Origin of the sequence: Bradyrhizobium sacchari (genome assembly GCF_002068095.1) — a bacterium.
Taxonomy (GTDB): domain Bacteria; phylum Pseudomonadota; class Alphaproteobacteria; order Rhizobiales; family Xanthobacteraceae; genus Bradyrhizobium; species Bradyrhizobium sacchari.
Genome location: NZ_LWIG01000026.1, coordinates 406,439 through 453,120, shown reverse-complemented (window position 1 = coordinate 453,120; position 46,682 = coordinate 406,439). Strand labels below are relative to the sequence as shown.

The 46,682-nt window shown below is 64.2% G+C and carries 42 protein-coding genes and 1 pseudogene; 32 read left to right on the top strand and 11 right to left on the bottom strand.

Going from position 1 to position 46,682, the window contains the following annotated elements:
* Positions 1-101 precede the first annotated feature (101 nt).
* Complete coding sequence (locus tag A5906_RS26190; RefSeq protein WP_080138126.1) at positions 102-1,079, bottom strand: tripartite tricarboxylate transporter substrate binding protein; 978 nt, start codon at positions 1,077-1,079, stop codon at positions 102-104.
* 103 nt (positions 1,080-1,182) lie between these two features.
* Here A5906_RS26190 and A5906_RS26185 point away from each other — a divergent pair, with 103 nt between their 5' ends.
* The 7 genes from A5906_RS26185 to A5906_RS26155 all read left to right on the top strand — a co-directional run bounded on the left by A5906_RS26185 (position 1,183) and on the right by A5906_RS26155 (position 7,387).
* Complete coding sequence (locus A5906_RS26185) at positions 1,183-1,893, top strand: TetR/AcrR family transcriptional regulator (RefSeq protein WP_080138125.1); 711 nt, start codon at positions 1,183-1,185, stop codon at positions 1,891-1,893.
* Between the two features lie 30 nt (positions 1,894-1,923).
* On the top strand, positions 1,924-2,808 hold the full coding sequence (locus tag A5906_RS26180) for an amidohydrolase family protein (RefSeq protein ID WP_080138124.1): 885 nt from the start codon (positions 1,924-1,926) through the stop codon (positions 2,806-2,808).
* The gene (gene dctA, locus A5906_RS26175; RefSeq protein ID WP_080138123.1) at positions 2,805-4,106 is read left to right on the top strand and encodes a C4-dicarboxylate transporter DctA; all 1,302 of its coding nucleotides are present in this window, start codon (positions 2,805-2,807) and stop codon (positions 4,104-4,106) included. The genes A5906_RS26180 and dctA overlap by 4 nt, the downstream gene beginning before the upstream one ends.
* A gap of 67 nt (positions 4,107-4,173) precedes the next feature.
* A complete protein-coding gene (locus A5906_RS26170; protein ID WP_080138122.1) occupies positions 4,174-4,887 on the top strand; it encodes a PIG-L deacetylase family protein in 714 nt (237 codons plus the stop codon).
* Positions 4,884-5,567: a 4-carboxy-4-hydroxy-2-oxoadipate aldolase/oxaloacetate decarboxylase gene (locus tag A5906_RS26165; RefSeq protein WP_080138121.1), complete on the top strand. Its 684-nt coding sequence runs from the start codon at positions 4,884-4,886 to the stop codon at positions 5,565-5,567. Before A5906_RS26170 ends, A5906_RS26165 begins: the two co-directional genes overlap by 4 nt.
* 27 nt (positions 5,568-5,594) lie before the next feature.
* Positions 5,595-6,464 carry a substrate-binding domain-containing protein gene (locus A5906_RS26160; RefSeq protein ID WP_080138120.1) on the top strand — a complete coding sequence of 290 codons (870 nt, stop codon included), beginning with the start codon at positions 5,595-5,597 and terminating at the stop codon, positions 6,462-6,464.
* Complete coding sequence (locus tag A5906_RS26155; RefSeq protein ID WP_080138119.1) at positions 6,464-7,387, top strand: DUF1932 domain-containing protein; 924 nt, start codon at positions 6,464-6,466, stop codon at positions 7,385-7,387. The genes A5906_RS26160 and A5906_RS26155 overlap by 1 nt, the downstream gene beginning before the upstream one ends.
* 12 nt (positions 7,388-7,399) lie before the next feature.
* Here the strand turns inward: A5906_RS26155 and A5906_RS26150 are convergent, their stop codons facing one another.
* Positions 7,400-7,714, bottom strand: coding sequence for a hypothetical protein (locus A5906_RS26150; RefSeq protein ID WP_136615486.1), 315 nt, complete (start codon positions 7,712-7,714; stop codon positions 7,400-7,402).
* 186 nt (positions 7,715-7,900) lie between these two features.
* A complete protein-coding gene (locus A5906_RS26145) occupies positions 7,901-9,151 on the bottom strand; it encodes an amidohydrolase family protein (RefSeq protein WP_080138118.1) in 1,251 nt (416 codons plus the stop codon).
* A gap of 148 nt (positions 9,152-9,299) precedes the next feature.
* Between A5906_RS26145 and A5906_RS26140 the strand changes: the two genes are divergently transcribed.
* Positions 9,300-9,716, top strand: coding sequence for a nuclear transport factor 2-like protein (locus A5906_RS26140; RefSeq protein WP_080138117.1), 417 nt, complete (start codon positions 9,300-9,302; stop codon positions 9,714-9,716).
* A gap of 85 nt (positions 9,717-9,801) precedes the next feature.
* On the opposite strand, the gene A5906_RS26135 is transcribed toward A5906_RS26140, so the two are convergent.
* The gene (locus tag A5906_RS26135) at positions 9,802-10,557 is read right to left on the bottom strand and encodes a GntR family transcriptional regulator (RefSeq protein ID WP_080138116.1); all 756 of its coding nucleotides are present in this window, start codon (positions 10,555-10,557) and stop codon (positions 9,802-9,804) included.
* 200 nt (positions 10,558-10,757) lie between these two features.
* Here A5906_RS26135 and A5906_RS26130 point away from each other — a divergent pair, with 200 nt between their 5' ends.
* From A5906_RS26130 to A5906_RS26110, 5 genes are all read left to right on the top strand, one after another.
* Positions 10,758-11,615 carry an ABC transporter ATP-binding protein gene (locus A5906_RS26130; RefSeq protein WP_245326900.1) on the top strand — a complete coding sequence of 286 codons (858 nt, stop codon included), beginning with the start codon at positions 10,758-10,760 and terminating at the stop codon, positions 11,613-11,615.
* Positions 11,615-12,391: an ABC transporter permease gene (locus tag A5906_RS26125; protein ID WP_080138114.1), complete on the top strand. Its 777-nt coding sequence runs from the start codon at positions 11,615-11,617 to the stop codon at positions 12,389-12,391. Before A5906_RS26130 ends, A5906_RS26125 begins: the two co-directional genes overlap by 1 nt.
* Before the next feature lie 39 nt (positions 12,392-12,430).
* A complete protein-coding gene (locus A5906_RS26120) occupies positions 12,431-13,456 on the top strand; it encodes an ABC transporter substrate-binding protein (protein ID WP_080138113.1) in 1,026 nt (341 codons plus the stop codon).
* A gap of 16 nt (positions 13,457-13,472) precedes the next feature.
* Positions 13,473-14,912 (top strand): amidohydrolase family protein, encoded by a 1,440-nt coding sequence (locus tag A5906_RS26115; protein WP_080138112.1) that lies wholly within the window; start codon positions 13,473-13,475, stop codon positions 14,910-14,912.
* 142 nt (positions 14,913-15,054) lie between these two features.
* On the top strand, positions 15,055-15,963 hold the full coding sequence (locus A5906_RS26110; RefSeq protein ID WP_080138111.1) for an amino acid ABC transporter substrate-binding protein: 909 nt from the start codon (positions 15,055-15,057) through the stop codon (positions 15,961-15,963).
* A gap of 10 nt (positions 15,964-15,973) precedes the next feature.
* Here A5906_RS26110 and A5906_RS26105 read toward each other — a convergent pair whose 3' ends face one another.
* Positions 15,974-17,200 (bottom strand): MFS transporter, encoded by a 1,227-nt coding sequence (locus A5906_RS26105; protein WP_080138110.1) that lies wholly within the window; start codon positions 17,198-17,200, stop codon positions 15,974-15,976.
* Positions 17,201-17,291: 91 nt separating this feature from the next.
* Here A5906_RS26105 and A5906_RS26100 point away from each other — a divergent pair, with 91 nt between their 5' ends.
* Genes A5906_RS26100 through A5906_RS26085 form a run of 4 tightly spaced genes read left to right on the top strand, consistent with a single transcriptional unit; the run spans position 17,292 to position 20,897 of the window.
* The gene (locus A5906_RS26100) at positions 17,292-17,780 is read left to right on the top strand and encodes a MarR family winged helix-turn-helix transcriptional regulator (RefSeq protein ID WP_080138109.1); all 489 of its coding nucleotides are present in this window, start codon (positions 17,292-17,294) and stop codon (positions 17,778-17,780) included.
* A gap of 2 nt (positions 17,781-17,782) precedes the next feature.
* Positions 17,783-19,831 carry an FUSC family protein gene (locus tag A5906_RS26095; protein WP_080138108.1) on the top strand — a complete coding sequence of 683 codons (2,049 nt, stop codon included), beginning with the start codon at positions 17,783-17,785 and terminating at the stop codon, positions 19,829-19,831.
* Positions 19,828-20,034, top strand: coding sequence for a DUF1656 domain-containing protein (locus A5906_RS26090; protein ID WP_080138107.1), 207 nt, complete (start codon positions 19,828-19,830; stop codon positions 20,032-20,034). The genes A5906_RS26095 and A5906_RS26090 overlap by 4 nt, the downstream gene beginning before the upstream one ends.
* Positions 20,031-20,897, top strand: a complete 867-nt coding sequence (locus A5906_RS26085; protein ID WP_080138106.1) for an efflux RND transporter periplasmic adaptor subunit — start codon at positions 20,031-20,033, stop codon at positions 20,895-20,897. Before A5906_RS26090 ends, A5906_RS26085 begins: the two co-directional genes overlap by 4 nt.
* Positions 20,898-21,553: 656 nt before the next feature.
* Here A5906_RS26085 and A5906_RS41695 read toward each other — a convergent pair.
* The 4 genes and pseudogenes from A5906_RS41695 to A5906_RS26065 all read right to left on the bottom strand — a co-directional run.
* Positions 21,554-21,655: pseudogene (locus A5906_RS41695) on the bottom strand (IS5/IS1182 family transposase); the annotation flags it as partial.
* Between the two features lie 62 nt (positions 21,656-21,717).
* On the bottom strand, positions 21,718-23,055 hold the full coding sequence (locus A5906_RS26075) for an epoxide hydrolase family protein (RefSeq protein ID WP_080138104.1): 1,338 nt from the start codon (positions 23,053-23,055) through the stop codon (positions 21,718-21,720).
* A gap of 288 nt (positions 23,056-23,343) precedes the next feature.
* Complete coding sequence (locus A5906_RS26070; RefSeq protein WP_080138103.1) at positions 23,344-24,555, bottom strand: acyl-CoA dehydrogenase family protein; 1,212 nt, start codon at positions 24,553-24,555, stop codon at positions 23,344-23,346.
* Between the two features lie 55 nt (positions 24,556-24,610).
* Complete coding sequence (locus tag A5906_RS26065) at positions 24,611-26,236, bottom strand: long-chain fatty acid--CoA ligase (RefSeq protein ID WP_080138102.1); 1,626 nt, start codon at positions 26,234-26,236, stop codon at positions 24,611-24,613.
* A 177-nt stretch (positions 26,237-26,413) separates the two neighbouring features.
* On the opposite strand from A5906_RS26065, the gene A5906_RS26060 reads away from it, so the two are divergent.
* The 14 genes from A5906_RS26060 (at position 26,414) to A5906_RS25990 (ending at position 41,413) form a co-directional block, all read left to right on the top strand.
* Entirely contained in the window at positions 26,414-28,258 is a 1,845-nt protein-coding gene (locus A5906_RS26060; protein ID WP_080138101.1) for a flavin-containing monooxygenase, read from the top strand.
* Positions 28,259-28,530: 272 nt separating this feature from the next.
* Complete coding sequence (locus A5906_RS26055; RefSeq protein ID WP_080138100.1) at positions 28,531-29,346, top strand: lytic murein transglycosylase; 816 nt, start codon at positions 28,531-28,533, stop codon at positions 29,344-29,346.
* A gap of 156 nt (positions 29,347-29,502) precedes the next feature.
* Positions 29,503-29,724 (top strand): hypothetical protein, encoded by a 222-nt coding sequence (locus tag A5906_RS26050; RefSeq protein ID WP_008137329.1) that lies wholly within the window; start codon positions 29,503-29,505, stop codon positions 29,722-29,724.
* Between the two features lie 12 nt (positions 29,725-29,736).
* Positions 29,737-30,159: a hypothetical protein gene (locus A5906_RS26045; RefSeq protein ID WP_080138099.1), complete on the top strand. Its 423-nt coding sequence runs from the start codon at positions 29,737-29,739 to the stop codon at positions 30,157-30,159.
* 453 nt (positions 30,160-30,612) lie between these two features.
* Positions 30,613-31,059, top strand: coding sequence for a MaoC family dehydratase (locus A5906_RS26040; RefSeq protein ID WP_080138275.1), 447 nt, complete (start codon positions 30,613-30,615; stop codon positions 31,057-31,059).
* Between the two features lie 97 nt (positions 31,060-31,156).
* A complete protein-coding gene (locus A5906_RS26035) occupies positions 31,157-31,669 on the top strand; it encodes a hypothetical protein (protein ID WP_080138098.1) in 513 nt (170 codons plus the stop codon).
* Positions 31,670-31,950: 281 nt separating this feature from the next.
* A complete protein-coding gene (locus tag A5906_RS26030; RefSeq protein ID WP_080138097.1) occupies positions 31,951-33,105 on the top strand; it encodes a helix-turn-helix transcriptional regulator in 1,155 nt (384 codons plus the stop codon).
* 188 nt (positions 33,106-33,293) lie between these two features.
* Positions 33,294-34,313, top strand: a complete 1,020-nt coding sequence (locus A5906_RS26025; protein ID WP_136615484.1) for a helix-turn-helix transcriptional regulator — start codon at positions 33,294-33,296, stop codon at positions 34,311-34,313.
* 78 nt (positions 34,314-34,391) lie between these two features.
* On the top strand, positions 34,392-34,838 hold the full coding sequence (locus A5906_RS26020; RefSeq protein ID WP_245326899.1) for a DUF3455 domain-containing protein: 447 nt from the start codon (positions 34,392-34,394) through the stop codon (positions 34,836-34,838).
* 130 nt (positions 34,839-34,968) lie between these two features.
* Positions 34,969-35,217 carry a DUF6894 family protein gene (locus A5906_RS26015; protein WP_080138095.1) on the top strand — a complete coding sequence of 83 codons (249 nt, stop codon included), beginning with the start codon at positions 34,969-34,971 and terminating at the stop codon, positions 35,215-35,217.
* A gap of 200 nt (positions 35,218-35,417) precedes the next feature.
* Positions 35,418-38,666 (top strand): autotransporter outer membrane beta-barrel domain-containing protein, encoded by a 3,249-nt coding sequence (locus tag A5906_RS26010; RefSeq protein ID WP_080138094.1) that lies wholly within the window; start codon positions 35,418-35,420, stop codon positions 38,664-38,666.
* 229 nt (positions 38,667-38,895) lie between these two features.
* The gene (locus A5906_RS26005; RefSeq protein ID WP_080138093.1) at positions 38,896-40,014 is read left to right on the top strand and encodes a helix-turn-helix transcriptional regulator; all 1,119 of its coding nucleotides are present in this window, start codon (positions 38,896-38,898) and stop codon (positions 40,012-40,014) included.
* Positions 40,015-40,437: 423 nt separating this feature from the next.
* Positions 40,438-40,671, top strand: a complete 234-nt coding sequence (locus A5906_RS25995; RefSeq protein WP_080138091.1) for a hypothetical protein — start codon at positions 40,438-40,440, stop codon at positions 40,669-40,671.
* Between the two features lie 13 nt (positions 40,672-40,684).
* On the top strand, positions 40,685-41,413 hold the full coding sequence (locus A5906_RS25990; RefSeq protein ID WP_080138090.1) for a sulfite exporter TauE/SafE family protein: 729 nt from the start codon (positions 40,685-40,687) through the stop codon (positions 41,411-41,413).
* Here A5906_RS25990 and A5906_RS25985 read toward each other — a convergent pair.
* Positions 41,410-44,598 carry an efflux RND transporter permease subunit gene (locus A5906_RS25985; protein ID WP_080138089.1) on the bottom strand — a complete coding sequence of 1,063 codons (3,189 nt, stop codon included), beginning with the start codon at positions 44,596-44,598 and terminating at the stop codon, positions 41,410-41,412. The genes A5906_RS25990 and A5906_RS25985 overlap by 4 nt on opposite strands.
* A gap of 184 nt (positions 44,599-44,782) precedes the next feature.
* On the bottom strand, positions 44,783-46,024 hold the full coding sequence (locus A5906_RS25980; RefSeq protein WP_080138088.1) for an efflux RND transporter periplasmic adaptor subunit: 1,242 nt from the start codon (positions 46,022-46,024) through the stop codon (positions 44,783-44,785).
* 200 nt (positions 46,025-46,224) lie between these two features.
* Here A5906_RS25980 and A5906_RS25975 point away from each other — a divergent pair.
* Positions 46,225-46,682 (top strand): TetR/AcrR family transcriptional regulator (locus tag A5906_RS25975; protein ID WP_080138274.1); only part of this gene is annotated, 458 nt, incomplete at its 3' end.

The following is a 46,682-nucleotide window of genomic DNA, read 5'->3' as shown; positions in this document are numbered from 1 at the left end:
GGCGGGGCTTCCTTTATTGAGCCGTGGTCGCGTCGCGCAGAGCCGCTTGCTGCTGCAGGGCGATGCGCGCAATGTGCCCGGAGGTCCTCATGAAAAGAGCCCTACTGCGCGCGGATGTTCGCGGCCCTCAGCACCGGCTCCCATTTGGTCGCCTCGGCATGCATGTAGGCGTCAAAATCCTTGGCGGAGGAGCCGACGGGGGCTGCGCCGATCTTGCCGAGCGTCGACAGCACGCTGGGGTCTTGCAGCGCGGTCTTGAGGTCGGTCTCGAGCTTCGCGACGATCTCCGGCGGCATCTTCGCCGGACCTAGCACGCCCCACCAGACCGAGACGTCGTAGCCGGGCACGCCGGCCTCGGCGATGGTCGGAACGTCCGGCAGCGCCTTGGAGCGTTCCGCGGAGGTCACCGCGAGCGCGCGCACTGGGCCGCCCTCGAGCTGGCCGATGGCTTCTGCGAGCGGATTGATGCTGAGCGGGATCTCGCCTGCGATCACCGCCGTCAATGCCGGCGCGCCGCCCTTGTAGGGGATCGCGACGATGCTAGTGCCGGACATGTATTTGAGCAGCTCGCCGGCGAGATGCGCCGAGGTGCCGTTGCCGGACATGCCGTAGGAGAGCTTGTCCGGCTCTTTCCTCGCGGCGGCGAGGAGATCGCCGAGCGTCTTGTAGGGGCTGTCCTTGGCGACCACGATTGCGAGCGGCGAAGAGGCCACTTCGGTGATCGCGGTGAAATCCCTGAACGTGTCGTAGGGCACGCTCGGATAGATGAACTGGTTCAGCGGATGGCCGCTCGCGACCAGGATCAGCGTGTAGCCGTCGGGTGCGGCCTGGGCGAGCGTCTGCGAGGCGACGATGCCGCCGGCGCCGGGGCGATTGTCGATCACCGGCTGCTGGCCCCAGGTTTTTGCGAGTGCCTGTCCCAGCGTGCGCGCGAGCACGTCGACTGCGCCGCCGGCCGCATAGGGCACCAGGATGTGGACCGGCTTGCTCGGATAATTTTCGGCCTGCGCGACGCTTGCCGCCAGCAGCACGCCTGCGCCGACCGCAAGCCGGCCGATTGTCGTACTCAAACCCAGCATTTCCAGCACTCCTTGCGGGCATTCCGTCCTTGGTGGCGGTCCCAGACGTTGCCCATGGTTTTTGTTGACGAGACCTGATCTTTTGTACGATAGTACAAATCACATGGTACGCAAGCCCACCAGCAGGGAAACGGCCCGTAAGCCGAACATGCGCGAGGCAATTCTCGCCGCGGCCGAGGAGCTGTTCGCCACCAACGGCTTCAATGCCGTCTCGGTGCGCGACATCGCGCAGGCGGCGGGGGCCAATCCCGGTAGCGTCACCTATCATTTCAAGACCAAGGACGGCCTGCTGCTGGAGATCTACCGGCGCCATTGCGGGCCGATGAACTTGCGCCGTTCCGAGCTGCTCGCCGCCGCCAAGCGCGTGCGCGATCTCCAGGACCGGCTGGAGGCGATCGTGCGAGCCTATGTGGTGCCGGCCTTCACCTCCGGCAGCGATCTTGCCGGCGGCGGGGCACGCTTCACGCGGCTGCGTGCGGTGATGTCGGCGGAAGGCAACGAGGTCGCGCGAAAAATCATCGCGCAGACCTTTGACGACACCAGCCACGCCTTCATCGACGCCATTCACGAAAGCCTACCCCACATTCCGCGCACCGACATCGTCTGGCGCAGCCATTTCCTGCTCGGCGCACTCTATTACTCGCTGGTGACGCCGGACCGAGTCTCCCGTCTATCTCGCGGCGAGGCCGACGGCAGCGATGCGGCGGGCGCCATCGAGCAGCTGGTGCAGGCAACCGTCGCCGCGTTCCAGGCACCGGCGCTCGATCAGGCCGCACCTGCGCGGCGGCGACCGGTCGCCAGCAGCAAGACTTGAAGCAAGCAGTCTCGCTCGTCGATTCAAGTGATGACGATGATGTACACGCCGACCATTCCGCCACCCGATCCGGACACGCGCACGCCGAAGTTCAGGCTGCCAAAACTGTCCTGCGATGCGCATTGCCACATCTTCGGGCCCGGCTCGAAATATCCCTACGCGCCTGACCGTTCCTACACCCCGCCAGATGCGCCGCTGGAGGATTTTCGCGCGCTGCACGCCAAGCTCGGTGTCGAGCGCGCGGTCATCGTCAATGCCAGCGTGCACGGCACGGACAACACGGTCGCGCTCGATGCGATCGCGCAGAGCAATGGCGCCTACCGCGCGGTTGCCAATATCGACGACAGCATCACCGAGCGCGGGCTTCGTGTGCTGCACGAGGGCGGTTTTCGCGGCTGCCGCTTCAATTTCGTCCGTCATCTCGGCGGCGTGCCCGACAAACGCGTGTTCGACCGCATCGTCGCGATGGTCACGCCGCTCGGCTGGCACATCGATCTGCACTTCGATGCGATCGACCTGCCTGAATATGCCGACATGCTGACCAGGCTGCCGCTCAGCTACACCATCGACCATATGGGCCGGGTGAAGGCGACGGAGGGGCTCGAGCAGCTTCCGTTCAAGATCCTGATCGAGCTGATGCGGCGCGACGAGAAGTGCTGGGTGAAGATCTGCGGTTCCGAGCGCGTGTCCTCGGTCGGTCCGCCATTCACCGACGCGGTGCCGTTCGCACGCAAGATCGTGGACACCGCGCCCGACCGCGTCATCTGGGGCACCGACTGGCCGCATCCCAACGTCAAGGTGATGCCGAATGACGGCGACCTCGTCGATCTGATCCCGCTGTTCGCGCCGGAGCCAGAGTTCCAGCAGAAGATCCTGGTCGACAATCCCGCGCGTCTGTTCGAGTTCGACCGATGACGTCGCTCGCGATCGACAAGCCTCGCGGCCGCGCCTGGTGGAAGGAGCTCTGGATCCAGGTGCTCATCGCCATGGCTGCCGGTATCGCGCTCGGGATTGCCAGTCCCGAGGCGGGCGCCAAGATGCAGCCGCTCGGGGACGCCTTCATCAAGGCGATCCGGATGCTGATCGCGCCGATCATCTTCTGCACGGTCGTGCACGGCATCGCGCACATGGCCGACATGGCGCGGGTGGGGCGCGTCGCGGTGAAGGCGATCGTCTATTTCGAGATCATGACCACCATCGCGCTGATCATCGGTCTTGTCGCGGTGAACCTGCTGAGGCCTGGCGTCGGCATGAACATCGATCCCGCCAGCATCAATGCCAGCGCGATCGAGCCCTACGTCAAGCAGACCGGGGCGATCGGCTTCGTGCCGTTCCTGATGAACATCGTGCCGGCGACGTTCATCGGCGCTTTTGCCGAGGGCAACATCCTGCAGGTGCTGTTCATCTCCGTGCTGTGCGGTTTTGCATTGGTCCAGCTCGGCGAGAGGGCCGCGCCGCTGGTCCATCTGATCGACATCGCCGCAAAAATGGTGTTCGCGGTCGTCGGCTTCGTGATGTGGGCGGCGCCGATCGGCGCGTTCGGCGCCATCGCCTTTACAGTCGGAAAGTTCGGCGTTGGTTCGCTGGCTTCGCTGGGCAAGCTGCTCGGCGGCTTCTATCTCACTTGCGCGGCCTTCATTGTCATTGCGCTCGGGCCGGTGGCGCGGCTATGCGGCTTCTCGCTGCTGAAGCTGATCCGCTACATCTGGGAAGAGCTGCTGATCTGCATCGCCACGACCTCCTCGGAGACGGTGCTGCCGCGGATGCTGACCAAGCTGGAGAAGGCCGGCTGCGAGAAGAGCGTGGTCGGGCTCGTGATCCCGACCGGCTATTCCTTCAATCTCGACGGCACCTGCCTGTACCTTGCCGCGGCCTCGGTGTTCCTGGCGCAGGCCACCAACACGCCGTTCGGGCTCGCTGAGCAGATCGAGCTGCTCTTGATCCTGCTCGTGACCTCCAAGGGTGCGGCAGGGATCGCGGGCGCCGCCTTCGTCGTGCTGGCGGCGACGCTGTCGGCGACCGGCACCATTCCGGTGACCAGCGTGGCGCTGGTGCTCGGCATCCACCGCCTGATGTCGCAGGGGCTGACGCCGACCAATTTGATCGGGAACGCGGTTGCGACCATTGCGATTGCCAAATGGGAAGGCGCGCTCGACGGCGAGCGATTGCAGCGCGCGCTCGACGGCGAGGAACCGGCGGCCGCGGCGGCCTGAATGAACTTGCTACCTGCACGAGGCGGGCAGCTTATGATGCTTGCGAACGAAAGAGGGGAGTTCTCCCATGAAGACAGGTCTCGTCGTCACCGCCCATCCCGGCGATTTCGTCTGGCGCGCCGGCGGTGCCATCGCGCTGCATGCGAAGAAGGGCTATCGCATGAAGATCGTGTGCCTGTCCTTCGGCGAGCGCGGCGAGAGCCAGTTCGCATGGAAGGAAAAGGGCGCCACACTGGAATCGGTCAAGGCCGGCCGCAAGGACGAGGCGGAGCGGGCTGCCAAGCTGCTCGGTGCCGAGATCGAGTTCTTCGACTGCGGCGACTATCCGCTGAAGCTCACCGAGGCGCATTTCGACCGTATGGTCGACATCTACCGCGAGCTCAATCCGAGCTTCGTGCTGACGCATGCGCTGGAAGACCCCTATAATTTCGACCATCCGAACGCGGCGCATTTCGCCCAGGAGACGCGCGTGGTCGCGCAGGCCATGGGGCACAAGCCGGGCGCGCAGTACAAATATTCCGCGCCGCCGGTATTCCTGTTCGAGCCGCACCAGCCCGAGCAGTGCAATTACAAGCCGGATCTGTTGCTCAAGATCGACGAGGTCTGGAAGGAGAAGTACGAGGCTTTCCAGATCCTCGCCGCGCAAAAACATCTCTGGGGCTATTACGAGCGCGTCGCGCTCAACCGTGGCATCCAGGGCAGCCGCAACACTGGCGTCCCCATGACCTATGGCGAGGCCTATCAGCGCCTGTTCCCGACGGTTGCGGAGGAATTGGCATGAAGCCGGTCGTCGTTCGCAACATTGAGCGCGCCGATCCCGCCGGGATGGCGGAGTACGGCGTCTCGACCGTGCACGAGGCCTATGGCCGCATCGGCCTGATGAAGCCTTACTTGCGTCCCGTCTGGGCGGGGGCGTCGATTGCCGGTCCTGCGGTCACCGTGCTGGCGCAGCCCGGAGACAACTGGATGATCCATGTGGCGGTCGAGCAGTGCAGGAAGGGCGATATCCTCGTTGTCGGTTGCACCACAGACAATACCGACGGTATGTTCGGCGAACTGCTCGCAACCTCGCTCCAGGCGCGCGGCGTGCAGGGGCTGGTCATCGATGCTGGCTGCCGCGACGTCAAGGCGCTGCACGAGATGAACTTTCCGGTGTGGTCGCGCGCGGTCTCGGCCAAGGGCACCGTGAAGGCCACGCTCGGCTCGGTCAACGTTCCGGTCGTTTGCGCCGGTGTGAATGTCGATCCCGGCGACATCGTTGTCGCAGATGACGACGGCGTCGTGGTGGTGCCGAAGCGCTATGCCGGTGAGGTCGCCGAGAAGGCGAAGAAGCGCAACGCAGATGAAGGCGGCAAGCGCAAGCGCCTCGCTTCGGGCGAGCTCGGCCTCGACATGTACAGCATGCGCGAGGCGTTGGCGAAGGCCGGCCTCGTCTATGTCGACAATCCCGAGGACGTCTGAGCGGAATAAGAGAAGCGGAGCGGGCGGATGGATCGTCTCAAGCTGAAGGCCGTGCTCGGCAATCATCCCCATGTGCAGGCGGTGAAGAGCGGGGCGCTTCGCTCCGACCTCTTCGATCTCGACTTCATCGAGTACACGCCGACCAACACAGCCTTCAAGCCGATGGTGCGCGAGCAGGCCTTCGACGTCTGCGAGATGGCAATCGTGACCTATCTGATGGCGAAAGCGCACGGCAAGCCGCTGGTGCTGCTGCCGGCGACCATGCTCGGCCGATTCCAGCATTCTTATGCGCTGTATAATCCCGCGCATGGCACGCTCGGGCCGTCCGATCTCGAAGGCAAACGCGTCGGCATCCGCTCGTTCACGACCACGACGGGAGCCTGGATCAGGGGCATTCTCGCCAACGACTACAGCGTCAATCTCGACAAGATCCGCTGGGTGACGTTCGAGGATCCGCACGTCGCGGAATATGTCGACACCACCGAGCGCGCGCCGAAGGACAAGAAGGTGTTGCAGATGCTGCTCGACGGCGAGCTCGATGCCGTCCTTGGCGAGACCTCTGATAATCCCAAGCTGAAGCCGCTGTTTCCCGATCCGGCCGCGGAGGCCGCACGGTGGTACGGCCGGCGCGGCGTCGTGCCGGTCAACCATCTCGTGGTCGTGACCGAAAGGCTCGCGAAATCACGCCCCGACGTGATCGCGGGCGTCTATGATCTGCTCAAGCGGAACAAGGCGCAGGTGGGACCCGTGGCAACGCCGGACCTCGTTCCGTTCGGGATCGAGGCCAACAGAAAGCCGCTCGAGCTGATCATCGACTACGCATTCCAGCAGGCGCTGATCCCGCGCCGCTACGTGGTCGAGGAGCTCTTCGACGAGACGACGCGAGGATTGAACTGATGGCGGGTGATCCCAGGCGGTGGCAGATCGGGTTGGTCGGCTATGGCGAGGTCGGCAGGATTCTGGCCGAGGATTTACGCCAGCAGGACATCAAGGTCTCAGCCTACGACATCAAGCTCGGTGGCGAGCAGGGCGTGCCGCTGCAGGAGCACGCGGCGAAGCACGGTGTCACCTTGGCGACATCTCACGCCGAGCTGACCGCGAAATCCGACTTCGTCATCTCCGCCGTCACGGCGAGCCAGGCCGTCCCGGTGTCAAAGGCCTGCGCGGCCGCGATGAACCAGGGCACCTGGTTCCTCGATTTCAACTCGGCCTCTCCCGGTGCCAAGCAGCGCGCCGCCGCGCTGATTGACGGCGCAGCCGGGCGCTATGTCGAGGGCGCGGTGATGACGTCGGTGCCGCCGTATCGCATCAAGGTGCCGCTGCTGCTCGGCGGGCCCGGCGCGAGGGAGCTGGAGCCGCTGCTGAACGCGATCGGCTTTGCGGCGAGGGTTGCCAGCGACAAGTTAGGTGTGTCCTCGGCGGTGAAGATGTGCCGCAGCATCATGATCAAGGGCCTCGAGGCCATGGTCATCGAGAGTTTTACGACCGCGCGTGCCTATGGAGTCGAAGACGCCGTGCTGGCGTCACTCACCGAGACGTTCCCCGCCATCAACTGGGAAAAGCAGGGCGCTTATTTCTTCCAGCGCGTGATCGAACACGGACGGCGCCGTGCCGAGGAGGTGCGTGAGGTCGCCGAGACCGTGCGCGAGGCGGGACTGACGCCGTGGTCGGCGCAGGGCACGGCCGAGCGTCAGGCCTGGGTGGCTGATCTCGCCGATGAGGGGCTGTTCGGACCCAAGGGGACCAAGGAGTTTGCCCGCAGCGCGGACTGGCGCACCGAGGCGGATCGGATCCTGGCGAAGATCAGCCGCGCGAAATAACGCGGCTCCGGTTCAGGACTTCGCCGTGCAACAGCCAGTGAGCCCGTCGCGGGCGCGCTCGATCAAATCTATCAGGCCTTTGGCTTCCCGGACAACTACGGTCGTGCGCTCGGTGCGGAACTCGACGAGGATCATCCGAATGCACTTGTCGGCGGTCTCGAGCGTCCACAGCGCGCGGGCCATGTCGTCCTCTGTGCGGATCGTTGAGATATCGAGGTCCGACAAGACTTCGCCGATACCGTTCAGCCGCTTGACGGCTGTCTCGGCGGGCGTCCGGGCTCGAATTGAATGAGAGTCGATGCTGCTGAATGCGCTGAACACGGCCATGCTTCCCGGTTGGATGCAGACATCAGTGCGGTCTCACAGGACCGGCACCGCGGGACTTGCAATGCGCGCACCTATCGGGAATCGGAGAGAATCCACTATCCGGTATAGTACCGGATTCGGAATTCTGGAACGGTGGGCGGTAACATCGAACGGTAATTCGGCGTGCTCCGCAATGCAGATATGCGCTTAGGTCCGTTCACGGCCCGGGCGGAACAGCGTGGGCCGCTGCCGCGCAAAGGTCTGCCGGCCTGCCTTGAAGCCCATCACGATATCCGGGAGTTCGGCGATGGCAAGGCGGCTGTCCTTGATATCGAGCACGACGAGATCGGCTGGATTGCCGATCTTGATGCCGTAATCACCGAGGTTCATCAGCCGTGCTGGCAGTTCGGTCACGAGATCGAGGCAGGTGTCGAAGTCGCTCACCGAGGCGTGCGCGACATTGGCGTAGAAGTTCGCCATCCGCAGCAGCGAGGCATCGCCGAACGGCGTGAAGGGATTGAGCACGTTGTTGGTGGCGACCGAGCACAGCACGCCCTCGCCGGCGAGCTTGTGGGCGCGCGTCAGCCCGCGCGGTGCGTTGTGGGTGGCCTCGCGGCCCATCAAATAGAGATCGGTCGCGGGCAGCACGGTGACGGCAACGCCGGCCTTTGCCAGTTGCGCGCTGGCGGCCTTCAGCCGCTCCGGCGGCAATGCCGAGAGTTTGGTGGCGTGGCCGATCGCCACGCGCCCCCCGTAGTTGCGCCGCTCGGTCTGCCGGCAGACCTCGTCGAGATGCCACCAGGAGGGATCGAGATCGAAATCGAGATGGAGGTCGACGTCGACGTCGAATTCCTGCGCGAGATCGAAGATGCGCGCGAGATGGGCGTTGGGATCGGTGTCCATGTAGGGACAGCCGCCGATGACCTCGCCACCGTCGCGCAGCGCCTGGATCAGCAACTCCTCAGATCCGGGATCGTTGGTCAGGCCTTCCTGCGGGAAGACGCAGAGTTCCAGATCGATCGCCCAGGCATAATCCTGCTTCAGCGCCTTCACCGCGTCGTAGCCGCGGAGACCGATACGCGGATCGATTTCGACATGGGTTCGCATCCGCGTCGTGCCGTGCACGATGGCGCGTTCGAGCACCTTTGCGCCGCGTGCGTAGACGTCCTCGACCGTAAAATCCCTTTTCATGCCGGCGACGGCGCGGATCGCGTCCGAAACGCTGCCGTGATCGTGCCCGCAGCGGCCGAGCAGGCAGGCCTTGTCGAGATGGATGTGGGTGTCGACGAAGCCGGGCAGGGCAAGGCGGCCACCGAGATCGACCTCGGCGGCCTCGCAGGCGAGCTTTGGCGCGATCGCGGCGATGCGGCCGCCTTGCACACCGATATCGACGGGTGCGGCGGATGATCGCAACAACGCGTTGCGGAAGATGAGGTCTAGGGCGCTTTGGGTGGTCATGACGTGGGATTCAGCTGTGGTAGCCTAGCGGAACGTGTGAAGGCGGGCAGCCCCAGATTGTGTGCAGTTCTGCTGCCAGAATGTTCAAAAAATGTGCATGCACTTTCACGCCTGAATTGTAGAATGCCGGCACTCCGGAGAACCCGTCATGTCCGCTCCCGTAAAAGCCGAACGTCCGATGACCGACGCCGAGATCGTGGAGGCCTATCTGACGGCCTCGATGATACCCGATCCCGACGCTGCGGCAGCCTATATGAAGCCGGGCACGGTGATCACCTTCACCGGCGGGCGCGAGTTCGATCATCCGCACGGGCCGACCGGCTTCAACGCCAAGCGCTATCGCTGGGTCAAGAAGAAGATGGATCGGTTCGACGTGTGCCCGGGCGCGGACGAGACCGTCGTCTATAGCGTCGGGACGCTCTATGGCGAGTGGATCGACGGCACGCCGTTCGAAGGCAACCGCTATGTCGATCGCTTTGTCGTCAAGGGCGGGCAGATCGTGAAGATGGATGTCTGGAACGACAGTGCCGAGCGCATCCTGGTCCAGCGCGGGATCGAGGCTTAGCCGCGCATGATCCGGAAAAGTGTGCAGCGGTTTTCCGGTAAGATCATGCGCAAACAAAAACAGCTAAAGCGCAATCTATTGCGCTTTAGCGCCTCGCCACCTTCGGCAGCTTGACGACGCGGTCGCTCGTTACCTCATCGGCATAAGGCGCCAAAATATCGAGCAGGTCGCGGCCGCGCTGCGGGGTGGGAGCCACCAGCGCGCGATTGGCCACGGAATCCAGGTGATGCCGCATCAAATCCATCACCTTGGTCTCGTCGCCCTTGGCAAGCGCCGAGATGATGGCGCGATGCTCGTTGATGGCGCATTCGGTGGAATGCGGCCGGCTGTAGAGCGACAGCGTCAGGCAGCAGCGATAGGCGACCTCGCTGACATAGCGCACCAGGATCGGGCTGTTCGTCATGTGGGCGAGCAGGATGTGGAATTCGGTGGCGAGCCGGATCGACATCGCATCCGTGCCGCCGCGGGCGCGATCCTCGGCGTCGACATGGGCATTCAGCTCGGCAATCTGGGCCTTGGTCAGCTTGCCCGCGAGCTGACGGACGACAAGACGCTCGAGCTCGATGCGGATGTCGAAGGCATCGCGCGCCTCCTGCCAGCTCGGCGTCGCCACCACCGCGATCCGGTTGCGTCGGAGCTCGACCAGGCCTTCGGCCGCGAGTTGCCCCAGCGCGTGACGGGCAATGGTGCGGCTGACGCCGAAGCGCTCGCCAAGCGAATCCTCGGGCAGTTTCGCGCCGGGCTCCAGCGCCTGCTCGATGATCGCACGTCGCAGCGCGCGGCAGATCACGCTGACCTTGTCCGACGATTCAGAAGTCTTGCTGCTCGCGCGCGCCGTCATCGGCGAATCCTTGAGGGGACGGTCGAAGGCTCTCTTTAGCACAGCCCTTCGCCAATTCCGCGCTCCAATTGCATGCAGTTTGGTGTCCGGATTGCCTAAATCGAATCCGGCCATCCAACGCGGAGGATCCGGCGAGGCCATTGATTTTGTGTCGGGCGCGGGCTGGCACTCAGCTTGCATGCACTTTTGGTGTGATGCGCATGCAACCCAACACCCGGTTTGATGGACGGCCCGTTCCCGAAGGCGCGGCCGCGACCGCCATTGAGCTGTCCGCGGCCTCCGTGACGTTCGGACGCGGCGAGCGCGCCGTGCCCGCTCTCTCGGAGACCACTTTACGGATCGCCGACGGCGAGTTTGTCGCACTGGTCGGCCCGTCCGGATGCGGCAAATCGACCATTTTGCGTCTGGTCAGCGGCCTGGTGCAGCCGACCAGCGGCGTCGTCATCGTCGGCGGCCGCGAGGTTGCGGCGCGGGCGATGCGGGTCGGCATGGCCTTCCAGAACCCGACCATGCTGCCGTGGATGACGATCGAGCGGAACATCATGCTGCCGTTGAAGATCGTCGAGCCGTTCCGCTCCAACTTCCGCAGGCTGCGCAAGACCGAGTTTCGCGACAAGGCCAACGCGCTGCTGGAGCAGGTCGGCCTCAAGGGCTTCGGCAACCGTTATCCCTGGCAGCTCTCGGGCGGCATGCTCCAGCGCGCCAATCTCTGCCGCGCCCTGATCCACGAGCCGCGCATGCTGCTGCTCGATGAACCCTTCGGCGCGCTCGACCAGTTCACCCGCGAGGAGCTGTGGGCGATCCTCCAGACCCTCTGGATGACGCACAAGCCGACGGTGCTGCTGGTCACCCACGATCTGCGCGAGGCCGGCTTCCTTGCCAGCCGCATCTGCGTGATGAGCGCACGGCCCGGTCGCATCCTCGACGACAGTCGGGTCGACTTCGCGCGGCCGCGCACCGTCGCCATGACCTTCGAGCCGGATTTCGTCGCGCTGAACCAGAAGCTGCGTGCTTTCATCGAGGATGCGCGGAGCGCGGCCCAGCAGGGAGCAGGCTGATGTTCGGGATCGATATCAGACAGAAGGCGTGGTCGGCGGGCCTGATCGTGCTGTTCTTCGTCTCCTGGGAACTGTTCTGCCTGATGACCGGCATGTCGGACCTGGTGCTGCCGCGGCCCTCGCAGGTGTTCGTGACGCTGGTCCAGCGCTTCCCCGTGCTGTGGCCGCACATCGTGCAGACGCTCGCCACCACCATGTTTGGCTTCGTCCTTGGCGTTGCGCTCGGCGTGGCTCTCGGCGCGATCATCGGCGTGTCCAGGACGGCTTACGACACCTGCTATCCGCTGCTGATCGGCTTCTCCTCCATCCCCAAGGTCGCGGTGGTGCCGATCTTCGTGCTGTGGTTCGGCTCCGGCACCGTGCCGGCGGTGCTGACCGCGCTGTCGATCTGCTTCTTCCCGATCGTCGTCAACATCGCGACGGGATTGGCAACCACCGAGCCAGAGCTCGAGGACGTGTTGAAGGCGCTCGGCGCCAGCAAGCTCGATATCCTCTGGAATGTCGGCCTGCCCAGGACCATGCCGTTCTTCTTCGCCTCGCTGAAGGTTGCGATCTCCTACGCCTTCGTCGGCGCGGTGCTGTCGGAGACCGTCGCCTCCAACCGCGGCATCGGCAACGTCATGATGACCGCGTCCTCGAATTTCAACGTGCCGCTGGTGTTCGCCGGCCTGTTCGTGCTCGCCGGGCTCGGCGTCGCGCTATACGTCGTGTTCTCGCTGATCGAAGGGCAGGTCACCGGCTGGGCGACGCGCAAGAGCGACGTGATCGCCACCTGATGTCTCAAACCGTCACGCAACGAAGCTGAGGAGGTCTCGATGTTGAGAAAAGTAACTGCCGCGCTGCTGGGATTAGCCCTGTCCACGGGCGCTGCCGTGGCCGAGGAAACCACGATCAAGTTCACGCTGGGCTGGAAGACGCAGGGCAGCGACGCCGCGTTCTTCTATGCCAAGGACAACGGCTACTTCAAAGAAGAAGGCCTCAACGTCGTCATCGATCAGGGGGAAGGTTCCGGCGCCACCGTCACGCGCGTCATGTCCGGCGCCTATGATGCCGGCTTCGGCGACGTCAACGCGATCATCCAGAACGCCTCGACCAAGCCGCAAGAGGCGCCCGTCATGGTCTACATGATGTGGAACCAGCCGCCGTTCGCGATCGTCGCCAAGAAGACCAGTGGCATCAACACCATCAAGGATTTCGAGGGTCACACCCTCGGCGGCGCGCAGGGCACGCCGACGACGCGCCTGTTGCCAGTGTTCACGCGCAAGAACGGGCTCGACGGCGAGAAGATCAAGATCTCCAACATGGCGCCGAACCTGCAGGAGCCGATGCTGATCAAGGGCGACATCGACGCGGCGCTCGTCTTCAACATCACCAGCTACTTCAACCTGGTGCTGAACCGCCAGGACCCGGACAAGGATTTCAAATGGTTCTCGTTCGGTGAATACGGCCTCGACCTCTATTCCAACGGCGTGATGGTCTCCCGTAAGCTTCTGGCGTCGAACCCGAAGGCCGTCGCTGGCCTTGTCCGCGCCATCAACAAAGGCGCGATCGCGGTCGCCAAGGACCAGAACGCGGGCATGAAGGCGGCGCTGAACTACGACAATCTCATCAATGCCGATGTCGAGAAACGCCGGCTGCAATATTCCTTCGAGAAGCTGATTGTCTCGCCCGAGATGAGGGAGATCGGCATCGGCGACATCAAGGACGACCGCATGACCCGCGCCATCGGCATTGTGGTCGAGGGCTATCAGCTGGCGCGCGCACCAACGCCGGCAGAGGTGTTCTCGCGCGAATTCCTGCCGCCGCGCGCGGAGCGGGAGCTGGTGTATACTGCCAACTGATCTTGGAGAGACCGTCATGGCCACGGAGATATCGGCCGCCAGCCTGTTCCTTGGCCCTGACCGCGGCGTCAGCGACAATGTCGTGCTGCGGCACGACGGCGGCGTCATCACCGATATCTCGGAAGCCGCGGGGGCCGCCAGCGGTTCTCGTTCGTTCGTCATCCCGGCTTTCGTCAACGCCCATGACCATGCTCGCGCCACCGCGTCGTCCTTCGGCGCGGTCGGCATGCCCCTGGAAAGCTGGATCCTGCGCGCGGCGCTCGGCACGCCTGTTGATCCTTATCTGACCGCAGCATCCGCGTTGGCCCGTTCGGCCAGGGCAGGCTGTGCCGCCATGATGGTGCACTACACTCGGCCGAGCGGGACGATGCCGCTGGTCGACGAGGCCAAGGCCATCGCGAAGGCTGCGTCCGACGTCGGCATCCGCATCGCCTTTGCGCTGGCGGTGCGCGACCAGAATCCGATCGTCTACGGTGACGCCGAGTCGGTGCTTTCGGGACTTCCCGGGGATGACCGCAAGACCATCGAGGATCTCTTCGTTCGCGCGCCGATGTCGCCCAAGGCGTATATCGAGCTGACTGACGCCATTGCCGCAGGGATCGCCGGCCCGATGGTGGACGTGCAGCTCGGGCCTGCCGGCGTGCAATGGTGCTCGAAGCCGCTGCTGGAAGCGGTGGCGGAGAACTCCGCCCGGATCGGCCGGCGCATCCACATGCATCTCCTGGAAACCGTGCACCAGCGCGCTTGGGCCGACCAGCACTTTCCCGACATGGTGCGCTGGCTGCGCGATGTGGGCTTTCTCTCCGAGCGGCTGACGCTGGCGCACTGCATTCACGCCCGCCCCGACGAGCTCGAAATGATCGCGGCTTCCGGCGCGCGCATCGTCACCAATTTCAGCTCGAACATGCACCTGCGCTCGGGCCTCGCGCCGATCGCCGCCGCACACAAATGCGGCTGCGCCATCGCTGTCGGCGTGGACGGGTTGGCGCTGGATGAGGACGACGATATCCTGCGCGAAATGCGGCTGGTGCAGATGGCTCATGGCGGCCTCGGCTTCAAGGCGACATGGACACCAGCCGAGATGTTTTCGCACGCCATCCGCAACGGTCGCCGCGCGACCGGCGCGCCGGGAAGCGGGGAGCTCGCTGCCGGCAACCCCGCCGACTACGTTGTGATCGATCTCGTGCGGCTCGATCGCGACCGGATCATGCCGGTCGATCCCATGGCGCTGCTGTTCGCGCGCGGCAACGCCTCGCTGGTGCAGGAGGTCGTCGTCGCCGGCAAGTCGGTCGCGCGGGACGGGGGCTGCCTGGGCGTCGACCTGCCGGCCATCGAACGGGAGTTGCGGGACATGTACCGCGCCAATGTCGGCAAGCTCGAAAGCTTCCGGCGGTTGTGGCCTCCGCTGTCGCAACGGCTAGGCGGCTGGTTCGAGCAGCAGCTGACCTGTCAATGAGGCGGCTGACCTCGACCGGGATGTATATAAAAAGACGATAGCTGGTAAAACCTGCCTCGTCTGGCGCCCGGGGCATCTATGCGCTATCAGCTCCGCAATTGTGTCTGGACACCGGTCCATGACCCCCTTTAGGAGCCCTCCAATGCGTCTTCCCGCCATTTTTCTGGCCGTGACATGTCTTGCCGGCGCAGCTTCAGCCGAAGACCTCACGGGCACCCTCCAGAAGGTGAAGGAGACCAGGAAGATCACGCTGGGCTATCAGGAGGCCTCCGTCCCGTTCAGCTATCTCGACGGGAACCAGAAGCCGGTCGGCTTTGCCATGGACATCTGCCTCAGGATCGTCGATGCGGTGAAGAAACAGCTCGGCATGCCCGACATTTCCGTCGAGACTCTCGCGGTGACGTCGTCGAACCGCATCCCGCTGATGGTCAACGGCACGCTCGACCTGCATTGCTCGGCGACCACCAACAACGCCGACCGCCAGAAGCAGGTCGCCTTCACCAACACGCATTTCCTCAGCGCGACCCGATTTGCAGCCAAGAAGGCCGCGAACATCAACACCATCGACGATCTCAAGGGCAAGGCGGTCACGGCGGTGGCGGGCTCGGTCAACCTGAACCAGCTCGCCAAGGTTAATACCGAGCGCAATCTCGGCATCAGGATCATGCCGGCGGTGGATCAGGCCGAAGCGTTCCTGTTGCTCGAGACCGATCGCGCGCAGGCCTACGCGCTCGACGACGTCCAGCTCGCGGTCGCCATTGCGCGCTCGAAGGAGCCGGGCCTGTTCATGATCAGCGAGGAGACGTTTGCGAAGGCCGAGCCCTTCGGGATCATGCTGCGGCGGGAGGACGCGCCGTTCAAGGCGCTCGCCGACCGCGCCACCGCAGAGCTTTATGCGAGCCCGGAGATCGAGGTGCTCTATCGGAAATGGCTGGAATCGCCGACGCCGCCAAACGGCCTCAACTACAACGTCCCGATGTCGCCGGCCTTGCGCAACGCTTTCAAGAAGCCGAGCTCGAGCTTTGATCCTGAGGTGTACGTGGTGAATTGAGGCGAGGGCGTCAACGCGCCCGCTGCGTGTCGAGCAGCTGGCCGGCCAGTGCCGCGCCGACTGCCGCGATCGCGGCCATGACAAGCGCCCAAGGGACGAACAGCCGATGACCGATCAGCGCGCCGCTCAGGAGCGGGGCGCTGATATTCGCGCCTGACATCAGCGACTGGTTGAGGCCCATGATCATGCCCTGGCGGTTGATCGCGGTCGAGCGCGACAATTCCGCCGTCAGCGTGCTGCGCGCAAACATGGTGCCGACGATGATCAGCGTCAGGTTGACCACGAGCAGGCCGACATTGTTCTCGGCCCCAAGACCTGCAAAGCCGAGGGTCATGCAGGCGAATGCCGCCATCACGATGCTGCGGTCGGATGCGATGAGGTTCACGCGTGTCATCAGAAGGCCCTGCACGACCATGTTGATGAAGCCGGCGTAAGCAAAGATCCAGCCGAGCTCGCGCGCGCCGAAGGCACGGCCGTCCCAGGAGAACCGCGCCGACAGGAATAAGCCGATCTGCGAGAGGAACATCGAGTTGACGAAGAAGAACACGATGAGCAGGCCGAGCAGCCGCCAGGCGTAGTGCATGCCGAACAGGCTGCGCGTCAGCGTCGGCTCGGGCACGCGATGCTGGTAGAGCGGTTCGGACGCCGGATGATCGGGCGGGAGCAGGGCGATCGTCGCGACGACGCTGATCAGCGAAAGCGCGGCGGCGGCCCATACCGGTGCGGTCTGGCCGTAATGCACGAGGAGGCTCGACAGCGCCGGGCCGAGCAGGAGCCCGGTCCCGATCGCCCCGCTGGTCATGCCCAGCGCCTGCTTGCGCGTCGCGGGCGCGCTATGCTCGGCGGCATAGGCATGCGCGACCGAGATGTTGCCTGATGTCAGGCCGTCGATGATCCGGGCTAGAAAGACGAGCGCGAGATTGCCGGCGAGAGCCAGCAGGACGAATCCGGCGAGCGTCCCGATCTGGCTGACGAGCAAGACCTTCCGCCGTCCGTAGCGGTCCGAGAGAATCCCGACCACCGGACCGGCGATGAGCTGGCAGACGGCATAGGCCGAGATCAGCGCGCCGAGCAGGAACGGCGTGGCGCCGAGGCGCTGCGAATAGAACGGCAACAGTGGCAGGATGATCCCCATCCCGGTGGCATCCACGGCCACGACGACGAAGGTCGGGACCAGCGTCAGCGCGCCGTGGCCGGCCATCGTTTCCGCTGCACGTGCCGGGGAACCCGGTCCCATGGCGCCCGTCCTCGTTATCTTCTGCGTGATCGCCGCTGCGATGCCGGGGTATATAGTTGCAAACTAATAGTTTGTGTCCTATCTAATTTGCATGGCTCCCTCGCAGGCTCATATCCACGCCGAAATCGGCCGGCTGATCGCGCGCCTGGGGCGGATATGGCGGCGCGAGTCGGATTCTGCCCTGTCCGAGCACGGCCTGTCCTATGCGACCGCGATTCCGCTGCTGGTTCTGTCGCGCCAGGGCGAGAATGTCCGGCAAGGTGTGCTCGCGGACGAACTCGGCATCGAGGGGCCGTCGCTGGTGCGCCTGATCGATCTGCTCCAGGCCGAGGGCCTGGTCGAACGTCGCGAAGACCCGACCGACCGTCGTGCCAAAACGCTACATTTGACGAAAGCGGGCATGGCCAAGGTCGAGCAGACCAACCGCGTCCTGCGCCGGGTGAGGGCCAGCCTCCTGAAGGATATCGCGCCTGAGGAACTTGCGATAACATTCAAGACTCTCCAGCGCATCGAACAGCGGGCCAGTCGCCTGCAAGACCCCGAGACTGGTTCCGGGAAGACTGGTCCCGAGGCGAGATAGCCATGCGCGCAGACGAGCCGTTCCTGGTCCGCCACGCGGACCTCATTTTTGCTTTGAAGACGTTCGCCGCGTCGATGCTGGCGCTCGTCATCGCGCTTGCGATGGACCTGCCGCGGCCCTATTGGGCGATGGCGACCGTCTACATCACCTCGCAGCCGCTGGCGGGGGCCACCAGCTCGAAAGCGTTCTTCCGCGTGATGGGCACGCTGGTCGGTGCCGTCATGACGGTGGCGCTGGTGCCGAACCTGATCGACGCGCCGGAACTGCTCTGCCTCGCCATCGCGCTGTGGGTCGGGCTTTGCCTCTATCTGTCACTGCTTGACGGCACGCCGCGCAGCTACGTCTTCATGCTGGCCGGGTACACGGTGGCGCTGATCGGTTTTCCGGCGGTCTCCGAGCCCGGCGCCATCTTCGATACCGCCGTGGCAAGGCTCGAGGAAATCTCCCTCGGCATCATCTGCGCCAGCCTGGTCTCGACCATCGTGTTTCCCCGCAGCGTCGCGCCCGCGGTTGCCCATCGCGTCGAGAGCTGGCTATTGGATTCGCGCCGCCTCAGCCAGGTCGTGCTGCTGCGCGAGGGCACTGGCGAGACCCGCCGCGGCCAGCGCCTCAAGCTTGCGACCGACATCGTCGAGATCGACACGCTCTCCACCCATCTTGCCTACGACCGGTTGACCGACCGCAATGCCGTGACCGGCCTCGGCGAAATCCGGCTCCGGATGTTGACGCTGCTGCCCGTGATCGCCTCGATCGAGGATCGACTGGCCGCGCTGGGCGAGGAAGCCCTGCGGCGGCAGCCCGAGCTGAAGCGGCTGCTGAGAGACCTCGCGCAATGGGTCGCGAGCGACGTCGGCGCACGGCAACCGGCCGAGCGGATCCGCGCCACGATCGCGGAGCAGCAGGCGGTGCTCGACGACAGCGCGGACTGGGAACGGATCATCACAACAAGCCTGCTGTTGCGGCTGCGCGAACTCGTCGACCTCTCGCGCGACTGCCGCAAGCTGACCGAGGCGATCGCCGCGAACCGCAGCGTTTCGACGCTCGACCTTGCGTTCCATTCCGAGGCGGGCGCTGCGCCGGCGCGCCACAGGGATCGTGGCCTTGCGCTGTGGTCGGCGGCCGGCGCCGCCACCGCCATCCTGATCTGCTGCGCGCTCTGGATCGGCACCGGCTGGCCAGACGGCGCCTCGGCGCCGATGATGGCGGCAGTCGCGTGTTCCTTCTTCGCCGCGCAGGATGAGCCCGCGCGCTTCATCCGCAGCTTTGGCCTGTGGTCGCTGGTCGCGATCATCGTCGTTGCTGTCTATCTGTTCGCGTTGGTGCCTGCGATCTCCCACCTCGAGGTGCTGATTGTCGCGCTGGCGCCGACGTTCCTGCTCTATGGTTTCCTGATCAGCCGGCCGGCGACGGCGGGCACCGGCATGGCGCTTGCGGCGAACACGGCGACCTTGCTGGCAATCCAGTCGACCTACAGCGCAGACTTTGCGTCCTACGCCAATTCCGCCGTCGCCTTCTTCGTCGGCGTCCTCGTTGCCGAGATCGTGACGCGGATCGCGCGCGGGGTAGGAGCTGAGTGGGTCGCCAATCGGCTGGTGCTGTCGAACTGGAAGACGCTCGCGGTCGCGGCCGAGCGGCGCGGCAAGCGCGATCGCGCGGAGTTCGCCGGCCTCATGCTGCACCGGCTCGGGCTCCTGGTGCAGCGTATCGCCTTCCTCTCGGAGAGCGACCGCCGCGACGCCGACAGCCTGGTCCAGCTGCGCATCGGCATCAACATCATCGACCTGCGCCGCGCCCGCTATGGGCTGGCCGCATCCACGATTGCCGTCATCGACGACATGCTCGATCAGCTCGCCAAGGCGTGCCGCAGCTACGCGGGGGATGGCATGCCGGCCCGGCTGCTCACAAGCGTCGACCGGGCGCTGGCCCAGGCAGTGAAGGACCCCAATGACAGCGCGCGCGAGGACGCCCTGATCGGCCTCGTCGGTATCAGGCGCGGCCTGTTCCCGGACGCGCCGGCCTACCGGCCGCCCGCAGAGAGTGTTGCTGCATGAGATATGTGATCGACATCTATGGCGTGCTGGTGCCGGCGTTGCTGCTGTGGATCATCGTCGCCTATGTCCTCAGCGCGATTCTCCGCCGGCTCATGCAGCGCTTCGACCTTTACCGGCTGGTCTGGCACCGCGCGCTGTTTGATTTCGCGATCTTCGTCTGCCTGCTCGGCGGCGTCGTCTATCTCTCGGAGTACGTCACATGAAGGGCAATCTTGCCTGGCTCGGCCGCATCGCGCTGACCGTCATTGCCGTCGTTGCCGCGCTCGTCGTCGGACGCGAACTCTGGGTCTATTACATGGAATCGCCCTGGACCCGTGACGGCCGCGTCCGCGCCGATGTGGTCCAGGTCGCCCCTGACGTCTCCGGCTTCGTCACCGACGTGCTGGTCAAGGACAACCAGAAGGTCCGCCGGGGCGACGTCCTGTTCCGGATCGACCGCGAGCGGTTCGCGCTGGCGCTGCGGCAGGCGGATGCCGCGGTGGCCGGCCACCAGGCGACGCTCGACCAGGCCAATGCCGATCTCAAGCGCTACAGCGCGCTGACCACCGATGCGGTCTCGCAGCAGAAGCAGGAGCAGGTGCTTGCCACCCAGCTCCAGGCCAAGGCGGCCTTCGAGGCGGCCGTCGCCGACCGCGCAGTGGCTCAGCTCAACCTCGACCGCAGCGAGGTTCGTGCCTCCGTGAACGGCGTGATCACCAACATGGATCTGCGCCCCGGCGCCTACGTCGCGGCCGGGAAGGGCGTGATGGCGCTGGTCGACACCGACACGTTGCATGTCGAAGGCTATTTCGAGGAGACCAAGCTCGCGCGCATCCGCGTCGGCGACAGGGTGCAGGTGCGCCTGATGGGCGACAAGACCACGCTCACGGGTCACGTCGAGAGCATCGCCGCCGGCATCGAGGACCGCGACCGCGCGGAAGGCGCGAGCATGCTCGCCAACGTCAATCCGACGTTTAGCTGGGTGCGGCTCGCGCAGCGCGTGCCGGTGCGGATCGCGCTGGACCCGGAGCCTGAAGCCTTGTCACTGGTGGCGGGACGTTCCGCGACCGTCGAGGTCTTGGACTAACGCCGCGGGCAGATGATCGCGTTCGGGCCTGGGGAAAACCGGCAACAAGCATTTCAATGCCCAATCGTAAGGCTAATCCTGACTCGCGAGTGTTGAGTCGGGGGACTGTATGGGCATTTGGTTTTTAGTCCTAGCAGCCTGTGTCGTCGGCGCGTTGCTGATCTTGGCGTTCTGCCGATAGCACCGATTGCAGATGCAATTGTTGCGGCGAAGCATCAGCGAGCCGCGGAATGGCGGTTCCGGCGCGATGGTTTTTGACTGTGCACGGATGAACGCGTTCACTCCCGGGATCGGAGGCGGACGTGAGCTGGTTGTTTGTGTTTCTCATTGCCGCAAGTGCAGCCGTTCTGATCGCCCATGCGATTGACGCGATGCGCTCTTGATACGGCCTGCAATCGGTTTCGTCGGTAGCGCGGTAAGCGCCACAAATGTTCCGAGGCGGGCGAGCGTCAATTTTGAGGAACCTGGCCCTGCAGGCCAAGGTTGTCACAGCAGGAGGAATACGATCATGCTTGCGTTCTATCTGCCGTTCATCATTTTCGGAGCGATGCTCGAAGCGATTTCGAATCAGAATGTATCAGCGCCCATCCAGCAGGAGCCGCCGAGCTTCGACTAGATTCCCTTGCGCAGTCTCTAGGCGTGGACTCATGACGCCCAGCCAGCCATAGCTGGCTCAACGCGAGCTGAACGATTGCAAGGTAGTTGGCGGCAAGCCTCTCGTAGCGCGTCGCCACGCGACGACATTGTTTAATCCTGTTGTGTGCGCTGGCCGATAATCTGACGCGCGTGCTCAACATCGTCGGCGTCGAGCCTCCGTCCGTTATTTACGGTCCGTTATTTTACGCAATGATCTGAAGGCTGCGCGTACCTCATCTGAAAACAGCTTCGGCTCCTCCCAGGCGGCGAAATGTCCGCCACGTTCGACCTCGCTGAAGTAGGCGAGGCTGGGGTACATAATCTCGACCCAACTTCGGGGCGCAGCAAAGATTTCGCCGGGGAACGTCGTAAATCCCACGGGAACCGCGACCGCCGGGGGGGCCTTGCCGGCTGCACGCGCCGCGGCCTGTCCGGCCTCCCAGTACCACCGTGCGGCCGAGGCCCCGGTGCCCGTCAGCCAGTACAGCGTGATGTTGTCGAGGATGTTGTCCCGGGTGAGATTGCCCGCGGGCTTACCCTCCACGAACGCACGGGAAATCTTGTAGTAGCTGTCCGTGTCATGGTCGAGCATCCAGCTCGCGAGCCCCAGGGGTGAATCCAGCAGGGAGTAGCCGATCGTCTGTGGCCGCGTCGACTGCTCCAGGAAGTAGCCAAAGCCACTCGCCCTAAACGTCGCGGCCGCCTTCTGCGCCGCGCGTTCGCTCTCGGATTCTGCGGGCAGCTTGTCGGACATTGCCGCAACACCCGCGAGCAGGTTGACATGGATGCCGAGAAGGCCCTTGGGGGCCTGGCGCCCCATCGCATCCGTTACTGCGGCTCCTACGTCGCCACCCTGGGCGACGTAGCGCTTGTAGCCGAGGCGATCCATCAGCACCGCCCACGCACGCGCGATGCGGGCGGCGTCCCAGCCGAGTTCGGTCGGCTCACCCGAGAAGCCGTAGCCAGGCAAGGACGGCAGCACCAGGTGGAATGCATCGTCGGGAGCGCCACCATACTTGGTCGGGTCAGTCAGGGGGCCGACGGTATCGAGGAGCTCGACTACCGAGCCAGGCCAGCCGTGCGTGATGATCAGCGGCAGTGCGTTCTCATGCCGGGACCTGACGTGGATGAAATGGATCTTCACCCCGTCGATCACGGTCGTGAACTGTGGCAGCGCGTTCAGCCGTGCCTCGCACTTGCGCCAGTCGTACTCAGTCGACCAGTAGCGGGCGAGCGCCCGCAGCGTCGCGAGCTGAACACCCTGCGACCGATCCTCAACGAGCTCTTTGGTGGGCCAGCGCGTGGATGCGAGGCGCCGGCGGAGATTAGCGAGGTCTTCACCTCGGACATTGACGTGGAAGGGGAGAATTGCGTCGGCTTTGGTCGCACCAAGCGGGGACCCTCCTTGCTTCGCTTGCGCGCGTGCGGCGACGAAATGTATTGGAAGCAAGCTGACGGCACCAGTTGCGGCTGCCCCTGCGAGGAGGCTTCGCCGGGTGGGTGAGGAGGAGATTGCAGTCATGTTCGGCCTCCTTGTTTACAAGCTCGCTCCTATACTCGTGAACTGCGATGCGTCGGCCAGCTTCGAACTGTCAAAATGATTGCAGCTGTGTCCGGGCCAAGCGTATGGGCAATTGTTCGGATGATACCTTTGGTATGGGCTGCCCAGTGATCGTGCAACGAACAGTATATAACAGGGGCCGTGCTACAAACAGTATATGGTAGAAGCCACCCAGCGTCTGATGGCGTTGGGGGCAATATCTTTCGAGTTCATAGGTACACAGCCCAGTACTGACGCGCCAGCGTCGGCTCAGGCATTCGAGTATTTCTTCAGCTCGAATCGCGCGATCTGATTCCGGTGCACCTCGTCTGGTCCGTCAGCAAGGCGCAGCAAGCGTGCCGTCGCATAGGCCTGCGTCAAACCGAAATCGTTCGAGGTGCCGCCCCCGCCATGGGCCTGGATCGCCCAGTCGATGATCTGGCAGGCCATGTTGGGGACGGCGACCTTGATCATCGCGATCTCGCTTTTCGCAACCTTGTTGCCGACCGTGTCCATCGCGTAGGCGGCGTTCAGCGTCAGCAGACGGGCCTGCTCGATCATGATGCGGGCTTCCGCGATCCGCTCCTGTGTCACCGTCTGCTCGGAGACAGGCTTGCCGAAGGCGATGCGGCTGCGGACGCGGCGGCACATCTTTTCCAGCGTGCGTTCGGCAAGGCCGATCAGCCGCATGCAGTGATGGATGCGGCCAGGGCCGAGCCGCCCCTGCGCGATCTCGAAGCCGCGGCCTTCGCCCAGCAGCATATTCTCTTTGGGCACCCTCACATTGGTGAAGACGACCTCGGAGGCGCGGTCGGGCACGCCGTAGAAGCCGAACACGGGCAGGGGACGCTTCACATCGATGCCTGATGTATCCATCGGTACCAGGATCATGGATTGCTGCTTGTGGCGATCCGGGTTGTCAGGATCGGTCTTGCCCATGAAGATGCAGATCTTGCAGCGCGGATCGGTGGCGTTGGTCGTGTACCATTTGCGGCCGTTGATGACGTAATGATCGCCGTCGCGCACGATCGAGCTTTCGATGTTGGTTGCGTCGGACGACGCCACGGCAGGCTCGGTCATGGCGAAGCAGGAGCGGATTTCGCCCGCAAGCAGCGGCTTCAGCCAACGCTCCTTGTCCTTCTCCGAACCGTAGCGCTCCAGCACCTCCATGTTCCCGGTATCGGGCGCGGAGCAGTTGAACACTTCAGGCGCAAGGTGCGAGCGGCCCATCACTTCGCAGAGCGGGGCATATGCGAGATTGGTGAGCCCGGCGCCGTGGCTGGATTCCGGCAGGAACAGATTCCAAAGGCCTTCGGCGCGCGCCAGCGGCTTCAGTTCCTCGACGACCGGATAGACCTTCCACGGTCCGAGCTCCTCCGCCTCGCGATAGAAGCGCTCCTCGTTCGGATAGATGTGCCGGTCCATGAAACTCTCGAGCTTGCGCTTGAGCTCGACGACTTTGGGCGACATCGGGTAGAGCATCTCTGGTCTCCTTGATCGCTGGACGGCGCTGATTTCAGCGTGACCGTCCATCGCTTTATTCGGCGTGGTAGTCCTTGAATCTCTCCCGCAGCGCCGACTTCAGCACCTTGCCGGTACCGGTCATCGGGAATTCGTCGAGGAATTCGACGGCGTCGGGTAGCCACCAACTCGCAACCCTCGGGCGCATGTGGTCGAGCAGGGTCTTGCCGTCGACTGTCGCGCCTTTCTTGCGGACGACGAGGAGCAGGGGGCGCTCCTGCCATTTCTCGTGCGCGATGGCAACGACGGCCGCTTGCAGCACGTCCGGATGGGACAGGGCGATGTCCTCGAGCTGGATCGAGGAGATCCACTCGCCGCCGGACTTGATCACGTCCTTGGAGCGGTCGGTGAGGGTGACGTGGCCTTGTGCGTCGATTACGGCCATGTCGCCGGTGATCAGCCAGCCGTCGCGGTCAAGGCCTTCCTCCAACTTCATATAGCCGGAGGCGACCCAGGGACCGCGGGCACGTAAGTGGCCGACCGTCTTGCCGTCGCGCGGCAGCTCAACGCCGGCATCGTCGACGATGCGCAAGGCCGTGCCGAAACAGGCGCGGCCCGACACCTGGCGCCGGTCAAACTTCTCCTTGTCGCTGAGATGCTCCGAGCCCGGCCGCAAGCCCGGCATCGAGCAGCCCAAGGCCTCGGTCATGCCCCAGGCCTGGATGTAATCGACATTGTACTCACGCTTGAGCTTCTCGACCATGGCGCGCGGCGGCGCCGAGCCCGAGGACAACGTCGCCCGCAATGTCGAGAATCTGCTGCCCGTCCGCCCCAGCCAGTCGAGCAGGATCAGCCAGAAGCTCGGCACGCCCGCCGACAGCGTCACCTTCTCGCCTTCGAGCAATTCATAGAGCTTGTCGGGTTCGTAGTAGCGGCCGGGCAGCACCAGCTTCGAGCCAGTGTAGGGCGCGGTGAACGGCATGTTCCAGCCATTTCCGTGGAACAGCGGCGCCATCGGCATCATCACCTCGCGCACGCCTTCGACATGGCCCGGCAGGAAATCGAAATTGCAGCAGGTCATGGTCTGCAGGATCGCGGCACGATGGGAATAGATCACGCCCTTGGGATTGCCGGTCGTGCCGGAGGTGTAGCAGATCGTGGAGGCGGACTTTTCGTCGAACTCCGGCCAGGCGAAGCCGGCGTCGTTCTCTTTGCCCAGCAATTCCTCGTAGCAATGCACGTTGGCAAGCTTCGTCTCCGGCATCCGCTCGCGCGATGACATCACGATATAGGCTTCGACGGTCTTCAGCTGTGGGGCGATCGCTTCCACGATCGGCAGCGTGGCGCGGTCGATGAACAGCAGGCGGTCTTCGGCGTGATTGATGATGTAGACGAGCTGCTCCGGAAACAGCCGCGGATTGACGGTGTGCAGCACATAGCCCATGCCGGGCGCGGCATAGAACATCTCGAAATGCCGGTGGGTATTCCAGGCCAGCGTGCCGACGCGGTCGCCTTGCTTCATGCCGAGCCGCTTGAGTGCCAGCGCCATGCGCTTGATGCGGGGATGGGCGTCCGCATAGGTGTAGCGATGGATGTCGCCCTCGATCTCGCGCGCGACGATCTCCGCTTCGCCGTGATAGTCGGCGGCATACTGGATCAGGCCGCTGATCAGCAGCGGCATGTCCATCATCAATCCCTGCATGGTCTCCTCCGGGCCGCCACGTCGTTGCATGGCGTAAGCTTGTGATTTGCGCGGAGGGTAGCGGAACGTCGGGCGGCGTTCACGCAAAAAACAGCGGACGTGATTGCATGCGTCACTTTTTCGGGGCTAACGTGCGGTGCGCTGCGGGCAAGGCAGCGTCCGCCGTGGAGGAAATGAATGTCAGCGGAAAGACACAAGACCGGCACAGCCGGCGCATCTACGGTCGATGTTTCCGCACTCCGTGCGCGCTATCGCGACGAGCGCGACCGTCGTCTGCGCGCCGAGGGCAAGGCGCAATATGTCGAGGTCACGGGCGAATTCGGCCGCTATCTCGACGACCCCTGGGCCGATCCCGGCTTTGCGCGCGAGGCCGTCAGCGAACAGACCGAAGTGCTGATCGTCGGCGGGGGCTTCGGCGGCCTGCTCTGCGGTGCACGTCTGCGCGAAGCAGGCATCGGAGATTTTCGTATCGTGGAAAAGGCCGCTGATTTCGGTGGCACCTGGTACTGGAATCGCTATCCCGGAGCTGCCTGCGATACTGAGAGCTACATCTATCTGCCGCTGCTGGAAGAGACCGGTTACATGCCGGTGCGAAAATATGCGCGGGCGCCGGAGATCTACGAGCACTCGCGCCGCATCGGCGGCCATTTCTCGCTCTATGAGCGCGCGCTGTTTCAGACCGTGATCTCGCGGATGACCTGGCAGGAGCAGGAGGCGCGCTGGCTGGTCGAGACCGACCGCGGCGACCGCATCCGCGCGCGCTTCGTCATCCTCGCCGGGGGACCGCTGAGCCGGCCGAAGCTGCCGGGCATTCCTGGCATCGAGAGCTTCAAGGGCCACAGCTTCCATACGAGCCGCTGGGACTACGCCTACACAGGCGGTACGGCCGAAGGCGATCTCACCGGACTTGCCGGCAAGCGCGTCGGCATCATCGGCACCGGCGCCACCGCCGTGCAATGCGTGCCGCATCTCGGCCGCTCTGCGAAAGAGCTCTACGTCTTCCAGCGTACGCCATCGGCAATCAGTGTGCGCGATGACCGGCCGACGGATCAAGCCTGGGCGGAGAGCCTCAAGCCCGGTTGGCAGCGCGAGCGCATGGACAACTTTACGGCCGTGATCTCGGGTGAGCCGTTCGAACACGATCTGGTGCAGGACGGTTGGACTGGCCTGCTCGGCGAGATCCTGCTGGCGCCGCGCCGGCAACCGCAACCGGTGACTTCGATGGAAGAAGCATTGAGGGTCATCGAGCAGGCCGACTACCGCAAGATGGAGGAGATCCGCGCCCGCGTGGATGCCGTGGTGAAGGACGAGGCGGCCGCGGCCGCGCTAAAGCCCTGGTACAAGGCGTTCTGCAAGCGGCCGTGCTTCCACGACGAATATCTCGACACTTTTAATCGACCCAACGTTCATCTGGTCGACACCAAAGGGCGAGGCGTCGAGCGCATCACGGAGAACGCCGTCGTCGTCGACGGCAAGGCCTACGAGCTCGACTGCCTGATCTACGCCAGCGGCTTCGAGGTCGGCACCGACTATGCGCGCCGCATGGGATTTGAGGTCTATGGCCGCGACGGTGTGAGCCTGTCCGAGCGCTGGCGCGACGGCGTCAAGACCATGCACGGCTTCTACAGCCGCGGCTTTCCGAACTGTTTTCTGATCGTCACGGTGCAGGCGGGCCAGAGCGCCAATTTCCCGCACATCATTGACGAGCAGTCGCAACATATCGCCTATGTGATTGCCGAAGCGCGCAAGCGTGGCGCCAGGACCTTGGAGCCGACGCTCGCTGCCGAGAGCGCCTGGGTCGAAGAGGTGGTCAAGGCTGCGATCGGCCGGCAGACCTATCTCGCCGAATGCACGCCGGGCTATTACAACAATGAAGGCGTGTTCGATCCCATCGCGGCCAGAAATAGCCAGTACTGGCGCGGTCCGGTGGCGTTCCTGCGGATGCTCGGCAAATGGCGCAAGGAGGGCAATCTGGACGGATTGGAATTGAGTTACGGGACCGCCGCGGAGGCCCGGGCTTGAGCGCCGTGACCCCGGCTCGACAGCTGCCAGGCGTCTCCACGTCATCGGAGGCGGTCCATTGCGCAGGTGCACCCGTCGGGACCGGCACAGACACGTATCAGCAGCACCAGAGCATCGTGGTGGATTTTCTGCTGGGCGCGGAGGGGGCGTGAGGCGCCGGTGTCAAGGGCCTTGCCTTTATTGATTGTAGCCATCGGGACTTGAGCGATTGCAGCTGACGTAGGATCATGCGCTTGCGCGAGCCGGTCGCGCACCAGAAAGAGGAATGAGCAATGATCAAGGGCAAGACAGTCGCAACGGCGGTGATTGGCGCGACCGCGCTGCTACTTTCTCTGCCCTCGGCCGAGGCGGCGCAATGCGGCAGCTCGGCGGCCGGCTTCGAGGCCTGGAAGCGCGAGTTCAGCGCGGAGGCGCAAGGAAAGGGTATCGGCCAGACCGCGATCTCGGCTTTGATGCAGACCAACTACGCCAGCGCGACCATCGCAGCCGACCGCGGCCAGCGCAGCTTCTCGCTGTCGCTCGACCAGTTCCTCGCCAAGCGCGGCGCCACCACCATCGTCGCCAAGGGACGGCAGCTCAAGCAGTCGCAGGCTGCCTTGTTCGCCTCGATCCAGCAGCGCTACGGTGTCCCGCCCGGGCCGCTGATCGCGATCTGGGGCATGGAGACCGGCTTCGGCAGCCAGCGCGGCAACCAGAACATGCTCTCGTCGATCGCAACGCTCGCCTATGACTGCCGCCGTCCCGAGTTCTTCACCGACCAGCTCTACGCCGCGCTGAAGCTGATCGACCGCGGCACCCTGTCGGGATCGACCCGCGGCTCCATGCATGGCGAGGTCGGCCAGACCCAGTTCATGCCCAAGAACATCCTGGCTTATGGCACCGGCAATCTCGAGGTCGCCGCCAATGCGCTGAACTCAACCGCCAATTTCCTCAAGGCCCATGGCTGGCGTGCGGGAGCCGGTTACCAGCCGGGCGAACCGAATTTCGCGGCGATCGAGGCCTGGAATGCCGCCGGCGTCTATCAGAAGGCGATCGCACTGATGGGCCGGCAGATCGACGAGGGGGGAGGGGCGGCCGCATCGCGCTGATGGGTGCGCGTTACGCGAAACGGCCTCCACTTCGCTCGAAAACGCTCTTGCTCAGCAAGGCGTGATGCACTGGTGCGAGAAAGTTGTTGCCTTCAGGAACCGACGGCATGAGGTTTGCTTTGATCGATTCAGGGCTGGGCATGAGGAGACTCAACTATGGCAACCCAGATCGTGATGGACCAGACTGGCGACACCCGCCACGAGTTTGATCCTGGCAATGCCGAAGCGCTGGCGCGGGCCGAACAGCGCTTTCGGGAGCTGACCGGAGCCGGCTTCACCGCCGCCTTCCGCACCGGGCCCGGCGAAGTCACCCGTATCAAGTCGTTCGATCCGACCGCGCAGGAAACGCTGTTCTATCCCCGCCTGGTCGGCGGCTGATCTGAGCTGCTCATGTTCGCGGCATTGTGGTTCCGCGCGCCCGCGCGTGCCCGTTTGCACGCGCTGCGCGAACTCTACCGGCGCTTCTTCGGCGAGAACACGCCCGATGCGCGGGGCCGCCGGCTTCTGGCCGACTGGCTGACGCCGGCGCAGCGTGCACAGTTCGAGCAGCACCGGTATTTTGACGTCGTGGGCTGCGATACCGGCAAGAAGTATCGCATTCATTATGGCACCGCCGCCAACGTCCATGAGGTCGACGACGCCGGTCACGCAACGATGGGATGGTGCTTCGTCCCCTCAGGCTTCCTCGTGCCCGGCGACGTGATGCTGGCGCAGAAGATCGCGCTCGAGACGGACGAAAAGGCCGCGCTCGCGCTCGCCAACAGGTTTCCGCCGGCAACGCATTCAGAGCACTTTTACCGGCGGCCGTTCTAAAGCACGATCCGGACCCCAAGAGCCGCATTAGCGCAAAGCGTGCGGCGGTTTCCCGGAAAGATCATGCTCAAACGAGGAGCAGTCGCTCAGTAATGCGTGGTGCGGTAAGCATCGAGCGCATGCGCCGCAAAGACGCCGATGCTGCAAAGGGCAAGCACGGCCGAGATCAGCTCGATCATAGCTCGTCCTCCCGTGGCGACGCGACGAGGTTCTGGCAGCAGGCATAGTCGTAGATCAGGTCGAGGAGGAATTGCATGGTGGCCGTCCCTGTATTTATTTTGACAACGACTTAACCGGCCATCTGTTTCAGGGGTGTTTCGTCGCATTTGGAAAGAGGTTTCGCGGGGAACCCAGGGCTGGCTTGTGCGCTGCGAACCCGTTACATCGCAATTTCGCTAAATCCCTTTGGCCGCGCGCTCCCGGCAGCGGCGCACCATACTGCGAGGCAAAATCATGGCGCAGGTCGAGTGGTTCGACGATCTCACCATCGGAATGCGGTTCAAGTCGCCCGAGGTGGTGGTCAGCGAGGCCGACATCAAGCGCTTCGCCGCGGAGTACGATCCGCAGCCGATGCACCTCGACCATGAGGCGGCGAAGGCGACCCTGTTCAAGGGGCTGGCTGCCTCGGGATGGCACACCGCCGCGATTGCCATGAACCTCGCGATCCAGGCTCGTCCGTTCGGCCCGCATCCGCTGATCGGCGCCGGTGTCGACGGGCTGCGCTGGACCATTCCGGTGCGGCCCGGCGACCGCCTGCATCTGGTCGGGGAGGTCATGAGCCTGACGCCTTCGAAGTCGAAGCCGCAGGGCATCGCGCTGGTGAAATGGACGATGTTCAACCAGAACGGCGAGGAGGTTTACACCTTCACCCCGATCGCGATCGTCCCGCGACGGGGGTAGGACGCCGCCGGCCGCTTGCCTCGCCGGCTGCCCGAAACCCTTGCGGGCCGCTGGCGGAGATGGTCATCTCGGCGTGGGGAACGCGCTGGAGGCAGACATGAAACGATTTCTCCTCGTCGCCGGAATTCTCGCGGGCATCTTGAGCGCAGCCGTCTTGAGTTCAAGGCCTGCGCTTGCGCAACAATCCAAGGTCGGCGACTGGACTATCGAGAAGCGGACCCAGGACACGCATTGCAACGCGAGCCGCGGCTACAAGGACAAGGAGGACGAGAACCGCGATTACGTCATCGTCATCACCTATTCCGAGAAAGCAATCGTGATCGTGGTGATCTACGACGGCTGGGAATGGGACAAGGTCGGCGAGATCCTCCGGGCCGACGTCGGCACCGATGACGCCGACATCATGAAGAAGGCGAAGTGGGAGGTCATGGACAAGACCACCGTGCGCGGCATCTTCGAGTACGACCAATCGATCATGGACCGGCTCTCGAAGGCCAAGCGCCTCACGCTTGATTTCGAGGACGATGACGAGGACAGCATCGAGATGCAGATCCCGCGCGCCGGCGAGGCGCTTGCCGCGCTGAAATTCTGTGAGGAGAACCGGAAATAATTCGCCGACGCCGGTGTTCGGTCGTCAGGATCGGCGGCAATGCGTGACCGACGACACGCAGCCGGGCCGCTGTTCGCATGAATCCTAGTCTTTGGCGAAAACGTCCAAGCCTCATCCTGTGGTTGACGTTACGCAAGGACGATGTTCGATATTCCAGCATTGCGCTGTCGCATTTCCTCATCGTCCGAGACGGCGACTGATCGGCTCGTCTCCTCTGCTGGTTCCCGACGCGCTCGGCCCTCTCGCGGCGAGCGCAACACGCAGATCGCATTGCCCGGCCGATGACGAGCCTGCAGGCAAACCGGTTCTCGTCGCTTGTCGGCGAAATCTACGATGCGGCGGCCAATCCGGCGCTACGCAGCGCCGCATTGGAGCAGGTCTGCGATTTCGTCGGCGGCTGTGCCGCGACCATCCTGTCGCGGGACGCCGCCGGGCTTTCAATCGAGATTCACCAGCATTTCGGCACCGAGGCCCGGTTCCGCCAGCTCTATCGCGACAGATATGTCGAACTCGATCCGCTGCTCGATCGCCACCTCGGTCTCGCGACGGGGCGAACGCTCGGCGTGACCGACGTGATGCCTTATTCGGAGTTCGTGGCGACAAGCTTCTACAGCGACTGGTTGGAGCCGCAGGGCGCGATAGACCTTGCGGCAGTCACGCTCGAGAGATCGGACGCGCGCACGACGATCCTCCAGGTGTTGCGGCACCGGTCCCGCGGGGTCGTCGATGAGGCGATGCGCGAGCGCATGAGGCTGCTTGCGCCTCACCTCCAGCGATCGCGAGTCATGGGCCGCCAGATCGGGGCCCGCTCGCATACCGTCGAGGATCTTGCCGGTGTCCTGGACGGACTGAGCACGGCGATCTGCCTGCTCGACGCCGAAGGGCGGGTCGTTCATGCCAACGCGGCCTGCCGTCAGCTCTTCGCCGACGCCGATCTCTTCGCGATGGTCGGCGACAGAATCGTCGCCCGCAACACCCAGGCCGACAAAATATTCCGCGGCCTGTCCGAAATCGTCGGGGATGCCGGGACTCATTCAGCCCGTCGCCGTCAGATCAATCTCGTGACATCGTCCGACGGTCGGCATTATCTGCTCCATGCCTTTGCGCTGAAGCGGGAAGGTCATGTGCCGCGCGATATGGCGGCCACCGTGCTCTTCGTTCAAAGGGCTTCGATGGTATCGTCGCTCGTGCCCGATGCGATCGCCGCGGCATTCAGGCTGACTCCGTCCGAATTGCGTGTGCTGATGGCCATCGTCGAGATCGGCGGTGTTCCCGATATCGCTGCCAGGCTCGGTGTCGCCGAGACGACGGTGAAGACGCATCTCGGCCGGCTGTTCGAGAAGACTGGCGCGGGCAGGCAGGCCGATCTCGTCAAGATCGCCGCCGGTTTTGCTGCGCCTTTTGTCCGGAGCGCCGGCAGCGGCGACGCGGTGTGATCCATTTCACATCGCGAACTGTGTTCCTGCGGAATCTCAATCCATTGTGATGAGCGGGGCTCCCGGGTCATCCAAACGCAGGACGCGAGCCGCCTGAGACTTTCGTATATGGCGCCACCTGAAATGAGAAGGGCAGCGTGTGCCGCCGACACAATGCGCGATGCGTATCGAACGCGGAGCGCGGCGCGATGGCGGTGCATGGCCAGGCTTGCTCGTTGGTTGGAGAGATTGCAGTGAGCGGCAAGGATGATTTTTTTATCTTCAATGTTTCAACGGACGACATTCCCGAAGACGAGCGCGTGCCTCTGCTGCGCGAATTCTACTGTCGCGGCGTGCTGAGGGCGGAGGTCGAGGCAAGGGACGGCAAGCCGGCGGCGGCAAGCTTCACCTCTCACGTCCTGCCGGAAGCCCAGTTGCTGATCGGCGGACTATGCGGAGCGCGGGTCATTCGGACGAAGCAACTGGTTGGAGATGGCGACGACAGTCTTGCCTTGATCGTGAACAGGTCCGGCGTTCTCGGGATATCCGAGCGAGGCCACGATCTGAGGCTCCAGGCGGGAGAGGCGGTCCTGACGAGCGCGGAGGACGTCACGACCTTCGAGCGGCTCCTGCTGGGAAGCGGCTTCTCCTTGCGCGTACCTCGGCGCGTGCTGGCCCCGATGATCGTGGACGTCGACGATGCGGTGATGCGCGTCATCCCGGAGAGCACCACCGGGCTTCGGCTGCTCGTCGACTACGCGATGGCACTGGTGCGCGACAAGACGCTGGAAGTGCCTGCGATGCGACAGCTTGGCGTCGCGCATCTGCATGACCTTCTGGCGCTCGTTCTCGGCGCGACGGACCACGCCCGCGACTTGTCCGGCCGGCGCGGTGTGAAGGCGGCGCGGCTCCAGAAGGCGAAATTCCTCATCGCCAACAATTGCTGGCAGCAGGACCTGTCGGTGACAAGCGTGGCCCACGAGCTCGGCGTGACGCCGCGCTATCTACAGCGCCTCTTCGAGGCGGACGGCAAGACCTTCTCCTCCTTCCTGACCGAGCAGCGCCTCAAGCGCGCCCATCGCATGCTGCGCGAGCCGGATTTCGCGGCGCGGCCGGTGAGCTCGATCGCCTATGACGTCGGCTTCGGCGATCTCTCATATTTCAACCGCTGTTTCCGGCGGACCTATGGTGCGACGCCGAGCGACGTCAGGAGCGGCGGGGCACCGTAGCGGGTCGCGACTGAATTTCAGCTCACTGCCATTTCAACCGGGTGAAAGGAATTTGACATGTTCCTTGATCGAAAAGTCATGATTGTGCAAAGCGTGCTTTATCGCAGCCTTGTTCTGGCAAGCGTGCTGCATGGATCATCCGCCCTGGCGGCAATGCCGGACGAGATCAGGGTTCCCGGCGAACTTCCCGGCGCCGCGCTGCACGCCGAAGGTGCGCAGATCTATGAGTGCAAGGCCGGCGACGCGAACCAGCTTGTCTGGCAGGCGCGCGAGCCTGCCGCCGCGCTGATGGATGGCGACAATTCGGTGGGGCACCACTACGCCGCGCTGCATTGGGAGACCGTCGACGCGCGCACGCTGGTGTGGGAGCACAAGGACGGCAGCTTGGTCAAGGCCAGGATCGTGGCACGCGCCGCAGGCCGCACGGACGGCGATCTTCCCTGGTTGAAGTTCGTTGTCATCACCCAGACCGGAAATGGCCTGTTCTACGGCGTGACCCACGTCCAGCGCATCAACACGCGATGAGGTGCGATGAGCGGACCCTGCATCGAGGCGGGAGCCTATCGCAGCGTGCCGTATTCGGCCGACTACGTCTTCTGGCGTGCGGAGTAGGTCAGGGCCGTGTCTTGGGCGGTGTCGAGTGTTGGAGTCTGGAATGCGCCGTTTCTTCTTTGATCTGCTGGTCGACAATGTCGTGAAGATCGATCCCGGTGGAATGGTCTTCGAGCAGCCCAAGGCCACGTTCGTCGTGGCCGATGAGATGGCGCGGCACCTCTTCGTCTGGCGTGACGATCTGCGCGATCGCGACGCCTGGATCCGCGTGCGCGACAACGGCGGACGCGAGATCTATCGCGCCGCGGTCTGGGCCGAGAGTGCCGAGAAGGTCGGCTGGGACCAGGCGTGAGCGGCGCGGGTGGTGTCGCCACTTTGCACCACTTCCGTGCGAAGCGCGTTCGGTTCGTTCCAGGCCCAAACGCCGTCGGTTTCGTCCAAGTCGGATGAGTGGCGTCCTTCTACCTTGGCGGTCACTGATTCAGAGCGCGTGACGCCGGTCTCGTCCAATCGGAGGAGGCGGCGATTGCGGGCTGGGCGAAGGATACCAAGATGCTGGGAATGAACTGGTCCATCGCGCAAAGCCATCGGCTTCTGCGAGGGGCATCGACGACGGCGCTCACCCTGGCGCTGGCGCCTCTGGTCGTCGGTAGCGGGGCCGAGGCCGCGTGCACGCCGCCGTCGCCGGTCAGCGGCACCGTCGTTACCTGCACCGGGACGACGGACAACGCCAATGGCACGATCGGCTATGGATCGACGACCGACACCGGCAACACCATCAATGTGGTGGCCGGCGCGCGGGTGTCGGGGACCAGCTCGGGCATCGCGCTCCAGCAGGGCACGGTCAACATCGCCGGCAATATCATCGGCGGCGACATCACGACGACCGGCGCCACAGGCATTGCTGCGGGGGGAGATCTGAGCCTCAAGCTGGACGGTAACATAGCCACAACGGGAATTCTGGCGACTGGAACCAACGCCATCGGCGTGAGCAGCGGCGGCACGGTGACGATCGACAATGCGGGAAGCATCACCGCCATCAGCGCAGGCGGCGGCGGGATCTCGGCAAGGGCCATCAACCTCACCAACACCGGCGCGATCGCCGGTTTCAACGCGGCCCTCTCGGCGGGTACCATCGCCACCGTCGACAATCGAGACGGCGCTACGATTACTGCCGCAGGAGCCAGCGGGGTCGCGATCGCTGGCGCAAGCCTGCTCGTCAACAACGCGGGAACGATTGCAGCGACGGGCAATCGTGCCGTCGCGATCAACGCCATCGACGCCGCAGATATAAATAACGGCAGCAGCGGTCATATCGAGGCGCTCGCTACGGGCGGCATTGCAATCTTCAGCAACGGAACGACCGCGATCGCCAATGCGGGCCGGATCGTCGGGGCCGGAAACGGCGTGGAAGTGCACGCCGCCCTGACCGTCACATCCAATTCCGGCCTCATCTCCGGTGCGCAAAATGGGATCGCCGCGGACGCGGCGACGATCAGGAACGACAGGGGCGGCACCATCTCGACCAGCGGCGCCAGCAGCGCCATCGGCGCGGCGACGATAACGCTCTCGAATGCAGGGCAGATCCTTGCGACGGCGAGCGGCGGCGTCGCTGTCACTGCGAACGAAGTGAAGGTCACGGACAACACGGGCCAGATTTCTGGCGAGGCCTTCGCGATCCAGTCGTTCGGTGCCGCCACCGTGGCCAACAACGCGGGCGGTACGATCAAGAACACCAACGTGAGCAATGCGGCGATCGTTGCAAACACGAGCCTGAACGTCAGCAATGGCGGCGAGATCACCGGCGCCGGGGGAGCGCTCCTTGCGAGGCACGGTGATGTGAACCTGATCAACACGGCCACCGGCGTGATTTCCTCGGATGCCCACGCCGTCGAGGGCCAGAACGTGAAGCTGGCGAATCTCGCCGGCGGCAGCGTGAGTGGTCAAGTGGCTGTCTTTGCCAACATTTCCGCCATCGTCGATAATGCCGGCACCATCACGGGCGTTGGAAACAGCGGCATTGGCGTCGAGGCGGACGTTGCGGACGCGACCGTTCGCAATAGTGGCACGATTTCCGGGCTGCGTGCCGGCATCATTGCGAACATGACGGCTAACGTGGTCAACAGTGGCACCATCTCCGGCAGTACGGGCGCGATCGAGGCCCATACGATCAACGCAATCAATACGGGTTTGATTTCCGCGAGCGGCGACGGTCTGAGGGGCACAACGGTCAACCTCGACAATACCGGAAGCATCACGGGCGGCCGCGCGATCAACGCGCAGTTTGGAAACATCAGCAATTCCGGAACGATCACCGGGCGCGACGCAGCCATCAACGTAAACGCGGCCAACGTGACCAACTCCGGCCTTCTCAGTGCGACGAACGCCAGTGGTACTGCCGTCGTATCGTCCACCGCCAACATCACCAACGCCGGTACCATCATCGGTTCGGCGGGTATTTCGTCGAATGGCGGCGCGACGATCACGAACTCCGGCACGATCACCGGAACAGGCGGCACGGCAATTCAGTTGTCGAGCTCCGCGGACACCCTGACCCTGCTGCCGGGCTCGAAGATCAATGGCGTCGTTGATTTCGGCCGCGGCGCCGACGTGCTCAACATCAACCTGTCGCCCATCAGCAGCAAGGTGTCGTCGCTGACGACGATCAGCCTGCCGACTTTCATCAATTTCGAGGGCACCATCAACACCAATGTCTCCAATGGCGGCTTCAACGGTCCGTCGGTAGTCTCCGGCACCACGCTGGCTACCCTCGATCCCACCGCGCTGGCGCAGACCGATCGCACGCTGATGGATTTTAGCAGCGGTGTGTCCTCGCTGGTGCAGGGCCGGCTGAGTAGCGGCGGCACGGCCGGCAGCACCATGATGGCGATGGCCTACGCGCCGGAGACGGCGCAGGCCGGGCCCTTCACCAAGGCGCCGCGCAGCCTTTGGACCGATCCGACGCCGATCACGGTCTGGGCCAACAGCTTCGGAGGCCAGCGCATCCAGGACGAGACCGCTTCGACGCTACGCGCAACCTCAACCGCCTGGGGCGGGGCGCTCGGCATCGACCGCAAGGTGCAGCCGAACTGGCTGGTCGGTGCGTTCCTCGGCGGCGGGCAGGGCGGCCTCTCGGTCGCTCTCAACTCGCAGTCGGTGGACACCAATTATGTTTTCGCCGGCGCCTACAGCCGGTTCGAATGGGCCGCGCAGTTCTTCGACTTCACAATCCAGGGCGGCAACGCCGACAATAGCTCGCGCCGCCTGGTGCTGAACAATGCGGCGGTGGGCGGAATGGAGACCGCAATCGCGAACTACAGCGGCTGGTACGTCAGCCCGGAGGTGGCCTACGGCTACAGGCTCAATGTGGGCAACGGCTATGTGCTGACGCCGACGGCACGGCTGCGCTATGTCGTCGGCCGGTTCAATGGCTACAGCGAGACAGGATCGGCGCAGGGGCTTTCGGTTGGCGGCCGCACGCTGCAGGATTTCGAGGAGCGGGCCGAGGTCGATCTCTCCCGGGTGACGAGCCTCGCCGGCGCCGAGCTCAAAGCGAACATTCATGGCGGCGTCATTGCGCTCCAGCGCGTGGGCGATGCCACGATCAACACGGTGCTGCTTGGACAGAACCTGTCCTTCGTGACGCCCGGCAGCCGCAGCACGGTCGGTGCCGTCGCCGGTATTGGCTTCGACTTCCGCACCGGACCCAACCTGTCCGTGTTCGGGGCGGTGGAGGGCGCGATGATGTCCGATCAAAGCCGCACCGGCACGGCGAAAGGTGGCGTTCGCGTCGCGTTCTGAGCCGGCACCAGCCCTGGCGGCCTTAACGCGATGCATGCCGGCCGGGCGCCATCCGCTCGGCCGGCGCCTCCTCCGATCGGAGGATCGCGGCGGGATTCGCCAATCCGCTCGTCAACTGATCAGCAAACCGCAGCCGGAGTTGAACCTTTTGCTTCCGTGACAGACTCACAAAAGCCGCTGGGCACGAAGAATATTTCGCAGCCTCCATGCTTGATCACTGGCGCTTCCGATGCCCCGCCCTCCGAAACATTCCGAGTTGATCGAGAGCATCTATGACGCCGGTCTCCACCCTGAGTTGTGGAGCGAGGTGATCGTCAAGGTTAATGCGTTCATCGGCAGCCGCGCCTGCGGCCTGATCTCAAAGGATCCTGTCAGCAAGTCCGGCGCGACGCATTTCTATTGCGGGGTCGATCCGCACTACATCCGGCTCTACGCCGAGACCTACGCGCAGTACGATCCGCTCGCCAGGCTCCCCCGTTATGGCGAGGTGCGCAACATCCCGGATCTCGTGGATTTCGAGGATTATCGCCGCGGCCGCTTCTATCAGGAATGGTTGCGCCCGCAGGGCTGCGCCGACGTCGCGAATGTGGTGCTCGAGCAGTCACAGTCGCCGTGTCCGATGTTGCTGACCGTGATCCCGGGCAGGGACATGCTCGATGCAGAGAAGCGGGCGCGGATGCAGTCCCTCGTCGCGCACACCAGCAGGGCGTTGCTGATCAACAAGGCGATCGAGCGAAAGCAACAGCGCGCGATCGCGCTGGCCGATGTGGTCGACCGGCTGAGCGCCGGCGTCATCCTGCTCGATGCCACCCGCAACATCGTCCACAGCAATCCTGCCGCGGAGGCGCTTCTGACCGAAGCCGACGTCCTGCGGTCGGTCTCGGGCCGGCTCGTGGCACGATCGTCCGAGGCAAATCGGGCGCTGCGCGATATCTTCCGTGACGCAGGACAGGTCGCCATTGCTGCGGCGGCAAGCCGGAAAATTCCGCTGATGTCGCACAGCGGTTCCCATCATGTTGCCAACGTCATCGCGCTGCCGTCGTTATTACGCGATGGAGCGACCGAGCGCACGTCGGCCGTCGGCGCCCTGTTCGTCTGGAAGGCGGAACTCGATGGCCGCTTGGCCGCCAGCCTCATCGACCGCACGTTCGACCTCACGCCTGCGGAGCTGAGGGTGCTGCAGTCGATCGTCGAGGTCGGCGGCGTGCCCGAGACGGCGATCGCGCTCGGTATCGCGGAGACCACGGTGAAGACACATCTGCATCGGGTCTTTGCCAAGACCGGCGTTTCGCGCCAGGCGGATCTCGTCAAGCTTGTGGCAGGATTTTCCAATCCGCTCATGCACTGACGTGCATTTGAGCAGCGTGCTGCTCACTGCAGCTCGCAAAAGGTTCGAATTGAGGCATCATTAGAAAGTTATCGCGCCTCATTCGATCGAATGACGCGATTTTCGGCGTTCTCTTCTAAAGAAACGTCACATGATTTTTTGTTTCGGTCTCCATCTTCGTGTGAAGCAGCTCACAGCAGGCGGAAGTGAATCCCGTCAGTCTCTCGTGCCATTGAGAGGAGATTGTCATGCGAACGGCATCACCCGCTTTGACCGCCAGATTCAGCGACATCGTCGCGCGTGTCGGGGATGCCCTTCGCAGCCAGCGCGAGATCGATGCCCGGCGCGCCTTGCAAAGGTACCGCCATTTGCTGGGAGAAGCGCACGATACATTGCCTTTGAATGAAATGATTCCGGTCAGCAACGAAGAGGATATTTCAGGAAATGCCCACCGATCTGATGCGTGTGAGCGCGCCGCCGGCCACCCCACATTCGAACGGGCGTAACGCCAATATCGTCGCGATCGCACTCACCGCAGCACTCATCACGCTTCAGTTGATCGGGTTGGCAGTCCTGGAACGGTCCCACGCCCACGCGATGCATGTGTCGTTTCCACGCGAGCCGGCGGCTTGCACCGAGGGCGCCCCCGCCGTGGTCTCGCAGATTCCCTACGATTGAGCGGAGGATTGAAGTGCCCGATGCCACGACTCTGATCCTGCTCAGCGCCGCCGTCTTCGCCGGCGCGTTCGTCTCGGGGCTTTCGGGCTTCGCGTTCTCGGCGGTGGCGGGCGCGATCCTGCTGCGGGTATTCCAGCCGTTGGAAGCCGTGCCGCTGATGATGGCGTGCAGCATCGGCGTGCAGGCGACCAATCTCTGGGCGCTTCGGCGCAACATCCGCTGGGAGGGCAGCCTGCTGCTGATTGTCGGCGGCTTGATCGGCGTTCCCATCGCAGTCTCGCTGCTGCAGACGACGGACACGCATCTTCTGCGGCGCGGCTTCGGCATCATCGTCGCACTCTATGCGGCCTACATGCTGCTGCGACCGACTCTGGTGACGGCCGGCGAAGCCGTCGGCCGGCACTGGGTAGCACTGATCGGATTCGGCGGAGGCCTCGTCGGCGGGCTGACCGCGATGCCGGGCGCGATCCCGACGATCTGGTGCGACATGCGCGGCATGCCCAAGAGCGAGCAGCGCGGCCTGGTGCAGCCGTTCATCGCCGCGATGCAGGTCTTTGCCATCGTGCTGCTGGTCGGGCACCAGGATCTGTCGTCAAAGGTCTTCGTCGACCTCGCGATCAGCCTGCCGGCCCTGTTCGCCGGATCCGTTCTCGGCGTGCTCGCCTTTCACCGCGTCAACGAGACGGTCTTTCGGAAGACCGTGCTCGTTCTGTTGCTGGTATCAGGGATTTCCCTGATCTAGTGACTTACGCCCTGGACCGGCGCCGCACTGATGTCGTTGCCGTGATGAACCAGCGGCTTGTTACCGGTGATGGTTCTGAGCAGCACATAGAACACCGGCGTCAGGAACAGGCCGAACACGGTGACGCCGATCATGCCGGAGAACACCGCGACCCCCATGGCCCGCCGCATCTCCGAGCCGGCCCCGGTCGAGAGCACCAGCGGCAGCACGCCCATGATAAACGCCATCGACGTCATCAGGATCGGACGCAGTCGAAGCCGGCTCGCCTCGATTGCGGCGCGGATCGGCGTACGGCCGGCGAATTCGAGCTCGCGCGCGAATTCGACGATTAGGATCGCGTTCTTGGCGGAGAGACCCACGAGCACGATGAGGCCGATCTGGGTGAAGACGTTGTTGTCGCCCTTGGAGATCCAGACGCCGAACATCGCCGCGAGCAGGCCCATCGGCACGATCATGATGATCGACAGCGGCAGGGTCAGGCTCTCGTAGAGCGCGGCCAGCACCAGGAAGACCAGCAGGATCGCCAACGGGAACACCCAGATGCCGGAATTGCCGGCGATGAACTCCTGATAGGTCAGGTCGGTCCATTCGAAGGCGAAGCCTGGCGGCAGTACTTCCGCCGCGATCCGCGTCGCCGCCTCCTGCGCCTGGCCGGAGGAGAAGCCGGGCGCGGCCGCCGCGTTGATGTCGGAGGACAGGAAGCCGTTGTAGCGGATCGCGCGCTCCGGCCCCGCGCTCTGGCGGATCTTGAGCAGTGCCGACAGCGGCACCATGTCGCCGGAGGATGAGCGCACCTTCAACTGTCTGATGTCGTCGGCGCGCGCGCGGAAGGGCGCGTCGGCTTGAACCCGGACTGAATAGGTGCGGCCAAACTTGTTGAAGTCGTTGACGTAGTAGGATCCGAGATAGATCTGCAGCGTATTGAACACCTCCGTGACGGGGACGCCGAGCTGCAGCGCCTTGGTGCGGTCGATGTCAGCGAACAGCTGGGGCACATTGACCTGGAAGCTTGAGAACACGCCGGCGATCTCCGGCGCCTTCTGCATCGCCGCCATGAAGGCCTTGGTGGCTTCGTTGAGCGCCTCATAGCCGAGGCCAGCGCGGTCCTCGATCTGCAGCTTGAAGCCGCCGATGGTGCCGAGGCCGTTGACCGGCGGCGGCGGGAACATGGCGATGAAGGCTTCCTGGATGCCCGCATACTTCTTGTTCAGCTCGGCTGCGATGGCGGGACCGCCGAGCGCGGGATCCTTGCGCTCGTCGAACGGTTTCAGCGTCGAGAACACGATGCCGGCGTTGGAGGAGTTGGTGAAGCCGGAGATCGACAGGCCCGGGAAGGCGACCGAGCTCTCGACACCGGGCTGGGTCAGCGCGATGTCGCTCATCTTGCGGATCACCTCTTCGGTGCGGTCCAGCGTCGCGCCATCGGGCAGACGGGCGAAGCCGACCAGATACTGCTTGTCCTGACCCGGCACGAAGCCGCTCGGCACCTGCTGGAACAGGAAGGCGGTGAGGCCGACCAGCACCACATAGAGGCCCATCACCGCGGCCTTGCCCGAGATCACCTTGGTCACGGTGCCGCTATAACTCCCGGACGAGTAGGTGAACGCCCGATTGAAGCGGCGGAAAAACCAGCCAAGGCTCCTCTCCATGATGATCGTCAGCTTGTCTTTCGGCTCGTTGTGGCCCTTGAGCAGCAGGGCCGACAGCGCCGGCGACAGCGTCAGCGAGTTGACGGCGGAGATCACCGTCGAGATCGCGATCGTCAGCGCGAACTGCTTGTAGAACTGCCCGGTGAGGCCGGAGATGAAGGCGAGCGGCACGAACACCGCGATCAGCACCATCGCGATCGCGATGATCGGCCCCGACACCTCGCGCATCGCCTGATAGGTTGCATCGCGCGGCGACAGGCCGGCCTCGATGTTGCGCTCGACGTTCTCGACCACGACGATGGCGTCGTCGACGACGATGCCGATGGCGAGAACCAGGCCGAACAGGCTGAGCGCGTTGATGGAGAAGCCGAACACGTGCATCACCGCAAACGTGCCGACGATCGACACGGGTACTGCGAGCAGCGGGATGATCGAGGCCCGCCAGGTCTGTAGGAACAGGATCACCACCAGCACCACCAGCGCGATCGCCTCCAGCAGCGTGTGGATGACGGCCTCGATCGAGGAGCGCACGAACTGGGTGGGGTCGTAGACGATCTGGTAGGACACGCCTTCCGGCATGTTCTTCTTGATCTCGTTCATGGTGGCGCGGACGTTATCGGAGATCTGAAGCGCGTTGGAGCCGGGCGCCTGGAAGATCGGGATCGCCACCGCCTGCTTGTTGTCGAGCAGCGAGCGCAGCCCGTATTCGGAAGCCCCGAGCTCGATGCGCGCGAGATCACGCAGGCGGACGACTTCGCCGCGGGTGCCGGTCTTGACCACGATGTCGCCGAACTGTTCCTCGTTGGCGAGCCGGCCTTCGGCATTGACCGAGAGCTGGAGATCGATGCCCCTGACGTTCGGGGAGGAGCCGACCACACCGGCGGCGGCTTCGACGTTCTGCGCCTGGATCGCCTTGACAATGTCGCTGGCGGTGAGGCCATGCTCGGCCGCCTTCTGCGGATCGACCCAGACCCGCATCGAATAGTCGCCGGCGCCGTAGAGCTGGACGTCGCCGACGCCGTCGATCCGGGCGAGGCGATCCTTGACGTTCAGTACCGCGTAGTTGCGCAAATACGTCATGTCATAGCGGCCGTTCGGCGACAGCAAATGGACCACCATGGTGAGGTCTGGCGAGGACTTCTTGGTGATGATGCCGAGCTGGCGTACCACGGCGGGCAGGCGCGGCTCGGCCTGCTGCACGCGGTTCTGCACCAGCTGCGTCGCCTTGTCAGGGTCGGTGCCGAGGCGGAACGTCACCGTCAGCGTCATCGCGCCGTCGGTGGTCGCCTGGCTCGACATGTAGAGCATGTTCTCGACGCCGTTGATCTGCTCCTCGATCGGCGTCGCCACCGTCTCCGCGATCACCTTGGGGTTGGCGCCGGGATAGGTGGCGCGCACCACGACGGAGGGCGGCACCACATCGGGATATTCCGAGATCGGCATCGCAAACAGCGAGATCAGGCCGGCGAGGAAGATCAGCACCGACAGCACACCGGCAAAGATCGGACGATCGATGAAGAACTTTGAGAGATTCATGGCTTTGCCCCTGGGCAATATCTTGGTCGTCCCCGGACAGCCCCGCCGTCATTCCGGGGCGCGCGAAGCGCGAACCCGGAATCCAGAGGTGATGTGCCCGGAACCTCGTAACTTCGAGATTCTCAGGTGCGCAATTGCGCACCGTAGTTTGCGACTTCGTCGCGGCCCGAAATGACGGAGACCACTAACGTTGCACCACGTCCTGGTTGCTGTGGTTCGAGGCCTGTTGCCCGCGTGCGCCCATCGCCGCGACTTCCGTCTTGAGGAGGGCGCCGGGACGCACGCGTTGCAGACCATTCACGACGATGCGGTCGCCGGGCTTGAGCCCCGCGGTGACGATGCGCAGGCCGTCGACCGCGCCGCCAAGCGTGATCGGCCGGTACACCGCGCGACTGTCGTCACCGACCGCCATCACGAACTTCTTGTCCTGGTCGGTGCCGATCGCGCGCTCGTCGATCATCACCAGCGCCTGCTGCTTCGGCTGGCCCATGCGCACGCGGGCGAACTGGCCGGGGATGAGACGCCCGTCATCGTTCCTAAACACCGCGCGGACGCGGATGGTGCCGCTCTGGCCGTTGACCTGGTTGTCGATGAGCTGGATGTGACCCTTCGCCGAGAGGCCGCCTGACGTCGCCATCTCCACCGGGATCTGGTCGAGCTTGCCGCGTTGGCCTGAGGCGTCCGCGATCGAGTTCAGGGCGCGCAGCACCACCTCTTCATCCGCATCGAAGGACGCGTAGATCGGATTGACCGAGACCAGCGAGGTCAGCACGGGGGAGGCGGTGCCGGCGGCGACAAGATTGCCGACGGTGACCTCGATCTTGCCGACCCGGCCGTCCACCGGCGCGCGCACCTCGGTGTAGTCGAGATTGAGCTTTGCAGTCTGCAGGGTCGCTTCCGCCGCCTTGACGTTGGCGATCGCCTCGCGATTGGCGTTGTCGCGCTGGTCATAGTCACGCCGGGTGACGACGGCGTTGCCGACCAGCTGCGCACCGCGCTCGAGCTCGCTCTGGGTGAAGACAACGCGCGCTTTCGCAGCTTCGAGCTGGGCGGCAGCCTTGTCGACCTCGGCCGCGTAAGGTGCCGGGTCGATCTTGAACAGCACGTCGCCGGCCTTCACCAGCGCGCCTTCGGTGAAGTTGGTGGAGAGGATCGCGCCCGCAACGCGCGGGCGAAGCTCGACGCGTTGGATGGCTTCGAGCCGGCCGGAGAAATCGTCCCACAGCACGGTTTGCTTGGGTTCGATCAGGGCGACCGTCACGGGTACGGCTTGCTCGGCCGCGGCCGCCGTTGCGGTCGCCTGCGCGGCACGGAAGTAATGACCGGTCGCGATCGAGCCGGCCACGACGAGGGCGCCCACGATGGCGACGCCGCCGAGAAGGCGGCGGATACGGCCGGCGGGGGAGGTATTTTGGGACGGGGGCATTTGCGCGCTCCAGATATGTAGTGTTCACTACAGATGTGGAGCTGGATATCGCAGCGCAAGATACTTATGTACCGTTCGCTAAGAAAATTGTAGCCGCTTACCGCAAGAATGGGAAGGCGAAAGAGAAAATAAAGCGAGAACAACCAGATAGCATCGGGCGTTGATTGGGGCGAAGCGCCGATTCCGAGGAGACTAAAGACATGGGCATGGGACGCCCCCGCGAATTCGACGCCGATCTGGCGTTGGACCAGGCGATGGAAGTGTTTTGGCGCCATGGCTATGAGGGCGCCACGATTGCCCAGCTCACCGAGGCGATGGGCATCAATCCGCCGAGCCTCTATGCCTGCTTCGGCAACAAGGAAGGCCTGCTGAAGGCCGCGCTCGACCGCTACACCAAGCTGCGCGGCGCCTGGATGGACGAGGTGGTCGCAGCCCCAACCGCCCGCGAGGTCGCCGCGCGGATGCTGATGGGCATCGCCGACAAGCAGACCGATCCCGCCAATCCGCCCGGATGCCTGCTCGTGCAAGGCGGCATCGCCTGCGGCAGCGGCTCCGAGAACGTCCCGTTCGAACTTGCCGCCCGCCGCGCCCAGAACGAAGACCAGCTCCGCGACCGCTTTGTTCGTGCCAAGGCGGAGGGCGATCTCAAGGAGACATC

What these genes read in the sequence shown, in the direction of transcription:
- A5906_RS26170 (WP_080138122.1), top strand. Translation starts at nt 4,174, where the DNA reads ATGAAGACAGGTCTCGTCGTCACCGCCCATCCCGGCGATTTCGTCTGG.
- A5906_RS26050 (WP_008137329.1), top strand. Translation starts at nt 29,503, where the DNA reads ATGGCAACCCAGATCGTGATGGACCAGACTGGCGACACCCGCCACGAG.
- A5906_RS26060 (WP_080138101.1), top strand. Translation starts at nt 26,414, where the DNA reads ATGTCAGCGGAAAGACACAAGACCGGCACAGCCGGCGCATCTACGGTC.
- A5906_RS26130 (WP_245326900.1), top strand. Translation starts at nt 10,758, where the DNA reads ATGCAACCCAACACCCGGTTTGATGGACGGCCCGTTCCCGAAGGCGCG.
- A5906_RS26180 (WP_080138124.1), top strand. Translation starts at nt 1,924, where the DNA reads ATGACGATGATGTACACGCCGACCATTCCGCCACCCGATCCGGACACG.
- A5906_RS26015 (WP_080138095.1), top strand. Translation starts at nt 34,969, where the DNA reads ATGCGCCGTTTCTTCTTTGATCTGCTGGTCGACAATGTCGTGAAGATC.
- A5906_RS26090 (WP_080138107.1), top strand. Translation starts at nt 19,828, where the DNA reads ATGAGATATGTGATCGACATCTATGGCGTGCTGGTGCCGGCGTTGCTG.
- A5906_RS26030 (WP_080138097.1), top strand. Translation starts at nt 31,951, where the DNA reads ATGACGAGCCTGCAGGCAAACCGGTTCTCGTCGCTTGTCGGCGAAATC.
- A5906_RS26035 (WP_080138098.1), top strand. Translation starts at nt 31,157, where the DNA reads ATGAAACGATTTCTCCTCGTCGCCGGAATTCTCGCGGGCATCTTGAGC.
- A5906_RS26020 (WP_245326899.1), top strand. Translation starts at nt 34,392, where the DNA reads ATGATTGTGCAAAGCGTGCTTTATCGCAGCCTTGTTCTGGCAAGCGTG.
- A5906_RS26085 (WP_080138106.1), top strand. Translation starts at nt 20,031, where the DNA reads ATGAAGGGCAATCTTGCCTGGCTCGGCCGCATCGCGCTGACCGTCATT.
- A5906_RS26140 (WP_080138117.1), top strand. Translation starts at nt 9,300, where the DNA reads ATGTCCGCTCCCGTAAAAGCCGAACGTCCGATGACCGACGCCGAGATC.
- A5906_RS26105 (WP_080138110.1), bottom strand. Translation starts at nt 17,200, where the DNA reads ATGGGACCGGGTTCCCCGGCACGTGCAGCGGAAACGATGGCCGGCCAC.
- A5906_RS26115 (WP_080138112.1), top strand. Translation starts at nt 13,473, where the DNA reads ATGGCCACGGAGATATCGGCCGCCAGCCTGTTCCTTGGCCCTGACCGC.
- A5906_RS26145 (WP_080138118.1), bottom strand. Translation starts at nt 9,151, where the DNA reads ATGACCACCCAAAGCGCCCTAGACCTCATCTTCCGCAACGCGTTGTTG.
- A5906_RS26120 (WP_080138113.1), top strand. Translation starts at nt 12,431, where the DNA reads ATGTTGAGAAAAGTAACTGCCGCGCTGCTGGGATTAGCCCTGTCCACG.
- A5906_RS26095 (WP_080138108.1), top strand. Translation starts at nt 17,783, where the DNA reads ATGCGCGCAGACGAGCCGTTCCTGGTCCGCCACGCGGACCTCATTTTT.
- A5906_RS26185 (WP_080138125.1), top strand. Translation starts at nt 1,183, where the DNA reads ATGGTACGCAAGCCCACCAGCAGGGAAACGGCCCGTAAGCCGAACATG.
- A5906_RS26100 (WP_080138109.1), top strand. Translation starts at nt 17,292, where the DNA reads ATGGCTCCCTCGCAGGCTCATATCCACGCCGAAATCGGCCGGCTGATC.
- A5906_RS26075 (WP_080138104.1), bottom strand. Translation starts at nt 23,055, where the DNA reads ATGACTGCAATCTCCTCCTCACCCACCCGGCGAAGCCTCCTCGCAGGG.
- A5906_RS25980 (WP_080138088.1), bottom strand. Translation starts at nt 46,024, where the DNA reads ATGCCCCCGTCCCAAAATACCTCCCCCGCCGGCCGTATCCGCCGCCTT.
- A5906_RS26055 (WP_080138100.1), top strand. Translation starts at nt 28,531, where the DNA reads ATGATCAAGGGCAAGACAGTCGCAACGGCGGTGATTGGCGCGACCGCG.
- A5906_RS26190 (WP_080138126.1), bottom strand. Translation starts at nt 1,079, where the DNA reads ATGCTGGGTTTGAGTACGACAATCGGCCGGCTTGCGGTCGGCGCAGGC.
- A5906_RS26010 (WP_080138094.1), top strand. Translation starts at nt 35,418, where the DNA reads ATGCTGGGAATGAACTGGTCCATCGCGCAAAGCCATCGGCTTCTGCGA.
- A5906_RS26065 (WP_080138102.1), bottom strand. Translation starts at nt 26,236, where the DNA reads ATGCAGGGATTGATGATGGACATGCCGCTGCTGATCAGCGGCCTGATC.
- A5906_RS26165 (WP_080138121.1), top strand. Translation starts at nt 4,884, where the DNA reads ATGAAGCCGGTCGTCGTTCGCAACATTGAGCGCGCCGATCCCGCCGGG.
- A5906_RS26150 (WP_136615486.1), bottom strand. Translation starts at nt 7,714, where the DNA reads ATGGCCGTGTTCAGCGCATTCAGCAGCATCGACTCTCATTCAATTCGA.
- A5906_RS26025 (WP_136615484.1), top strand. Translation starts at nt 33,294, where the DNA reads ATGGCGGTGCATGGCCAGGCTTGCTCGTTGGTTGGAGAGATTGCAGTG.
- A5906_RS26155 (WP_080138119.1), top strand. Translation starts at nt 6,464, where the DNA reads ATGGCGGGTGATCCCAGGCGGTGGCAGATCGGGTTGGTCGGCTATGGC.
- A5906_RS25995 (WP_080138091.1), top strand. Translation starts at nt 40,438, where the DNA reads ATGCCCACCGATCTGATGCGTGTGAGCGCGCCGCCGGCCACCCCACAT.
- A5906_RS26160 (WP_080138120.1), top strand. Translation starts at nt 5,595, where the DNA reads ATGGATCGTCTCAAGCTGAAGGCCGTGCTCGGCAATCATCCCCATGTG.
- A5906_RS26110 (WP_080138111.1), top strand. Translation starts at nt 15,055, where the DNA reads ATGCGTCTTCCCGCCATTTTTCTGGCCGTGACATGTCTTGCCGGCGCA.
- A5906_RS26135 (WP_080138116.1), bottom strand. Translation starts at nt 10,557, where the DNA reads ATGACGGCGCGCGCGAGCAGCAAGACTTCTGAATCGTCGGACAAGGTC.
- A5906_RS26070 (WP_080138103.1), bottom strand. Translation starts at nt 24,555, where the DNA reads ATGCTCTACCCGATGTCGCCCAAAGTCGTCGAGCTCAAGCGCAAGCTC.
- A5906_RS26040 (WP_080138275.1), top strand. Translation starts at nt 30,613, where the DNA reads ATGGCGCAGGTCGAGTGGTTCGACGATCTCACCATCGGAATGCGGTTC.
- A5906_RS26005 (WP_080138093.1), top strand. Translation starts at nt 38,896, where the DNA reads ATGCCCCGCCCTCCGAAACATTCCGAGTTGATCGAGAGCATCTATGAC.
- dctA (WP_080138123.1), top strand. Translation starts at nt 2,805, where the DNA reads ATGACGTCGCTCGCGATCGACAAGCCTCGCGGCCGCGCCTGGTGGAAG.
- A5906_RS25985 (WP_080138089.1), bottom strand. Translation starts at nt 44,598, where the DNA reads ATGAATCTCTCAAAGTTCTTCATCGATCGTCCGATCTTTGCCGGTGTG.
- A5906_RS26125 (WP_080138114.1), top strand. Translation starts at nt 11,615, where the DNA reads ATGTTCGGGATCGATATCAGACAGAAGGCGTGGTCGGCGGGCCTGATC.
- A5906_RS26045 (WP_080138099.1), top strand. Translation starts at nt 29,737, where the DNA reads ATGTTCGCGGCATTGTGGTTCCGCGCGCCCGCGCGTGCCCGTTTGCAC.